Here is a 57411-nt window from a genome sequence, read left to right on the forward strand (position 1 = left end):
TCAGCACAGCAGCCAGTCCTCCGACGATGCAGCGCTTCATGGTTTCCTCCCGCCGGGGTGGCGAATGTATTTACCCTAAAGCCGCCGCGGCTTCGCCCGCAGGGGCAACAAGGCGGCGGGCCCAGTCCGCAAGCCCGTCGGCGTTGAATTGGGGCTGGATTCCGGCGGTTCCGGCCAGGCCGGGCGAGCTGCTCAACGCGGCCAACCCGGGTGCGCTGGCGTAGGTGTAGGACACGGTGCCCGCGGCGTTGGTGAGGGTCGCGCCGGCGAGGCCGGCGACACCGGTGGCGGTGTCGTTCAGCGTGATGATGCCGGATTGGGGTCCGAGCGTGACGGAGCCGCCGAAGAGGGTTCCGATGCCGCCGATTAGCGGGTGCGCGGGGGTGAGAGTGACGGGCTGGAGGTCAACGGTGATGAGGCCACTGACCGGGACACCCCCCTCTAACCACCCCGTCGGGCCGCCGGCGCCGGCAAAAAAGGTGCTGCCGGGGTTGAGGATGATGGGGGTAGTGGCAACGACTTCGAAGGCGCTGCCGACGCCGGGGGTGGGTGACATGGTGACCGAGCCGGCGTCGACGACCATCTGTGTGTTGGTCCCGACGGAGATGATGCTGCCGGGCGGCACGTTGGCCGATGTTCCGGGCGGGATGGGCGGGTCGGTGTCGCCGACGGGCGTGTAGTCGATGGAATGGGCGGTGGTGTTGGTCGCCGCCTGTTGCACGACGGATTGGGTGCGCGCGCTGGTGAGGTTGCCCGCGTTCTGGGCCATCGAGCGGACCTGATCTTCCTGCCCGGCTTGGTTGGTGGTCTGCGGCGGCTCGTTGAACGACGTCAGGGTGCTGGCGGTCTCGGAGGCCCCGGCGTAGCCGTACATAGCGGCGGCGTCTTGTGTCCACATCTCCCCGTACTGGGCTTCGGTGGCCGCGATCGCCGGGGTGTTCTGCCCGAAAAAGTTGGTCGCGATCAGCGCCATCAGCTGTGCGCGGTTGGCCGCGATCACCGGTGGGGGCACTGTCATCGCGAACGCCGCCTCATAGGCCGCTGCCGCCGCATACGCCTGAGCCGAGGTTTGAGCGGCCTGCGCGGCGCCGGCGTGCAGCCACGCCACATACGGTGTGGCGGCGGCAGTCATCCGCATCGACGACGGCCCGAACCACGTCTGCCCGGCCAAACCCGAGATTTCCGAAAAGTAGCCGCTGGCAGCCGATTCCAGCTGAGCGGCGGTGGCATCCCAGGCCGCCGCGGCGGCCAGCATGGGACCCGACCCGGGACCGGCATACATGCGGGCGGAGTTGATCTCCGGCGGTAGCAACCCAAAGTCCATGGCGTCGTTGCCTTTCGTGGGCAGGCTAAGGCGCCGAAGCGCCGTTGAACCCCCGCCCGAAGAGGGTGACCTCGTAGGGAGTTTTAGCACGGCGGGACTCGGGTTTGGACGGTTTTGGCGCGCGCGGGCGACCGTGTCGGCCCGGGCCCCGACAGGTCAGAGCAGCGACGTGTCGACGGCGAGGCCGATGGCGCGCACGGTGCTGGCGAGGTGGGTCTGCACGGCCTGCAGCGCCCGCGGAAGATCGCCGTCGCGCAACGCCTCGGCGATGGCCAGGTGCTCGTGCTGAATCGTGGTCACCCGATCCGGTTCCCGCAGCGCCGATTCGCCGATCATCCGCATCTGCCGGTCGCGCAGCGACGAGTAGAAGCCGGACAAAATCGCGTTCCCCGACTCTTCCAGGGTGATGGCGTGGAAGAGTCGGTCGGCGTCCAGGAATCCCCGCCAGTCGTTCGCGGCCGCGGTGTCGCGCTGCCGTTGTAGCTCAACCGACAGCCGCTCGAACACCGTGGCACATGCGGCGGGACCGTGTCCGGCCACCTTGCGGGCTGCGTACTGCTCGAGCACCAGCCGGGCCTCGATGACCGCGCGGACCTCGTCCGGCGAAACCGGGACGACGAGAGCCCCGCGTTGCGGATACAGCCGAAGCAATCCCTCGGCCTCCATGCGCAGGAAGGCCTCGCGCACCGGCGTCCGCGACATGCCCAGCGCGGTGGCGATGTCGCCCTCGCTGATCAGTTCGCCGCCGGGAAACGCACCGGTGAGCACCTGCGTCTTCACATACTCAAGTGCCCGATCTTTGGCGGTGGCTGCCACGGCGCCCCTTCTTGTAGCTCAGTCGTATCTCAAGGGTGTCCATGACGCTACACCCCGGTCGCCCGCTTCTTGACGCTGAGATACAAGATAGATACGATTCAAACACAAGAGGCACTCAGCATGAAGGAGACTCGCAATGTCCACTGCGAACCCGGCCCAGTCAGTGGCCGTCAACCTGGACCCGACGATTCCCGCGCCGATGACCAACGTGGCCGAGTACGGATTCGAGGGCCGTTTCGCCGACTGGGCCGACGACGCCTGCTACTTCGAGTACTCCAAGGCCGCCAATCCGATCGGCTCTGGATATGCGCCGCAAGTTCCGATCACTCAGTTCGGACCCGACGTCTACCTCGATCAGCCGACCGGTGTGGTGCCGCTGGACCTGTCCACGGAGCTGGGCATCAAGACCGGCGCGGCGACCAGTCCCGCTCTGCTGGCCAACTTCGTGCGCATCCGCGCCGGTGAGCAGATCGACACCAGCCCGAACGCCACCTCGCAGCTGTACTACGTGCTCTTCGGGCACGGCTTCGCCGCGGTCAACGGCCAGCTGGTCAAGTGGGAGAAGGGTGACTTCCTGACCCTGCCCGCCGGTGCCCGCTCGGTGTTCTACGCCGACTCCGAGGCGGCCATGTACTGGGTGCATGACGAGCCGCTGCTGCGCTACCTGGGTGCCGAGGCGCGCGAGCCGCGATTCGCCGCGACCAAGTTCTGCCGCACGGACGCGGTGGCCAAGCTGGACGAGATCGCCTCCCGTCCCGGTGCCAACGACAAGAGCCGGGTGAGCGTGCTGCTGGCCAACCAGAACCAGGAGCAGACGCTGACCATCACCCACGTCCTGTGGGCCATGTTCGGCGTGCTGCCCCCCAACCAGGAGCAGCGCCCACACCGGCACCAGTCGGTCGCCTTGGATCTCATCCTCGACGCTCCGCCCAGCGGCTGCTACAGCTTGCTGGGTACTCGCCTCGACGAGCGCGGCGACATCGTCGACCCGATCAGGGTGGACTGGCAGGCCGGTGGCGCGTTCACCACGCCGCCGGGCATGTGGCACGCCCACTTCAACGAAACCGACCAGCCCGCCCACCTGATACCGGTTCAGGATGCGGGCCTGCAGACCCACCTACGCAGTCTCGACATCAAATTCACCCAGCGTCGCGACCTTGTTGCCGGCTGAAGTCGCTGGTTGAACCGGGCGCCGTGCGCCGTCAACAGTTGACGAATACTGTGGCTTGGCATGAAGTTGCCCGTGCTGGGCCCGGTGTCGCTCGCGGGCTTTCAGAATGGCTGGTTCTTCCTATTCCTGCTCGCCGTGCTGTTGGTGATAGGGGTCTACGTCGTCCAGCAATTCGCGCGACGCCGGCGCGTGCTGCGGTTCGCCAACATGGAAGTGCTGGAGCGTGTTGCCCCGGCTCGTCTGTCGAGGTGGCGGCATGTGCCGACGATCCTGCTTGCGGTGTCGTTGGTGCTGCTGACGACGGCCATGGCCGGGCCGACGACCAACGTCCGGATTCCGCTCAACCGCGCGGTGGTGATGCTGGTCATCGACGTCTCGGAGTCGATGGCCTCCACCGATGTGGCTCCGAACCGGCTGGCCGCCGCGCAGGAGGCCGGTAAGCAGTTCGCCGACGAGCTGACCCCGGCCATCAACCTCGGGCTGGTGGCATTCGCGGCCAACGCCACCCTGCTGGTTTCGCCGACGACCAACCGCGGGGCCGTCAAAGCCGCGATCGACGGCCTGCAGCCGGCGCCGAAAACCGCCACCGGGGAAGGGCTTTTCACCGCGCTGCAGGCAATCGCCACGGTCGGTGCGGTGATGGGCGGCGGGGACGGTCCGCCGCCGGCCCGCATCGTGCTGGAGTCCGACGGCGCCGAGAACGTGCCGTTGGACCCCAACGCTCCACAGGGAGCGTTCACCGCGGCGCGGGCGGCCAAAGACCAGGGCGTGCAGATCTCGACGATCTCCTTCGGCACGCCCGACGGCACCGTCGTCTATCAGGGCGCCACGATTCCGGTTCCGGTCGACGACCAGACCCTGCAGGAAATCTGCAAGATCACCGACGGCCAGTCGTTCCATGCCAACAGCCTGGATTCGCTCAAGGAGGTCTACTCGACGCTGCAGCGCCAGATCGGTTACGAGACCGTCAAGGGCGATGCGAGCCTGGCCTGGCTGCTGCTCGGTTCGGTCTTGATGGCCGGCGCCGTGCTGGCCGGCCTGTTCCTGAACCGCAGGCTGCCGGCCTGAGCGATCAGGTGGGCCGCTAAGTAGGCAGCCTGCGGTTGATCAGCAGCGCCAACACCGTGGCGATCAGGGCGGTGACCACACCGAGGCGCAGCCACCCGGCACCGCCGGGTCCCGCCACGGTGCGATACCCGATCTCGTTCTGGATGGCGTTGTAGTCCTTGTTGAGCTCGTCGAGATTGGCCGCGGTGTAGGACTGCCCCCCGGCCAGCTGCGCGATCTTCTTCATCTGGTCCGTCGAGACGGGGACATTCACCCGCACCCCGTCCAGGCTGATGTTTCCCTGCGGGGTGCCGAACGAGATCGTCGAGATGGGCACGCCCTGATCCTTGGCCAGGCGCGCGGCGGTGAAGACGCCGTCGTGCGGGTCACCGGGATCGGTCGGCCGGTTCTCACCGCCGTCGGACAGCAGCACGATGCGGGCCGGCGGCGGAGTGTCCCCGCCGGCCGTGTTGGTCGCATCGATCGCGTGCAACGCGGTGAAAATGGCTTCACCGGTCGCTGTGCCATCGCCGAACTGCAGCTTCTGCAGGGCATCGATGGTGGCCTGGTGCTGCGGGGTCGGCGGCACCAGCAGATAGGGCGTTCCCGCAAATCCGACGAGTCCGAGGTTGATGCCCGGCGTCAACGCAGCGGCGAACTTGCTGGCGGCTTGCTCGGCGGCCTTGAGCCGATTCGGTTCGACGTCGGTCGCCCGCATGGACTGCGACATGTCGATCACCAGCATGATGACGGCGCGGTTGCGCGGTATCCGCATGTCGTGCGTCGGGGTGGCCAGCGCGATGGTCAGCAGCGCCAGGCTGAGCACCGACACGGCTATCGGCAGGTGCCGCCACAACGACTGCGGCACCTCGACTTCGGTATAGCGGCGCAGGCGGCGCCGGCGCCGGGCCTGGACGAGGACATAGACGGCGAGCAGAGCCAGCGGAATCAGCCCGAACAGCAACAGGGCGGGACGTTGGAATCCGTACAGCGGCAGTGGGCCGATGACGGGAAGCGACATTCAGTTCACCTCCCCGTCGGGCCGCCGCTGACCTCCGGCGGACGCTGCCGCCAGTAAAGAGGAGACTCGGTGGCCCGTCAAACGCGCGCTATTGGCGCCCTATTCACGCCTGAGCCGCGAATCGACGAACTTTTCCAGGTCTTCCCATTCCCGCACCGCCGCCGAATACGGCGACGCGGGCTTGCCGACCGAGCCGGGCTCCAGCACGTAGGCCACCAGCTTGCCCAGCGGCTTGCCCGTTTCCAGGGCCTTGTCCACGGTGCTCTCCTCGGAGTAGTCACCGATATCGCGGAGCAGCTCGACGGCCAGGTCGAGTTGCTCACGATCCACGGCGTCGGGGCCGTCGGCGAAGTCGTCGGCGAGCCCGCTGAGCACATAGATGTTCTCGTCGGTGATCTCCACCGCCAGCGATCCGTCGGTCGCGGCGGTACGGATGTCGTCGTAGGTGCTCAGGTCGGACAGGTCGTGGTCGTGCTCGTCGGCCAAGTAGCGGGCCAACGAGCGCTCGGAGGTGAACACGCTGATCCGTCCGTTGCGGCCCAGGAAGATGGGGCGATCGTCCAGGTAGCAGCGCAGCGTGTAGAACGTGCCCGAACTCGTCATGATGCGGACCGGGTCGATACCCACCTGCAGCCAGAAGTCCTCGTCGCCGCCGAGCACGGCGGTGTCGCCGGGCGCGCGTACCTCCACCTCGTCTTCCTCCTCGGCCTCCTCGGCCTCGTCCTCATCGTCGTCCGCGGCTTCGTCGGCGTCTTCGGTCGCTTCGTCGGCGGCCTCGGTGTCGTCGTCGGCTTCCTGTTCGTCTTCTTCGGGTTCTTCACGTTCTTCGGCCAGTTCGTCAGCGGCCTTCTCCGAGGCCGCCGCATCGACCTCGGGAGTGCTGATGATGTCGTCGATCGCGGACAGCACATCGTCCCAGCTGCGCCCGATGATCTCGGCGATCGAATTCCAGCGTTTGGCGCCCGCCTTGCCGGTGAAGTGGTCGATCCCGCCGGATACCGTGCCCAGGCTCGGGTTGCCGTTGAAGAATTTCGACACCGCCGCCAGCTCGCACACCGATCCGATGGACGACACGATCGCCAGTGCGCCGGCCAGCGCGGTCACCGACTCTTCGGTCGGCTTCTCGGCCACCAGCTCCTCCACGGCGACCAGGTCGAACTGCTTGTCCTGCGCGGGATCGAAACCGTGTGCGTGGGCCGTGGTCAGGTCTTTCCACGCCGGGTGGTCGACCAGGTCGTTGTCGGTGTCGGAGCGCACGAACGCGACGAGATCGGCAACGGTCTCGAACGCGAACAGGTCGTCGTCGCGGCCCAGGAACGCCTCCCACTCGTCGCCTGAGTCGCGCCAGCGCGGTGCCCACACGGTGTAGCGGTCACCGTCGGACAGGCTCAGACGGATGGGGACAAGGTCAGCAGCCATGCGGCACAGAATAGCGACGACCCACCAGCGTGCCGGGTCCGGTGCCGGGCCAGTAGGCCTATCCCGCCCAAATGCTGGCGATCGCGGGAGCGTTGGCCGCGTTGCCGGTCTTGGGTAGCCCGTACATCTGCTCGATGGTGGACAGCAGGTTGTAGTGGCTCATCTGCTCGCTGTAGGTGCCCGGCTGCACGTGCGCGCCGTAGATGATCGTCGGGATCTGGTTGCCACCGCCTTGCGAAGCGGATCCGTCGTCCTCATCCCAGGTCACGATCAGCAGGCTGTTCTTGGCCACCGCCCAGTTCGCGTATCCGGACATCTGCCGATTCAGCCAGGCGTCGCCCTGCGCGATGGAGCCGTCGTGCATGTTGTTGTCGTTGTTCGGAATGACGAACGAAACCGTCGGCAGGCTGGCGAAATTTCCCTGTGGAAACGCGGAGAACGGCACCGAACTCGTCGGCGGCACATTGGTGAAATTGGCCCACGGCGCATGCTTGCGCGCGTACTTGCCCGAGCTGCACACGGGGGAGCCGACGGCGGGCAGGTCCTCGGCGTAGCCGATGAACGTGTAGCGGGCGCCCAGTAATTCAGAAGCCATGTTGGGTGCGTTGCCGGTGTTGATCGGGCACGAGTCCCTCGTCACGCCAAATGTGTTGCCGGCGAACAGCGCCAAATAGTTCGGTTCGCTGGGATGTGTCTCGGCAAACGACTGGACCATGTTGGCGCCATGGGAGGCAAGGGCGTTGATGAACGGATTCTGCGGGCTGCCGATGATGTGGCCCTCAGAACGGTTCTCTTCCACCACAATTACGACGTGCGCGGGCCGGGGCAGCGCGGCCGCGGCGACCACGCGAGGAGCCAGCGGGGTGGCCGCCAGCCACGTCAGCGCCACCACGCCGACCAAGACGAGGGCGCGACACGCCCAGCTGATCAGCCTTCTGGGACTTTGAATCTCGCGAAACACCCGGGGAGCATATGAGCGGATGCGTGCGACGGACGGCAGGCGCGCGTGCGCGTCAGCAGTACTTTAGGCAACCGAAGTCGGATTGTTATATACCCTCGAACGCATGAAGGTGCGCGTGATCGATCACCCGTTGGCCGCGGCCCGGCTGACGGCGCTGCGCGACGAACGCACCGACGCCGCCGGCTTTCGCGCCGCGCTGCGCGAGCTGACGCTGGTGCTGGTCTACGAGGCCACCCGGGACGCGGCCAGCGAGCCGGTCAGGATCCGGACGCCACTGGCCGAGACATTCGGCAGCCGATTGGTCAATCCGCCGCTGCTGGTTCCGGTTTTGCGGGCCGGGCTGGGAATGATCGACGAGGCGCATGCCGCGATCCCGGAGGCCGAGGTGGGATTCGTCGGTCTTGCTCGCGACGAGGCGACCCATCTGCCGTTCCCGTATATGGAGGCACTGCCCAAGAAGCTCAAGGGCCGGCCGGTCATGGTGCTCGACCCGATGCTGGCCACCGGCGGGTCGATGACGTACACGATCGAACTGCTGCAGCGCCGCGGCGCAACGGATATCAGCGTGCTGTGCGTGGTGGCCGCGCCGGAAGGCCTTGCGGCGGTGGAGAAAGTAGCGCCGAAGGCGCGAGTGTTCACCGCGGCGGTGGACGAGGGACTCAACGAGTCGGCGTTCATCGTGCCGGGTCTCGGCGACGCGGGGGACCGCCAGTTCGGGCCCCGCATTTTCACCAGCGTTCCACCGCAGCGACCAACTCCGCGCGCAGCGCGGCGGCATAAGTCCGAGAAGAAGTCAGGTCGTCGGAAGCCGCGCAGCGAATCTCCAAGTAGCACTTGAGCTTCGGCTCGGTCCCGGAAGTCCGCGCCACCACCCTGATCGAGGTGTCGTCGTCGCCGCCGGTGAAGATCAATGCGTCGGTGACATCTGTCATGGTCGCCGTGAACCCGGCCAGTTGGCCCGGTGGGGAGGTTCGCAACCGCTGCATGAGTTCGGTGGCCTCGGCGGTGTCGGCGACCCGGCGCGAGACCGCCGCAACGTCGTGTACGCCGTATCGGCGGGCCAGTTCGTCGAGCACGTCAGGCACCGAACGGCCCTGCTGTTGCAGTGCGGCGACCATGTCGCACACCAGCACCGCGGCGCTGATGCCGTCCTTGTCGCGCACCGCGGCCGCGTCGACGCAGTGGCCGATCGCTTCCTCGTAGGCGTAGACCAATGTGGCGCCGGGCACCTTCGAATCGGCGCGTGCCAGCCACTTGAAGCCGGTGCGGGTCTCGACGTGGATCGCGCCATAGTGGGCAGCGATTTCTGCCAGCATGGCCGAGGACACCAAGGTACTGGCGACCACTGCGGTGTCCGGCCGCTCGTGAGACAGAATGTAATCGCCTAGCAGCCAACCGGTTTCGTCGCCTGACAGCATCCGCCATCCCGCAGCGGTGGGTATGCCCACCGCGCAGCGGTCGGCGTCGGGGTCCAGGGCGATCGCGACGTCGGCGTCGATCTCGGCGGCCAGGGCCAGTAGCGCGTCGGCGGCGCCGGGCTCCTCGGGGTTCGGGAACGCGACGGTGGGGAAATCGGGGTCCGGCGCGAACTGGGCGCCGACGGTGTGCACCTGTTCGAAGCCGGCGCGGTGCAGCGTCTCGACGGCCACCGCGCCGCCGACGCCGTGCAGCGGTGTCAGCGCGACTCGCACCGGACCGGTGGCGCGCCGCACCCCGGCCGCCCGCCGGATGTAGCGCTCGACCAGGTCTGTGTTTGCGGGTGTTACCGGTTTGCGGGCAATCTGATCGGCGGGAGGCGCTGTCGCCATTGCGGTTTCGATCTGTGTGTCGGTGGGGGAGATGATTTGGATGCCGCCGTCGAAGTACACCTTGTAGCCGTTGTCGGTCGGTGGATTGTGCGAGGCCGTGATCTGGATCCCGGCGCTGGCGCCGGTGTGACGCACCGCGTAAGCGACCACCGGCGTGGGCACCGGGCCGGGCAGCAGCAGCACCGAAAAGCCCTCGGCAGCAAGCACTTCCGCGGTCACCGTGGCGAAGATCGCCGAGCCGTGCCGGGCGTCACGCCCGACGATCACCTGCGAGGAGGCCAGGCCGCGATCCGTAAGCACCTGCGCCACTGCCCAAGTGACACGCGATACCACCGCGACGTTCATGCCGTCCGGACCGTCGCGCACCGGGCCGCGCAATCCAGCGGTGCCGAACCGCAGTGGTTGTGTCACGAGGCCATTCTGCTAGATCCGGGCGATGACGTCGGCCAGAAGTGCGCCGATCCGGGATGCCGACGCGGCCCCGGCCGCCACCACCTCGGCATGGCTCAGCGGGGCGCCGCTGATACCGGCCGCCAGGTTGGTCACCAGGGAAATGCCCAGCACCTCGGCGCCGGCCGCGCGCGCCGCGATCGTTTCATGCACCGTCGACATGCCGACCAGGTCGGCGCCCAGCGTCTGCAGCATCCGGATTTCGGCCGGCGTTTCGTAGTGCGGCCCTGGCAGGCCGGCGTACACGCCCTCGGTCAGTTCGGGGTCGGCCTCGCGGGCGAGCCGGCGCAGCCGCGGCGCGTAGGCATCGGTCAGATCTACGAACTGCGCGCCGACCAATGGCGATCGCGCGGTCAGGTTCAGGTGGTCGCTGATCAGCACGGGCGCACCGACCCGCATGTCGGCGCGCAATCCGCCGGCCGCGTTGGTCAGCACGACGATGCCGGCCCCGGCCGCGCAGGCCGCCCGGACCGGGTGGACGACGTGGCTCAGGTCAAGGCCCTCATAGGCGTGCACCCGCCCGGCCAGCACCAGCACCCGGTGCTCACCGATGCGCACCGACAACAGCTCACCCGGATGGCCGGCCGCGCGTGGCGGTGTGAAGCCGGGAATTTCGGCCTGGGGCAGCACGACGTCAGCCGAGCCCAGCTCCGCGAGCGCCGGCGACCATCCCGAGCCGAGCACGATCGCGATGTCGTGCTCGTCGACCCCGGTGCGCTCGCGGATGGAATTTGCCGCGCGCCGCGCGAGTTGAAGGTTCTCGGATGCAACGTCGGTCACACTGCGCGAGCTTAGCTTCGCTATATATGTCAGGATCTTTCGCATGAGCTTTGGTAGGTGGCCGGTTGTCGGGGTGGTCGTTGCTGTCGCGGTCTCGGTGGCCGCGCTCGTCGGTGGCCCGGCACCGAGGGCGGGGGCCGACTGTCCCAATGTCCAACTGGTGTTCGCGCGCGGTACCGCCGAGCCGCCCGGCCTGGGCGCGGTCGGCGATGCGCTGTTCGCCGCGCTGCAGCCCGCGCTGGGCTCGCGCAGGTTCGACAATTACGCGGTGAATTATCCGGCCAGCTACAACTTCCTGACCACCGGCGACGGCGCCAATGACGCACGGGATCACATCGCGGCGATGGTCGACCAGTGCCCGGGAACGCGGCTGATCCTCGGCGGCTTCTCGCAGGGCGCGGCCGCGGTCTCGATGCTGGCCGGGGTGCCACCGCTGGGCAACACGATCGGCAACTTCGGATCGGCTGCCCCGCTGGATCCCGGGCTGGCCGGCAAGATCGCGGCCGTCGCGGTGTTCGGCAATCCCGGCAACCGCTTCAACACGCCGCTGTCGACGACGGGTCTGTTCGCCGGCCGCGCGATCGACCTGTGCAGCCCCGGCGACCCGGTCTGCGTCGTCGGCGGTCGCGACCGGGAAGCCCACCACGACTACTCGGTGCCGCCCTACCCAGGTCAAGCCGCGGGATTTATCGCCGGGCTGGTGTAGCGGTCGCTGGCCAGGGCTCGGTGAGATACTGCGAAGATGGCCACAAACACCGCATTGGACAGCGTCGAGGACGCAGTGCGGCGTCGTGGCGTCGATCTGGTCGAGCTGTCGCACGCAATACACGCCGAGCCCGAGCTGGCCTTCGCCGAGCATCGTAGCTGCGCGAAAACGCAGGCACTGGTCGCCGAGCGTGGCTTCGAGGTCACCCCGGCCGCGGGCGGTCTGGACACCGCTTTCCGCGCCGACTTCGGCAGCGGACCGCTGGTGATCGGGGTCTGCGCCGAGTACGACGCCCTGCCCGGGATCGGGCATGCCTGCGGCCACAACATCATCGCGGCGTCGGCGGTCGGAACCGCGCTGGCACTCGCCGAGGTGGCCGATGAGCTGGGACTGACCGTGGCCCTGATCGGTACCCCCGCCGAGGAGTCCGGTGGCGGCAAGGCGCTGCTGCTGGAGGCCGGGACCTTCGACGACGTCGGCGCCGCCGTGATGCTGCATCCCGGACCGACCGACATCGCGGCCGCTCGCTCGCTGGCGTTGTCGGAAGTGATCGTCGACTACCGCGGCAAGGAATCGCATGCCGCCGTCGCCCCGTATCTGGGCGTCAACGCCGCCGACGCGGTCACCGTCGCGCAGGTCGCCATCGGCTTGTTCCGGCAGCAACTGGCGCCCGGGCAGCTGGTGCACGGGATCGTCACCAACGGCGGGCAGGCGGTCAACGTCATCCCCGGGCACGCGACGCTGCAGTACGCGATGCGCGCGCTTGAGGTCGATTCGCTGCGAGAGCTGGAGGGCCGGATGTTCGCGTGCTTTGCCGCGGGCGCACTGGGTACCGGCTGCGAATACGAAATCACCACGCCGTCACCGGGATACGCGGAGCTGCGGCCGGACGAATGGCTGGCCGAAGTGTGCCGGCAGGAGATGCGCCGACTCGGGCGTGAGCCGGTGGCGCCCGAGTACGAGAAGGCGCTGCCGATGGGCAGCACCGATATGGGCAACGTCACGCACGTGCTGCCGGGCATCCACCCGGTGATCGGTGTCGACGCCGGCGGCGCCACGGTGCATCAGCGCGCATTCGCCGCAGCCGCCGCCGGACCGAGCGCCGACCGCGCGGTGGTCGAGGGCGCGGTGATGCTGGCACGCACGGTGGTCCAGCTCGCCCAGGACAGCGCCGAACGGGACCGGGTACTGGCCGGGGTCCAACGTCGGGCCGGCAGATGAGCCTGATCGACACGGCCGAATCGTGGCTGGCCGCCCACTACGACGACATGATCGAGTGGCGTCGGCACATCCACCGCTATCCGGAGTTGGGCCGTCAGGAATACGCCACCACGCAGTTCGTCGCCGAGCGGCTGGCCGATGCGGGACTGAACCCCAAGGTGCTGCCCGGCGGTACCGGGCTGACCTGTGATTTCGGCCCCGAACACCAGCCCAGGATCGCGCTACGGGCCGACATGGACGCGCTGCCGATGGCCGAGCGGACGGGCGCACCCTATGCCTCGACGATGCCTAACGTGGCGCACGCCTGCGGCCACGATGCGCACACCGCGATCCTGCTGGGCACCGCACAGGTGCTGGCGTCGGTGCCCGAACTGCCGGTCGGGGTGCGGCTGATCTTTCAGGCCGCCGAGGAGCTGATGCCGGGCGGCGCGATCGACGCCATTGCCGCCGGAGCGCTGACCGGGGTGTCCCGGATCTTCGCCCTGCATTGCGATCCGCGGCTGGAGGTCGGCAAGGTCGCGGTCCGGCAGGGCCCGATCACGTCGGCGGCCGACCACATTCACATCACGCTGCATTCGCCGGGCGGGCACACCTCGCGGCCGCACCTGACCGCCGACCTGGTCTACGGCCTCGGCACGCTGATCACCGGGGTGCCCGGGGTGCTGTCCCGGCGCCTTGACCCACGCAACGGCACCGTCCTGGTGTGGGGTGCGGTCAACGCCGGCGTAGCCGCCAACGCCATCCCGCAGAGCGGCCAGCTGTCCGGCACCGTGCGCTCCGCCAGCCGGCACACCTGGCTCGAGCTCGAGGAGATCATTCGTCAGGCCGTGGATTCGCTGCTGTCGCCGCTGGGCATCGAACACACGATGCAGTACCGGCGCGGCGTGCCCCCGGTGGTCAACGAGGAGGTCTCGACCCGCATCCTCACGCACGCGATCGAGGGGGTGGGCCCCGATGCGCTGGCCGACACAAGGCAGTCCGGCGGCGGCGAGGACTTCTCCTGGTATCTGGAGGAGGTCCCCGGCGCGATGGCGCGATTGGGTGTGTGGCCCGGCGAGGGCCCGCAGCTGGACCTGCACCAGCCGAATTTCGATCTCGACGAGCGCGCGCTGGGGGTCGGACTGCGGGTGATGGTCAACATCATCGAGCAGGCGGCCGCCTTCTCCGACACTTAGGCGGTAGTCCCGGGGCCGACGTTGCTGGCCGGTCGCGTCCGCAGGTCGTGCACGTATTCTCCTGGCGCGCCGGCGATTTCGGCGGCATCGGCCATCACGCCCAGGTACCGGGCCGACGGCAGTCCGCCCTCCCAGGCGTCGAGCACGTAGAGCCACGCCAGCACCGGGTCGGTGGTGGTGTCCGAGGACAGGCGCTCCACTCGGCATCTGATCTTCTTGTGGATGCCGAACTCGGAGCCCTCCCAACTGTCCAGGCTCATCTCGTCGGCCGACGTCATGTCGTAGAGCACGACGAACACCTTGGAATCGGGATCCTCGACGACGGTGGCCAGGGCCCCCTCCCAGCTGATGTCTTCGCCGCCGAAGGTCAGCCGCCACCCGTGTAACCAGCCGGTTCCGGCCATCGGGGAGTGGGGTGCACGCTTCTGCATCTGCTCGGGATGCATGTTCGAGCCGTAGGCGGCGTAGAGCGGCACGGGTGAAAGCTTAAACGGCCGACGCGCGCTCGGTATTCATCCGGCGGTTCCGATTGTCCTTGGATAGGTTAGGGCTGTGGTGACCCGCATCGTGATCCTCGGTGGAGGTCCGGCCGGTTACGAAGCCGCGCTCGTGGCCGCCACCTCACACCCCGATACCACCGACGTCACCGTCATCGACTCCGAAGGCATCGGCGGGGCGGCGGTGCTGGACGACTGCGTGCCGTCCAAAACGTTCATCGCCTCGACCTGGCTGCGCACCGAACTGCGCCGCGCGCCGCGGCTGGGCTTCGACATCGACATCGACGACGCCAAAATCTCGCTGCCGCGGATCCACAAACGGGTCAGGGCGCTGGCCGCCGAGCAGTCGGCCGATATCACCGCACAGCTGCTCGCCGAGGGTGTGCGTGTGGTCGCCGGACGGGGCGAACTCTGCGACTCCGCCCCCGGCCTGGCCCGGCACCGCATCAAGGCGACCGCCGCGGACGGCACGGTCACCGAGCACGACGCCGACGTCGTGCTGATCGCCACCGGCGCCAGCCCGCGGGTGCTGCCGTCGGCCCAGCCCGACGGCGAGCGCATCCTGACCTGGCGCCAGCTCTACGACCTGCAGTCGCTGCCCGAGCACCTGATCGTGGTGGGGTCGGGCGTCACCGGCGCCGAGTTCGTCCACGCCTACACCGAGCTCGGTGTGCCCGTGACCGTGGTCGCCAGCCGCGACCGGGTGCTGCCCTACGAGGACGCCGACGCCGCGCTGGTCCTGGAAGAGGCCTTCGCCGAGCGCGGCGTCGAGCTGGTCAAGAACGCCCGCGCGCAATCGGTCACCCGCACGCCCGACGGCGTCCTGGTCACTCTTGCCGACGGCCGCACCGTCGAGGGCAGCCACGCCCTGATGACCATCGGATCGGTGCCCAACACCGGCGGCCTCGGCCTGGAACGCGTCGGCATCGAGGTGGGGCGCGGCGGCTACCTGACCGTCGACCGGGTGTCGCGGACCTCAGTCGCCGGCATCTACGCCGCCGGCGACTGCACCGGCCTGCTGCTGTTGGCGTCGGTCGCCGCCATGCAAGGCCGGATCGCGATGTATCACGCGCTGGGCGAGGGCGTCAGCCCGATCCGGTTGCGCACCGTCGCCGCGACCGTGTTCACCCGGCCCGAGATCGCCGCCGTCGGGGTGCCGCAAACGATGATCGACGACGGCTCGGTGCCCGCCCGGACCATCACGTTGCCGTTGCGGACCAACGCGCGCGCCAAGATGTCCGGGTTGCAGCAGGGCTTCGTCAAGGTCTTCTGCCGCAAGTCCACCGGCGTGGTGATCGGCGGCGTGGTGGTGGCGCCGATCGCCTCCGAGCTGATCCTGCCGATCGCCGTGGCCGTGCAAAACCGCATCACCGTCAACGAGCTGGCGCAGACGCTGGCCGTCTACCCGTCGTTGTCCGGTTCGATTACCGAGGCCGCCCGTCGGCTGATGGCACACGACGATCTGGATTGACAGCAGACCCGGAAGCGACCGACGAACTAGCCTTGGTGGAGCACCCCTACTGACGAGTAACCGACAGGAGTCCGTTCCCGTGAGTGACCCGTTGTCCATGTTGGGCCCGCAGCATCGCGCGCAGGCCTGGGAGCGACTCGGCGCCGAGCAGTTCGACGTCGTCGTCATCGGCGGCGGGGTGGTGGGCTCCGGGTGCGCGCTGGATGCCGCCACCCGTGGGCTCAAGGTCGCGTTGGTCGAGGCGCGTGACTTCGCCTCGGGGACGTCGAGTCGCTCGTCGAAGATGTTCCACGGCGGGCTGCGCTACCTCGAGCAGCTGGAGTTCGGTCTGGTACGCGAGGCGCTGCACGAGCGCGAGCTGTCGCTGACCAGGTTGGCGCCACATCTGGTCAAGCCGCTGCCGTTCCTGTTCCCGCTGACGCATCGCTGGTGGGAGCGTCCCTACATCGCGGCGGGCATCTTCCTCTACGACAGCCTCGGCGGCGCGAAATCGGTTCCCGCGCAAAAGCACTTGACGCGCGCCGGCGCGTTGCGGTTGAGCCCGGGGCTCAAGCGCAGCTCGCTGATCGGTGGGATCCGCTACTACGACACCGTCGTCGACGACGCCAGACACACGATGACGGTCGCGCGCACCGCCGCGCATTACGGCGCTGTCGTGCGGTGCTCCACCCAGGCGGTCGCGTTGCTGCGCGAGGGCGACCGGGTGATCGGGGTGCGCGTCCGCGATTCCGAGGACGGCTCGGTCACCGAGGTTCGCGGTCACGTCGTGGTCAACGCGACGGGGGTGTGGACCGACGAGATCCAGGCCCTGTCCAAGCAGCGCGGGCGATTTCAGGTGCGCGCGTCCAAGGGTGTGCACGTGGTGGTGCCGCGGGACCGCATCGTCAGCGACGCCGCGATCATCCTGCGCACCGAGAATTCGGTGATGTTCATCATCCCGTGGGGCAGCCACTGGATCATCGGAACCACCGACACCGACTGGAATCTCGACCTGGCCCACCCGGCCGCCACCAAGGCCGACATCGACTACATCCTCACCACCGTCAACACCGTGCTGGCCACCCCGTTGACGCATGCCGACATCGACGGGGTGTACGCGGGGCTGCGCCCGCTCCTGGCCGGGGAGAGTGAGGAAACCTCCAAGCTCTCCCGCGAGCACGCCGTCGCGGTGCCCGCGCCCGGCCTGGTCGCCATCGCCGGCGGCAAATACACCACCTATCGGGTGATGGCCGCCGACGCGATCGACACCGCGGTGCAGTTCGTCCCGGCCCGGGTCGCGCCGTCGATCACCGAAAAGGTGAGCCTGCTGGGCGCCGACGGCTATTTCGCGCTGATCAATCAGGTCGAACACGTCGGCGAACTCGTGGGCCTGCATCCGTACCGGGTGCGTCACCTGCTGGACCGCTACGGCTCGCTGATGGACGAGGTGCTGGCGCTGGCGGCCGACCGTCCCGAACTGCTGAGCCCGGTCAAGGAGGCGCCGGGCTACTTGCAGGTGGAAGCCCTCTACGCCGCGGCCGCCGAGGGTGCCCTGCATCTCGAGGACATCCTGGCCCGCCGAATGCGGATCTCCATCGAATACCCGCACCGCGGCGTGGACTGCGCCCGCGAGGTCGCCGAGCTGGTCGCTCCCGTGCTCGGGTGGAGCGCGGCGGACGTCAACCGTGAGGTCGCCAACTACAACGCGCGGGTAGAGGCCGAGATCCTGTCGCAGGCTCAGCCCGACGACGTATCGGCGGACGAGTTGCGGGCCAGCGCGCCCGAAGCGCGCGCTGAGATCCTCGAGCCGGTCCCGCTCAATTGAGTTTGCGGTGAGGCGCGCACCCCTTCCGGTGCGCGACGGATTGGGGCCCGCGCGGGTCCGGCTGCACGGCGGGGCGGTGCTGGCCGAGCTGACCGCCCGGTTCGGCGAGCAGGCCCGCGCCAAGGTGCTGGCCGGGGAGGTCGTCGACGCCGACGGTGCGGTGATCGACGAGGCGACCGAGCTGCCCACCGGCGCCAGTGTTTACCTCTATCGCGATCTGCCGCATGAAGTTCCGGTGCCGTTCGATATCCCGGTGCTGTACCGCGACGACGGCATCGTGGTCGTCGACAAGCCGCACTTTCTGGCCACCATGCCCAGGGGCAGCCACGTCGCGCAGACCGCGTTGGTGCGGCTGCGCAAGGAGCTGGGGTTGCCGGAGCTGAGCCCCGCCCACCGGCTCGACCGGCTGACCGCGGGGGTGTTGCTGTTCACCACCCGGCGCGAGCTGCGCGGTGCCTACCAGATGCTGTTCGCCCGCGGTTTGGTGCACAAGACGTACCTGGCCCACGCGGCCGTCGATCCGGCGTGCGAGCTGCCGCGCGTGGTTCGAAGTCGAATCATCAAGCGCCGGGGTCACTTACAGGCCGTCTGTGAGCCCGGCGAGGCCAATGCGGAGACGCTGGTGGAACTTATTTCCCCCGACGGCCGCTACCGGCTGACCCCGCGCACCGGGCGCACCCACCAGTTGCGGGTGCACATGGCGTCGCTGGGGCTGCCGATCACGGGCGATCCGTTGTACCCCAACGTGATCGATGTGCCCGCCGACGACTTCAGCACTCCGCTGCAATTGCTGGCCCAGCGCATCGAGTTCGACGACCCTTTCACCGGATCGCGCCGCGAGTTCGTCAGCGGTCGCAGAATTAGGGACTGAGGTCACTAGTAGGGGCGGGTATGCCCAGGCGAGCATGGTGGCATGACTGGCATCACTTCTCCCGGCTCGTTCCCGATCTCCACTATCACCGGCGACCCGGTGGCACGCGTTGCCGCCGACGCCACCGTGGCCGACGTCGCCATGGCCATGGCGGCCATCGATGTCGGTGCCGTCGTGGTGGGTGACGACAAGCGACCCGCCGCACTGGTAAGCGAGCGCGACGTCGTTCGGGTGGTGGCCTCCGGAAAGAACCCGGCCACCGTGCCGGCGGCCGAGGTGGCCAGCACCGACTTGGTGTGGTGCGACGCCGAGGCCAGCGTTGATCAGGTGGCGACCCGGATGATGGACCGCTACATCCGCCACATCCTGGTAGAGCGCGATGGGGCACTGGCCGGCATCGTCTCGGCCCGCGACCTGCTGGGTATCTACAGCGCCTACGGCTCCGAGGTCGACCTGGATCTCGATCCGGCATGAAGCGCCGATCCGTGGCGGCCTTGATCGGTGGGAGTCTGGCGGGCCTGACGGGTTGGGACCTCCTCCAGCGCCGTCACACCATCCTGCGTAACTATCCGATCGTCGGCCACCTTCGGTTCCTTCTCGAGGCGGTCGGCCCGGAGCTGCGTCAGTACATCGTCACCGACAACGATGCGGAGCGGCCTTTCAGCCGGGACCAGCGGCGTTGGGTATACACGTCCTCGAAGTTGACCGACCGATACTTCGGGTTCGGCACCGACAACGACCTGGAACGGGTGCACAACTACCCGATCATCAAGCACGCGGCGTTCCCGGTACCGGCCCCGGACGGCGAGCCCAACCATCCCGATCCGTCCGTGCCGTTGCCCGCGGCCAAGGTGCTGGGCGGCGCTCGCGGCCGGACGAAAGCCTTTCGGCCCTCATCATTGGTCAACGTTTCAGGGATGAGTTTCGGGTCCCTGTCCGCCGCGGCCGTCACCGCGCTCAACAAGGGTGCGGGCATAGCCGGCGCCCTGCACACCACCGGCGAGGGTGGAGTGTCGCCGTACCACCTCAATGGCGGCGACCTGGTCTGGCAGATCGGCACCGGTTACTTCGGCTGCCGTAACGCGGACGGCACCTTCAGCCTTCCTCGTCTGATCGACCGGGTGGCGACCACGCAAACCATCCGGGCCATCGAGATCAAGCTCAGCCAGGGTGCCAAGCCCGGCCTGGGCGGCATGCTCCCCGGCGCAAAGGTGACCCCCGAAATCGCGGCGATCCGTGGCGTTCCGGTCGGGGTGGACTGCAAGAGCCCTGCCGGACACTCGGCGTTCCGCGATGTCGACGGACTGCTCGAGCTGGTGGAGACCATCGCCGCCGAGACAGGTCTACCGGTCGGCATCAAGTCGGCGGTCGGCGAAGGGGCGTTTTGGCTGGGTCTGGCCGAACGCATGGCGCGGACCGGACGGGGCGTCGACTTCATCACCGTGGACGGCGGCGAGGGCGGCACCGGAGCGGCTCCGCTCGTCTTCAGCGATCATGTCGCCCTGCCCTTCAAGTGGGCGTTCAGCCGGGTCTACCGGGCCTTTGCCGAACAGGATCTGCATCAGGACGTGGTGTTCATCGGCTCGGGCAAGCTGGGCATCCCGGAGAACGCCCTGCTGGGCCTGGCCATGGGCTGCGACATGATCAACGTCGCCCGAACCGCCATGTTCTCCATCGGTTGCATCCAGGCCCAGCGCTGCCACACCGGCCGCTGCCCGTCCGGCGTCGCCACCCAGTCCGCATGGCTGCAACACGGCCTCGACCCGGCCCTGAAATCGGTGCGCTGCGCCAACTATCTCGCCACGCTGCGCTTCGAACTGGTGTGTTTGGCCCGCGCGTGTGGCTACGTCCACCCCGCCCTGGTGCCGCTGGCCGCGATCGAGCTCCTCGATGTCGACCTCAAGTCCGTACCGGTCGACGGGTTGTTCGAATACAAGCCGGACTGGGGCATGCCCGGCCAGGCCGACATCGAAGCGATCACCGCTTTGATGGCGGACGCCGCCCTGTGCTCCCTCTGACGACCCGGCGCGCCGTTGGCCTATGCGGTCAAAGATTCAGGGGCCGAGGGCGTGTGACGTTCTTGCTGCCGGGATTCGATCATCCGGTTGCGAACGATGTGTTCAACGAGGATCGGAACGAAGCTCTGGACCGGTGCACTAACGAATTGCTGAGCCGCCTCCTCACACCACTGCTTGATCTGGGCGGTTCGCTGCTCGTCGCCGAGCCCTTCGTGACGGGCCAACTTGTCCGCGACGTCGGCCACGGATCGCGCAACCGTTGAACTGCGGGCCGGTTCACCGTCCGGGGGTATTCGCGCCTCTTCGAGCGCTTGGCGCGCAACCTCTTCGCTGGTGTCCGGCCGGATGACGTGCAGGGAGAGGTGATGACCGTCCTCCCCGATCAGGATGACACTGGCCGGCTCATCACTGGTGAAACCCAGCAATTCGATCGTCTGGCCGCCGATCTGCGCCAGTGGCGGCGTCTGGTCCCAGCCGTTGCGACGGTAGCCCAGCATCACGACTGGCCCCAGCCGGCCGGACACCGACGCCACCAAGTCCGGTAGCTCCTCGACCAAATGCTGCGACCGCGGCCACCAGTACCCGTCAATATGCTCCGACGCAGACCGGTAAGGCTTGAGCTGCAACCGATTTTCGACTTCCACTTCGACCACCTACCCGCTAGACCGGCGGATTGTCATGCACCCCGCCGGAGGCCCCCGCAGCCAACGGTACGGACAGCGTGACCAACCCGCGACTCGAATGGGCAAGCCCGGCCGCCGTCTTAATTGGACGTGAATAACGGGTAACGGCAACAAATTTCGACTGCGCGGATCCGGCCGGTCATTCGCCGCGGGAGATGCGTGGACGGTGGCCGCGAGACGGTATCGCCGCTCCTACCCTTCGAGCCCGCTTCGGGGGCTTTCGTCACTTGTGAAAGTCCTTGAATGAGGCGAACATCGCTAGGTGCGATGTGCAGCTTTGGCTCCGCGCGGCAACCCAGAGAGGCTCCAATGTCGTCAGCGCCCCAGGTGACCCACGCGCCGGACTCACACGCTCTGACCGCGAAGCAGGTCGCCGCCGCGCCCGCTGACGACGTCCTGGGCTGGTTGGACAGTTCGGCGGTGGGACTGTCGGGCACCGAGGCGTCCGCCCGGCTGGAGCGCTACGGCCCGAACGCGGTGCGGACCCATCGTGTCAGTGCGCTGGCGGTATTGGGCCGTCAGCTGCGCAACGCGGTGCTCATCTTGTTGGCCGGCACCGCAATCGTCTCGTACTTTCTGGGCGACAGCATCCAGGCGGTCATCATCGGCGTGATCCTGGCGGCCAGCATCGGCCTGGGCTTCATCAACGAATATCGTGCCGAGCACGCCGCCGCCGAGTTGCATGCACGGATGCAGCACAAGGCCCTGGTGCGCCACGACGGGGAATTCGTCTCGGTCGACGTCACCGAGCTTGTTCCGGGTGATGTGATCCGGTTGTCGTTGGGCGAGGCAGTTCCGGCCGATGTCCGGCTGATCGAAGTCAGCGGTCTGGAATGCAACGAGAGCATCCTGACCGGGGAATCGACCGGATCAGAGAAATCGCCCCAACCGGTGCCCGCCGGAGCCGAACTGGCCGAATCAACCAACCTGGCTTTCATGGGCACCATCGTCAGCGCCGGCCAGGGTACCGGCGTGGTGTATGCCACCGGCAAAAATGCCGAATTCGGTCGCATCGCAGCAGGTTTGGACACGCGGCAACCCGAAACCGATTTCCAAGTAGGGCTGCGGCGGTTCTCCTACCTGCTGCTGCAAGTCGCGATTGCGCTGATGGTGATCATCTTGATCAGCAATCTGCTGTTGGCCAAGCCGATCATCGATTCCGTGCTGTTCTCGCTGGCGATCGCGGTCGGTATCACACCTCAACTGCTGCCCGCCGTGGTCAGTGCCAGCCTCGCGACCGGGTCACGACGACTGGCCAAGGCGAAGGTGCTCGTCAAGCGGTTGGTGTGCATCGAAGATCTCGGCGACATCGACATCCTGATCACCGACAAGACCGGCACCTTGACCGAAGGCCGGATCCGCTTGGTCGACACCGTTGATGCTGCCGGTGCACACAGCGAGTCGGTCCGGCGTCTCGGGTTACTGGCCACCGATGTGGACCCGGAATCGGGTGGCGTCAGCGCCAACGCGCTCGACGCCGCGCTGTGGGAATCGCCGCAGCCACAGCAATTGGTCGGCGGTGGTGCGCACCGGATAGCGATGCTGCCGTTCGATCATGAGCGCCGGGCGACGTCGGTTCTGTTTGACGACAACGGGAAACGCGTGTTGGTGGTCAAAGGCGCTCCCGAACAGATATTGACCCGCTGCCAGGCGACGGCGGCGGTCGCACAAGACACCCTTGCGACGTTGTTCGGCGCCGGACGCCGCGTAGTGGCCGTGGCCGCCAAGCCGGCAGCCGAGCTGACCACGATCACCCCCGACGACGAACGCGATCTGATGTTGGCCGGGTTCTTGGTTTTCGCCGACGAACCCAAACCCGCCGCACGCCAGTCCTTGGCTCGGCTGGCCGACCTCGGGATTGAGCTGAAGATCGCCACCGGCGACAATCCGCGGGTTGCCGAAAAGGTCTGCGCCGATCTCGGTTTGGCGTCCAAGGGCACCATCACCGGCACACAGCTCGAGCCCCTCGGTGACGATGAGTTCGTCGAAGCCGCGCAAAACCACACCATCTTTGCCCGCATCTCCCCCGAGCAGAAGGCGCGGTTGATCGTCTCGCTGCGGCGCCACGGGCGGTCGGTCGGCTTCCTGGGCGACGGTGTCAACGACGCGCTGGCCCTGCACGCCGCCGACGTGGGGATCTCGGTCGACAGTGCCACCGATGTCGCCAAGGATGCGGCCGACGTGGTGCTGTTGGAAAAGGACCTGGGCGTGCTGGCCACCGGTGTGGCCGAGGGCCGGCGGATTTTCGCCAACACCATCAAGTACGTGCTGATGGGCACGTCGAGCAACTTCGGCAATATGTTCAGCGCCGCCGCCGCCTCGGCATTATTGCCGTTTCTGCCGATGCTGCCCAGCCAGATCCTGCTGAACAATCTGCTCTACGACTCCTCGCAGCTCGCGATTCCGACCGACCGGGTCGACGAGGAGCAGCTGCAGGCGCCGTCGCATTGGAATGTCGCCTTCATCCGCCGGTTCATGCTGGTTTTCGGTCCGATCAGTTCGCTGTTCGACTTCATGACCTTCGGGTTGATGCTGGGCGTGCTGCACGCCGGCGCCATCGAGTTCCGCACCGGCTGGTTCGTGGAATCGCTTGCGACCCAGACACTTATCATTTTCGCGATCCGCACCCGCAAGGTTCCCTTCTTCCGCAGTCGACCGAGCGCGTTGCTGGCGATCACCACTCTCACGGTGGTCGCCGTCGGCGTCGTGCTCACGATTTCGCCGCTGGCACACACCCTCGGCTTCACACCGCTGCCGTGGCCGTTCTTTGCCGTGCTGGGCGCGTTCGTCATCGTTTACCTGGTGCTGGTGGAGTTCGCCAAGCTGATGTTCTACGCCGAGCCGATACGCCTCGCCGGACAGCCGCACCGGACTCGCGGGCGTGAGCATCGGATTCGGCGACGTGCCGCACGCTTCCATAGGGTGACCTCATGAGTGAAGAACACGCGCTAGTCATCGTGGCCGGCTATCAGGACCTCGACTCGGCCCGCCGCGACTTCCAAACGCTGACCGGGAAAGTCAAAGACAAGAGCTTCGCGTTGCGGGATGCGGTGCTGGTCGGCAAGGACGCCGGAGGCAATCGCGTCGTGCTCGACATCGGCAATCGCCTCGGCCGGCGCGGTGCCAAGTGGGGCGCCGGGGCGGGGCTTGCGGTCGGCCTGTTCTCGCCGGTGTCGTTGGTCGCGGCGGCGATCGGCGCCGCCGCCGGAGCCGCGGCGGGCACCTTCATCGACGGGCGGTTCAAGAGCGGCCTCGGCGACAAGATCGGCGAAGCGATGGCCGCCGACAGCGCCGTGATCATCGCCGTAACCCCGGGCAACTGCCGGCTGGCCGTGCAGCAGGCACTGGCCGGCTCGCCGATGAAATCGGTTGCGGAGATGAGCCATTGGACGTTGCGCGGGTTCAGTGCGGCGCTGGAAACCGCCATGGCGAAATTCAATCCGGACCGTACCCGGCTGCCGATACCCCAGCGCAGCTTCGGCGGCACCGTAGGCCGCACCGTGGCGGAGTCGGTCGGCGACTGGACGATCGTCCCCGGCGCCACCGCGCCCGACGGCGCACCGAACGTATTGATCGTGCTGATCGACGACGCCGGGTTCGGCGGACCGGATACCTTCGGCGGCGCCATCCGCACCCCGACGCTATCCCGGCTGGCGCGCAGCGGGTTGGCCTACAACCGCTTTCACGTCACCGCCGTGTGCTCACCGACCCGGGCGGCGCTGTTGACCGGCCGCAACCACCACCGGGTCGGCTTCGGATCGGTGTGCGAGTTCCCGGGACCTTACCCGGGCTACTCGACGGCCAAGCCGCGCAGCTGTGCTGCGCTGCCGCGAATTCTGCGCGACAACGGTTATGTGACAGGCGCTTTCGGCAAGTGGCACCTGACCCCGGACATCGTGCAAGGCGCGGCAGGGCCGTTTGACAACTGGCCGCTCGGCTGGGGATTCGATCATTTCTGGGGATTCCCGTCCGGCGCGGCGGGCCAGTACGACCCGATCATCAGCCAGGACAACTCCGTTATCGGCATACCGGAGGGTCAGGACGGCACGCCCTATTACTTCCCCGACGATCTCACCGACAAGGCCGTTCAGTGGTTGCACACCGTGCGGGCGGCCAACGCGACCAAGCCGTGGATGATGTACTACTCGACGGGCGCCACTCATGCGCCACATCACGTGTTCGCCGAGTGGGCCGACAAGTACCGGGGCAAGTTCGACGAGGGCTGGGATATCTACCGGCAGAAGACCTTTGAACGGCAGAAGCAGCTGGGCATCATTCCGCCCGACGCCGAACTCACCGAGCGGCCCGATCTGTTCCCGGCGTGGGAGAGTCTGTCGGAGACCCAGCGCAAGCTCTACGCCCGGCAGATGGAGGTGTTCGCGGGGTTCTCGGAAAACGCGGATTGGAATGTCGGCCGCCTGCTTGACGCGATCGACGATCTCGGCGAGTCCGACAACACGCTGGTCTTCTACATCTGGGGCGACAACGGCGCCAGCATGGAGGGCACCAACACCGGTTCGTTCAACGAGATGACCTTCATCAACGGCCTGGACCTCACCGCCGAGCAGCAACTGCAGCTCATCGAGCAATACGGCGGGATCGAGGCGCTCGGCGACGAGCACACCGCACCGCATTTCGCGAGCGCCTGGGCGCATGCCAACAACACCCCGTTCCAATGGGGCAAGCAGATGGGCAGCCACCTCGGCGGCACTCGTGATCCGATGGTGGTCGCTTGGCCCACCCGGATCCGGCCCGACGCGAGCGTTCGTGACCAGTTCACGCACTGCATCGACATTGCGCCAACTGTGTTGGAGGCCATCGGTTTACCGGAGCCGGTTAGTGTCGACGGCTTCGACCAGGAGCCGATGGACGGAACCAGCTTCATCCACACCTTCGAGGATGCGGCGGCGCAAGAGCGGCACACCGTGCAGTACTTCGAAAACTTCGGCAGCCGCGCCCTGTACAAGGACGGCTGGTGGGCGTGCGCCCGGCTGGACAAGGCGCCGTGGGACTTGTCGCCGCAGACGATGCAACGGTTCGCGCCCGGCAATTACAACCCGGACGACGACATCTGGGAGCTGTACTACCTGCCCGACGACTTCTCCCAGGCCCGCAACCTGGCGGCCGAGCGCCCCGACAAGCTCGCCGAGCTGACCGAATTGTGGTGGCAGGAAGCCGAAAACAACCGCGTACTGCCACTGCTCGGCGGGCTCGCGGTGATGTTCGGCGATTTGCCGCCGCTGCCCACCACCGCGCGCTTCAGCTTCGGCGGCGGCGTGCAAAACATTCAGCGCGGCATGGTCCCACGCATCTTCGGCCGTTCCTACGCGATCGAGGCACGGCTGCACATTCCCGACGGCGGCGCGCAGGGAGTGATCGTCGCCAACGCCGACTTCATGGGCGGGTTCGCGTTGTGGGTCGACGAGCAGCGCAGGCTGCACCACACGTATTCGTTCCTCGGCGTGCAGACCTATCGGCAGGTGTCGACCGAGCCGATCCCCGTCGGCGACGTCACGGTGCGGATGCTGTTCGAATCCGCGGAGCCCGTCGTCGGTTCCGGTGGCCGGGTGACGCTGTGGGCCGGCGACCGGTTGATCGGCGAGGGGGAGCTGCCCCAAACGGTGAGCCTGGCCTTCACGTCATACGCCGGGTTGGACGTCGGCCGCGACAACGGGTTGGTCGTCGACCGCGACTACGAGGGCAAGGCGCCCTACGCGTTTACCGGGACCGTCAAAGAGGTCGTCTTCGATCTCATGCCGGTCCACCAGGACGCCGAGAAGGCGCTACACGAGCACGCATCCGTGCAAGCTGTCGGGCAGGGTGCCGCGGGCTGAGGCTCAATCGCCTGGCAGCTGACGGGTGAGGGCGTCCATGATGCCCTGATTGATGCGATCCGCGGCCAGGGGGCTGGCAAACGGGGGCGGTGCCCCGCAGGTACAGGAAAATTGGTTGAAAACCACGTCCGCGCTCGCCGGTGCTGCAAGCCCGACAAGGGCACCACCAAGGACTGCGCAGCCGATTATTATCTTTGCGATCACTTTCAAGCCTCCGTTTGTTTACCTGTCGTTAAACATTACACTCAGGCGGAGGTTAAAGATTGACGGCTCGCCGTCCGATGGTTAGGGCTGCCCGATCGTCAGGCCGGCGGCGGTGGTGCCGGCGGCGCGGGTGGCTCAGGTGGCGGCTTGAATTGCGGGCAGTAGGCGCGGATGGCCGCGCCGACGAAGTAGCCGGCGTCGTAGTCGGGCAGGCTACTGCTGTTCATCACGTCGACAACCACCTCGGCGGGCGTCATGCCTTGTGCGAGGTACTCGCAGACCTTGCGGGCTGCGGCGATCGCTGCTGGGACGGAATCGTGGGTGATGCCGTCGGATACCAGGAGTTGGATGAATTTGTCGTCGTTCGCGTCGGCGTGGGCGGCAGGGGCTAAGCCTGCGCCGAGCACACCAAGCGAGACGGCCATCGCAACTACGAGTCGGGTGCCCGACGGCATTTGCACGGGGCCGGGCTTGCCAATTTTCACGTCCCTCATCATCGCTCAAATCGCGATCGTTGCCAACGTGACCAAATCTGACCAACAGTTGAACATGCCCGTTTTCATCGCGGGTGCAGGTATGACCCGCCCGACCTGATCGACCCGTACCCGAGGTCGGTAATTTGGCGGAATGCCGTACGGACGATGGTTATCGCTGGCGCTGCTGGCGGCCTGTCTCGTCGGCTGCGGCGCACAGCATGTTTCGGCCGCCACCGCGCGCGATCTGTCCGGGACGTTCCGTTCCGGCGGCATCAACCGGACCTACCTATTGCACCTACCGCCCGGCGATCCCGTCGGTCTGGTGGTCAGCCTGCACGGAGGCGGGGGCACCGGAAGAGGGCAGCGGGGTCTGACCGACTTCGATGCCGTCGCAGATGCCAATAACCTGCTGGTGGTCTATCCCGACGGCTATGACAAGAGCTGGGCCGACGGAAGGGGGGCGTCGCCCGCCGATCGCCGTCACGTCAACGACGTCGAGTTCCTGGTCGGGCTGGCTGACAAGCTGCGCAACGACTACAACATCGCCCCGGGACACGTCTTCGCCACCGGAATGTCCAACGGCGGCTTCATGGCCAACCGGCTGGCCTGCGATCGTGCTGATGTTTTCTCCGCGATCGCGCCCGTAGCGGGCACATTGGGCGTGGGTGTGGCATGTAACCCGTCGCAGCCGGTTTCGGTGTGGGAGGCGCACGGGACCTCCGATCCCCTGGTGCATTTCAATGGCGGGGACGTGCGCGGTCGCGGCGGGCTGAGCCACTCCATCTCGGTCAAGGCCATGGTGGACAAGTGGCGCGCTGCCGATGGCTGCCAGGGTGATCCGGTCGCTCAGATATTGCCCAACGTCGGCGACGGCACCGTCGTGCACCGCTACGAATCAACGACGTGCGCGGCCTCCACCGAGGTGGTCTTCTATCAGATCGACAACGGCGGGCACACCTGGCCGGGCGGTAAGCAGTACCTGCCCAAGGCGGTTATCGGGCCGACCACGCGTGCGCTGGACGGGTCGGAAGCGATTGCCCAATTTTTCCTGGCGCACGCTCGCGATTAGTCGCGTCGATTCGCATTGTTCCGCAGGAGTTCCCGGCCCGGTCGAACGAAATGTTCCCAAAGTTCTCCGATGGTATTCCCGAAGTTTTCCTGCGGGTAGCGGCCGCATTCAGCGCTGACAGGACGGGCACCAATAGGCCACCCGCGCGCCGGTGTCGTCGACATTGATGCGCGTGCCGCAGCGACGGCAACTTTGTCCGGCACGACCGTAGACCCAGAGCTGCCGGCCTGCCCGGGTATCGCCGGTGGTACAGCGGTTCCAGCGGAAGCGGTTGGCCCACAACATGTCCCGGGCACGGGCGACCATGCGGCGCGGATCGGCGATGACACTGACCGGCGCGGTGGGCAGATGTCCGCTGACGAAACACAGCTCGTTGCAGTAGACATTGCCCACCCCGGCCAGCACCCGCTGGTCCAGCAACGCCTCGGCGATCGGCCGGTCCGGGCATTCCGCGAGGTTGGCGGCGGCGACCCGGGGATCCCAATCCGGGCCCAGCAGATCGGGCCCCAGATGCGCGACCGCCTCGCCGTCGTGGTCGCGGTCCAGGATCTCGAGTGTGCCGAGATCGACCCCGACGGCGCGAATGTCGCTGGCTTCCAACACGATGCGGGCCCGGTGATCCACCCGGACCGGGCGGTTGCCGACTCGCCAGCTGCCGTCCATCTTCAGATGCGAGTGAATGCTGGCCCGCCCCACCCGGATGAACAGGTGCTTGCCCCGGCTCAGCACCTCGTCCACCACGTTGCCGGTCAGGTCGACGGTGGCGAATTGCGGCACCCGGACGTCGCAGCGGGTCAGCGTCTGCCCGGCCAGGTGCTCGGCCAGCACGGCCGCGGTATGCCAGACGGTGTCACCCTCGGGCATGGTTGGGGTCCATGTTCACCGCAGCCTCATTCCGCGTGGGGTACGGGCGAAGCCGGCGTCTGAGAGTGCCTCGGCGACGGGACTCGGCCCGCCGGCCAGCGGCTGCAGCGCCGGCACCCCGTTGATGCGTTCGACCAGGATCGACTCGACGCGCCGGGCGGAGACCAGGTCGGCCAAGCCCTGAGCCGCGGCGTGGTTGGCGCCGGGATCGTCGGTGAATGTCAGCAACGATCGTCCGCCGCGTTCGAGGAACCAGGCCAGCTCGCCGTCGACCAGCACGACGAGGGCGCCGGCCTTGCGGCCGGGGCGGGCGCCCTCAGACGTGGGCCAGGGCAACGCGGCGCCGTAGGGGTTCGCCGGGTCGGCAGCGGCCAGCACAACCGCCCGGTATTCGGGCCGCTCCGGGTCGACGCCGTCGAGATAACTGCGCAGCCGGTCGACGGTCGAGGCGACGGCGAATTGCGCGCCGCCCAGCGACTCGACGAAGTACCCACGCTGACACCTGCCGGCCTCTTCGAATGTGCTCAGAACCTTGTACAGGGTGGCGAATCCGCCCGGCACATTTTCCGACACCACCGCGCCTCTGGTCAGCACGCCATGCCGGTTCAGCAGCAACTCGGCCTGGTAATGGGCGCGCAGTGTGGAATCGGGCTCGCAGGCCGGCAGCGCCGACCACCGGCCGGCCACGGTGGGGTCGGTGGTCCGAGCGGGCGGATGCGCGACGCTGTACCGGCTCAGCCGCGGCGGCCGGCGGGTGCGGTGCGCGGGCGCGGAGCGCTTACGGGTCCCGGTGCCCGTCAGCAGTGCGCGCACCGGGGCGAACGTGTCGCCGGTGATCCAGCCGGCCCAGATCAGCTCCCACAGCGCAGCTTTGAGCGCCGTTTCGCCGGTCCCGTCCTGGGCGAGCTGCCGGAAGAAGTACGCGCCGCCCCCGGCCAGCGTTTCCAGGATCGCGCGATGGGTGTCGGTGAAGTCGATCTCGTCCGGCGTGGTCAGGGTCAACGGAGCGGAATCGCCGGCGTGCAGCACGATCCACCCGTCGCTGCCCGAGATCGACCCGGCGCCCGACCAGGTGACCTCCCCGGCCGCCAGCAGCTCATCGAGCATCGCCGGTGAATAGTCGGCCACCCGCGGCGCCAACACCAGCGGTTCGAGCGCCGACGCCGGTATCCGGACACCGGCCAGCTGATCGATCACGGACATCAGCCCGTCGGTGCCGCTGGCGGTGCCCAGGTGATGCCAGGCGGGCAGGAACCGCCCGTAGGCGCCGGTGCTGACCGGCTCGACCTGGGCGCGCAGCGCGGCCAGCGAACGGCGCCGCAGAATCCGCAGCACGTCGGCGTCACACCACTGCTCGCCACCGATGCCGCCGGAGCCGGCCGAGGCGGCTTCGGGAGTGACGAAATCACCGCGCACCAGCCGGTGATCGCCGGCCAGCCGGTTCAGCACGTCGGCGGTCACCCGCAGCCCCAGGCCGAACCGGGCTGCGGCATCGGCCGTGGTGAACGGCGTGCGGGTGCGCGCATAGCGGCCCAGCAACTCGCCCAGCGGGTCGGCCACCTGCTCGGTGAACGTGGCCGGGACGCCGAGCGGGACCGCCGTGCCGAGCCCGTCGCGCAGCCGGCCGATGTCCTCGATGGCCACCCACCAGCTGCGTCCCGCGTACGACACGGTCAGCGCGCGCCTGGCGGCGCGCAGGCCTTCCAGCCAGCCGCCCACGTCGGGGGCCTGCGCCCGAGCGGCGACCTCGTCTTCGGTCAGCGGACCCAGCAGCCGCAGCAGGTCCGCGACCGCCTCGGCATCGCGGGCGGCTCGGTCGGCGGACAGATGCTGCAATTGGCGACCGGTGGCGGCGACCACCTCGGGATCGAGTAGCTCGCGCAGTTCGACCCGGCCGAGCAGCTCGGCCAGCAGCGTGCTGTCCAGCGAGAGAGCCGCGGCGCGGCGCTCGGCCAGCGGGGAATCACCCTCGTACATGAACGCGCCGACGTAGCCGAACAACAGCGACGCCGCGAATGGCGAGGGCTTGGCGGTCTCGGCCTCGAGCACCCGCACCCGGCGCGCGGCGATGCCGGTCATCAAATCGACCAGCGCCGGGACGTCGTAGACGTCTTGCAGGCATTCCCGGACGGTCTCCAGCACGATCGGGAAGTCGGGGTATTTGCGTGCCACTTCCAGTAATTGGGCCGCGCGCTGGCGCTGGTGCCATAGCGGCGAGCGGCGGCCTGGGTGCCGGCGGGGCAGCAGCAGCGCGCGCGCCGCGCATTCGCGGAACCGGGACGCGAACAGCGCCGAGCCGCCCACTTCGGCGGTGACGATCGGGTCGATCTCGTCGGCGTCGAAGACGAAAAGCTCTGCGCCGGCTGGGGTTTCCTCCAACGTGTCAGGCAAATGCACGACGATGCCGTCGTCGGAGGCGGTCGGCTTCTCGTCGATGCCGTAGCGTTCGGCCAGCCGTCGGCCCACCGCGAGCGCGAGCGGTCCATGCACCCGTAGCCCGTACGGCGAATGCAGGATCACCCGCCAGTCGCCCAGCTCGTCGCGGAATCGTTCGACCAGCAGGGTGGTATCGGTGGGCACCGTCCCGGTGGCGCTGCGTTGATCATCGAGCAACACCCACAGGTTGTCGGTCGCATAGTCGTTGAAACCCAATGCAGCACAACGTGTTCCGAACTCTTCGCGGCCCAGGCCGGCCAGTTCGCCGGTGAATGCGCCGAGCGCGGCGCCGAGCTCGGCCGGGCGGCCCACGCCGTCGCCGTGCCAGAACGGCAGCCGGGCCGGTAGGCCCGGGGCGGGAATCACCAGCACCCGGTCATGGGTGATCTCGGTGATCCGCCAGCTGGTGGCCCCCAGCGAGATAACGTCACCGGGGCGCGACTCGTAGACCATCTCCTCGTCGAGTTCACCTACCCGCGAAGGCTTTTCGGCCTCGCTGGCCAGGTAGACGGTGAACATCCCGCGGTCGGGGATCGCGCCGCCGGAGGTGACGGCCAGCCGTTGCGCGCCGGGCCGGGCGGTCAGCGTGCCGGTGTCGCGGTCGTAGACCAGCCGCGGTCGCAGCTCGGCGAATTCGGTGGACGGATACTTGCCGCTCAACAGGTCCAGGGTTGCCTCGAACACGCTGCGCGGCAGGGTCGCGAACGGCGCGGCCCGGCGCACCGTGTCGAACCAGCGGTCGGCGTTCAGCGGCTCGAGCGCGGCCGCCGCGACGGTCTGTTGGGCCAGGATGTCGAGCGGGTTGGCGGGCACCCGCATCGTCTCGATCTGTCCGGCCAGCATCCGTTGCACGCTGACCGCGCAGCTGATCAGGTCGGTGCGGTGCTTGGGGAACAGCACGCCCCGCGAGACCTCGCCGACCTGATGGCCGGCCCGGCCGATGCGCTGCAGGCCGCTGGCGACCGACGGCGGTGCCTCCACCTGGATCACCAGGTCGACGGCGCCCATGTCGATCCCCAGCTCCAGGCTCGAGGTGGCCACCACCGCCCTGAGCAGTCCGCGCTTGAGGTCCTCTTCGACCAGGGCGCGCTGCTCCTTGCTGACCGAACCGTGGTGCGCACGGGCCAGCAGTGCGTCTGCTCCGTAGGTCTGCCCGCTGCCCATGATGTGCGCCGGCGAACCACCGGGCACCTTCCGATTGGCCCTGTGATTATCCGGGGTCGACAGCTCAACACCGCTACGCTCGGCGTGAATCTCGTTGAGCCGTGCGGTAAGTCGCTCGGCCAGCCGTCGCGAATTGGCGAACACGATGGTCGAGCCGTGGGCTTCGATCAGGTCGACCAGGCGGGCCTCGACATCGGGCCAGATGGTGTTGTCCGTCAGGTTGGCCATGTCGGGCACCGGCACTTGCACGGTGAGCTGGAAGGACTTGGCCGACGGGGGAGCCACGATCGTGGTCGGGGCGTCTCCGGACAGGAACCGCGCCAGCTCCTCGGGCGGACGCACCGTCGCCGACAATCCGATGCGCTGGGCGGGCCGGCCTTCGCGGAGTGCGTCGAGCCGCTCCAGCGACACCGCCAGGTGCGCGCCTCGCTTGCCGGCGGCGATGGCGTGCACCTCGTCGACGATCACCGTCTGGACGCCGGCCAGGGTCTCGCGTGCGGCCGAGGTCAGCATCAAGAACAGCGACTCCGGGGTGGTGATCAGCACGTCGGGCGGGGAGGTGATGAGCTGGCGGCGGCGCGCCGGCGGGGTGTCACCCGAGCGGACTCCGACGCTGATGTCGGGGGACCGCAGACCGTCGCGCTCGGCGATTCTGGTCAGTCCGGCCAGCGGGGTGCGCAGGTTGCGCTCCACGTCGACCGCCAGCGCCTTGAGCGGTGACACGTACAGCACGCGGGTGCCGGACGGCCGGTCGGCAGGCAGACTAGCGAGAGAGTCCAGGGCCCACAGGAACGCGGCCAGCGTCTTGCCGGAGCCGGTCGGCGCGATGACCAGGGTGTTGTTGCCGTCGGCGATGGCATCCCAGGCCGCCGCCTGTGCGGTGGTCGGGGCGGGGAAGGTGCTGCTGAACCACTCGCGGGTGATCGCGCTGAACCGCTCGAGTGCTTCGGTGCTCACCTACCCATCGTGCCAACAGGCACCGACAAAAGCTCCCGCTATTGCGGTTGATGACGGGCGGTGGCCATGGCGTGGGCCAGTTCCTCGGGAATCTCGGGAACCCGGGTGATCGCGTCCAGCAGCGTGTGCGCGCACGAGTCGGCAAGGCGCTCGGCACTGGTGGTGGGGTCCATGATGCGCTGGCGGCACAGCTCGAAGGTGAACGCGATCCAGCCGTTGAGGATGACCCGCAGGTCCCGCTCGACATCCGCGTGCAGCGCCTTTTGCCCGGGAACCTTGGCGACGACCTCGCTGATTCGCGTCATGATGTGTTCGAGTTGGCGGTTCTTGGCGTCGTCCTCGACGCCAAGCAGAACCGGGTCGGACCGGCCCAGGCCGACATAGGCCGCCCACGCCGCCTCCGGGTTCTGCTCGTGGTAGGCCATGTAGGCCAGCACACCCATCCGTGCCTCTTCGAACATCGTCAGGCCGGTGGCGGGCTCTTTGTTCGTGGCTTCGTAGAGCCGATCGGCCTCGTCCTTGACGACCGCGGCGAAGAACGCACGCTTGTCGGGGAAGTAGTGATACATCAGGGCGCGGGAGACACCGGCCCGCTCGGCGATCTCGTCGATGCGCACTTCGTCGTAGGGGCGCTTCCCGAAGACTTCCGCACCTAACGCGAGCAGTTCGGCGCGCCGATCCTCGGGGGACAGCCGCCTCCTAGCCGTTGGCATGTGTCAGATAGTACTCACGAAGGGCAGCAGAAATTTCAGACTGCGTTTATCCGAACTCCACGCCTTGGGCCAGCGGCAGCTCGCTGGAGTAGTTGACGGTGTTGGTGGCGCGGCGCATGTAGGCCCGCCATGCGTCCGAACCGGATTCCCGTCCGCCGCCGGTCTGCTTTTCGCCGCCGAACGCGCCACCGATTTCCGCGCCCGACGTGCCGATATTGACGTTGGCGATACCGCAGTCGGAGCCGTTCAGGAAACGCTCGGCCTCCCGCAGGTCGGTGGTGAAGATGGCCGACGAGAGCCCTTGCGGGACGCCGTTGTTGAGGGCGATCGCTTCGTCCAGGTCGTCGTAGGTCAGCACGTAGAGGATCGGCGCGAACGTCTCGGCCGCGACGATGTCGCTCTGCGCGGGCATTCGAACCACGGCCGGCGCGACGTAGTAGGCGCCGGGATGGTCGTCGGCGCCGATGTCGCGGCGATCGCCGCCGATCACCTCGCCGCCCTCGGCGCGGGCCTGCTCCAGCGCCCCGACCATGTCGCGGTAGGCGGTTTCGTGAATGAGCGGGCCGATCAGCGTGCCGGGCACCGACGGATCGCCGATCGGCAGCTGCCGATACGCCGAGACGACCCGCGCCACCACGTCGTCGGCCACCGAGCGATGCACGATCAGCCGGCGCAGGGTGGTGCAGCGCTGGCCGGCGGTGCCGGCGGCGGCGAAGACAATGGCGCGCACCGCCAGATCCAGGTCGGCCGACGGCGTCACGATCGCGGCGTTGTTGCCGCCCAGCTCCAGCAGCACCCGCCCGAAGCGCGCGGCCACGCGCGGCCCGACCTGCCGGCCCATCCGCACCGAACCGGTCGCGGACAACAGCGCGACCCGCGGGTCGTCGACCAGCCGCTCGCCCAGGTCGCGATCGCCCAGCACCAGCCCGCAGACCGCGGGCGGCGCGCCCACGTCGGCGGCGGCCCGGCCGATCAGCGCCTGACAGGCCAGCGCCGTCAACGGCGTCAGCTCCGAGGGTTTCCATACCACGGTGTCCCCGCAGACCAGTGCCACCGCGGTGTTCCATGCCCAGACCGCGATCGGGAAGTTGAACGCGGTGATCACACCGACCACGCCCAGCGGATGCCAGGTCTCGGCCAGCCGGTGGCCGGGGCGCTCCGACGCGATGGTCCGGCCGTAGAGCTGGCGCGACAGGCCGACGGCGAATTGGCAGATGTCGATCATTTCCTGCACCTCGCCCAGGGCTTCGGCGGGGATCTTGCCGACCTCGAGGGTCACCAGCGTGGCCAGGTCGTTGCGGTGTTCGGCGAGCAGCTCGCCGAGGCGGGCCACCAGCGCGCCGCGCGCCGGGGCGGGGGTGCCGCGCCACGCCGTGAACGCGTCGGCGGCCGCCGCGACGATGTGGTCGGCCTGCTCAACCGGGGTGGGCGCGACGGTGAAAAGCACCTCCCCGGTGATCGGCGTACTGGCGGGCAGGCCGTGCTCGCCGGGCGCGCCCAGGCTGACCTGGGCGCCGGTGGCCTGCAGGGCCTGACGTGCCCGATCGCGCAGCTCGTCGATCATGCCGCTGCCTCCTCGTAGAGAACATAGGGGTCGTGAATATCGTGGCCGATCGCCCCGGCCAGCCACTCGGCGTCGTATCCGGAATCGTCCGTGCCGTGCCCGGCCCGGGTGTCGTGGTCCAGGTTGGACCGGAAGATACCCGCCGCCGAGGCCGGCAAGAAGTCTTCGTAGACGACCGGTGCCGCCGGATCGCCGCCGCGGTAGTAGGCCAGGCGCTGCGCGGCCATCTGCGTGTCGGTTGACGGGAAGTAGTCGCCCCACACCCGGGCCGGGTCATCGGCGGCCATCGCCGCGTCGTAGCGCTCGCGCCCACGCGGGGTCAGTGCCACACCGCGCGCCTCGACTTCGCCGAACCGGACCCGCAGCTGCCCCGAACTCAGGCTGCCGTCGCGGCCGCGAAACAGGCATGATTCGGCGAGTGCGCGAAACGACGTCTGGCGCAACAACACTGCCGGCCCGTCCGTGCGGGGCGGGCCCTGGATGGCGTCGATCATGGTGATGCCGCGACCGGTCATCCGCTGGTACAGATCGTCGATGTCCAGGACGCGCGGCGTCAGGTGGTTGATGTGGGTGGAACACACCCCCGCGATATCGGCGGCCACCGCGGACACCCGCGACAGCTCGTCATACCAGGACTTGTTGATCGGTTCGCGTGACAGCGCGAATGCGCCGACGGCGGCGGCGACGAACGCCTGCGCCTCCTCGGCGTCGCAGGCACCCTCGGCGGCGATGATCCGGGCCCGATCGAGCAGCGCGGGGTCGAACAGCCGGCGGCGCGCGACGAACGTCTCGACGCGGCTACGCAGGTCGGTATCGAAATATCGGGGGTCGCGGGCGGCCAGCATCGACGTGAACACGCGAAAAGGATTGCGCGCCAACTCATTTGCCTCGATGGGCCGAAAGGCAGTCGATACCACCGGAATCGGCGAGGCCGCCGAACGCAGGTCGTAGTAGCCGACCGGCAGCATGCCGAACGCCGCGAACAGCTCGGCGACGGCAGCCAGTTCGGCCGGGCTGCCCACCCGAATGGCGCCGTGTCGCTCGGCGGTCACCCGCGCCAACGTGCCAAGTCGCTCGGCACCGGGATGGCGTGCCACGTAGTCACGGTTGACCTGCTCGGTTACCTCGACCAGGGTGCCGTAGGCGGGCACTTCGCCGGCGTACATCGCCGAGAGCCCGGCCGCGAATCGTTCGCGGAGCTGCCAGGTCACCAGCCTCTTGGCGCGACTCACGGCTAATCTCTGGCCATGAGTGAGTCGCTCGACGACATCGACCGGATCCTGGTGCGCCAGCTGGTCGCCGACGGACGCGCGACGCTGGCGGAGCTGGCCGCGAGCGCCGGGCTATCGGTCTCGGCGGTCCAGTCCCGGGTGCGCCGGTTGGAGGCCCGCGGCGTGGTCGCGGGGTATTCCGCGCGGATCGACCCGGAGGCTGTCGGGCAGCTGTTATCGGCGTTCGTGGCCATCACCCCTCTTGATCCTTCCCAACCCGATGATGCGCCCGCCCGCCTGGCACACATCGAGGAGATCGAGGCGTGTCACTCGGTGGCCGGCGAGGAGAGCTACGTCCTGCTGGTGCGCGTCCAGTCGCCGCGGGCGCTCGAGGATCTGCTGCAGCGAATCCGGACAGCGGCGAATGTCCAGACCCGAAGCACCATCATCCTCAATACTTTTTACAGTAATCGCCAACATGTACCATAAGATTTACGATCAGAGCGTCATGATTCCGTAAAACCTCAGCTAGCATGGCGGTATGACTGCCGTCCTGACGGAAGCCCACGGGGTCCACGAGGTGCTGTCGCGCAGCATGCTGGTCGATGGTTTTGATTTCGTGCTCGATCTGACCCGGTCGTCCGGCTCGTATCTGGTCGACGCCCGCGACGGCCGGCGCTACCTCGACATGTTCACCTTCTTCGCCTCGTCGGCGCTCGGGATGAACCACCCGGCACTGGCCGAGGACGAGGAATTCCGCGCCGAACTCGTCGAGGCCGCGCTGAACAAGCCGAGCAATGCCGACGTGTACACGGCGGCGATGGCCGGCTTCGTCGAGACCTTCGCACGGGTGCTGGGTGACCCGGCGCTGCCGCATTTGTTCTTCGTCGACGGCGGCGCACTGGCGGTGGAGAACGCACTCAAGGTCGCGTTCGACTGGAAGAGCCGGCACAACGAGCGCCGCGGCATCGATCCCGAGCTCGGCACCCGGGTGCTGCACCTGCGCGGCGCCTTCCACGGCCGTAGCGGGTACACGCTGTCGCTGACCAACACCAAGCCGGTCACCGTGGCCCGCTTTCCGAAGTTCGACTGGCCGCGCATCGACGCGCCGTATATCCGGCCGGGCGCCGACATGGACGCGGCCGAAGCCGAGTCGCTGCGCCAGGCCCGCGCGGCTTTCGAGGCGTACCCGCACGACATCGCCTGCTTCATCGCCGAACCGATCCAGGGTGAGGGCGGCGACCGGCACTTCCGGCCCGAGTTCTTCGCCGCGATGCGCGAGGTGTGCGACGAATACGACGCGCTGCTGATCTTCGACGAGGTGCAGACCGGCTGCGGGTTGACCGGAACCCCCTGGGCCTACCAGCAATTGGGTGTGCAACCGGATGTGGTGGCGTTCGGCAAGAAGACGCAGGTGTGCGGGGTGATGGCCGGGCGCCGGGTGGACGAGATCGCCGACAACGTCTTCGCCGTCAGCTCCCGGATCAACTCGACGTGGGGTGGCAATCTGACCGACATGGCGCGGGCGCGCCGCATCCTGGAGGTCATCGAGGCCGACGGGCTGTTCGATCGCGCCGCCGAGCTGGGCGGCTACCTGCGCGACCGGCTTGGTGAACTCGCCGGCGAGTTCCCGGCCATGGTGTTCGATCCGCGCGGCCGCGGACTGATGTGCGCGTTCAGCCTGCCGACCGCCGCCGATCGTGACGAGCTGATCCGCCGGCTGTGGCACCGCGGCGTGATCGTGTTGCCGGCCGGGAATGACGGCGTTCGATTCCGTCCCGCGCTGACGGTGTCGCGGTCGGAAATCGACCTGGCAATCGCTGCAGTTCGTGACGTGTTGAAAAAGGGGTAACTAATCCTTCGTCGCGAGCGAATAACTAAACGCAGTGAGCACGCGGGATATGGGGTTCTCAAATGCCGAGAGCAGATGAGCGATCACGTGGTGATCGCCTGGGCCAAGAAGACGGCGAGGTGCGCGCCGCCATCCGTTTCGCCGTCCTGGCGACGGCCGCGGCCGTCGGATTCATCATCATGGCCGCCCTGTGGGTCAGCACCTGCCCGGCAACGGGTGTGGACACGGTGGCGTGCGGTGCGCCGCAGCGGACCCTGCTGGCATTCGGGGGACCGCTGATTCTGTTGGCCGCCGGCCTGTGGGCATTTGTGCGCACCTACCTTGTCTGGCGCGGCGAGGGCACCTGGTGGGGATGGCACGGTGCGGGCTGGTTTTTGTTCACGCTGATGATCGTCGCGGTCTCGATGGGTGTTCCGGCAATCGCCGGTCCGGTGCTGGCGCTGTAAAAAGCCTGGCAAACACATTCGGCGAGATCTACCGTTAATGGTGCGACCCTAGGAGCAGCCATGGGAGACACCTATCACGACCCGGTCGACCACTTGCGCACGACGCGGCCACTCGCCGGCGAATCACTGATCGATGTATTGCACTGGCCCGGATACCTGATGGTGGTAGCCGGCGTGATCGCGGTGTGCGGAAGCCTTGCGGCCTTCGGCACCGGACATCAGCACGAGGGCATGACCGCCGGGGTGACGGCGATTGTCGTCACGGTGGTGGGCCTGGTGTGGCTGGCCGTCGAGCACCGGCGGGTCCGCCGGATCTTCGATCGGTGGTACCTCGAACACCCCGACGTGAGCAGGCAGCGACCCGCCAGCTAATCAGCGGACCGGCTCGAGCGAAATTCGTAGGTTACAGGCCTCGTCGAGCGGGTATCAGGTGTGAACCATGATGAGTGCCGGCGATTATTAGCGCGAGGCGCTCACCCCATCATGGGGGACACAATCATGAAAGCACCGACGTAAATGCCTACCGCGATGACGATCAGAAGGGCCAGAGTGATTCCGGCGACCAAAGCGATGCGCCCGAGCGTGCGTGTCCGGGGTTTGCCGGTTGTGTCAAGCGCGTCCAAATCCAGTGAGATACCCTGCTGCGATCGTGGCTAACCGGATGGGCTGTAGCGTCCAATGGCGCGCTCCAATGCGAGGGGTAGTGTGAGTCAAACGTTGCCGGGAGACCCTATGACCGATGTTGGTTTACGCGCTGACAAGCGACAACGCGGCCACCGAGCCGTCGAATTGCACGTTGCTGCGCGCCTGGAAAACCTGGCGATGCTGCGCACGCTGGTGGGTGCGATCGGCACCTACGAGGACCTGGATTTCGACGCTGTGGCGGATCTGCGGCTCGCGGTCGATGAGGTGTGCACCCGGTTAATCCGCTCGGCGACTCCGGACGCCACGCTGATCGTGGTGGTCGACCCGCGTGAAGACGAATTGGTCGTGGAGGCATCCGCGGCATGCGAAACCCACGACGTGGTGTCGCCCGGCAGCTTCAGCTGGCATGTTCTGACGTCGCTGGCCGACGACGTCCAGACTTTCCATGATGGTCGCGAACCCAATGAAACCGGCAGCGTTTTCGGTATCACGCTGACGGCGCGACGGGCGGCCGCTAGCCGGTGACAGCGAAAGCTGGCGGCGGTTCGGGTTCGTCACGCCCAAACGAATACGCCGATGTTCCGGACATGTTCCGCGAGCTTGCCACCGTCTCCGACGGCTCGGCGGAGTTCCAGCGACAGCGGGACAAGATCGTGGAGCGGTGCCTGCCGCTGGCCGATCACATCGCCCGTCGGTTCGAGGGCCGCGGCGAGCCACGCGACGACCTGGTCCAGGTCGCGCGGGTCGGATTGGTCAACGCGGTCGTGCGCTTCGACGTCGAGGCGGGATCGGACTTCGTCTCGTTCGCGGTGCCCACGATCATGGGCGAGGTCCGCCGCCACTTCCGCGACAACAGCTGGTCGGTCAAGGTTCCGCGGCGCCTCAAGGAGCTGCATCTGCGGCTCGGCAGCGCCACCGCCGACCTGTCGCAACGGCTCGGGCGGGCGCCTACCGCAACCGAACTCGCGGCGGAGCTGGAGATGGACCGCGCCGAGGTCGTCGAGGGTCTGGTCGCGGGCAGTTCGTACAACACCCTGTCCATCGACAGCGGTGGCGGCGGCGGCGATGACGACGACGCCCGCGCCATCGCGGACACGCTGGGCGATGTGGATGCCAGCCTCGACCGCATCGAGGACCGTGAGTCGCTACGCCCGTTGCTGGAGGGCCTGCCCGAGCGTGAGCGAACGGTGTTGGTGCTCAGATTCTTCGACTCGATGACGCAGACACAGATCGCCGACCGTGTCGGCATCTCGCAGATGCACGTGTCGCGCCTGTTGGCTAAATCGCTAACGCGCCTGCGTGACCAGTTGGAGTAGCGGCCGCGCGTGGGGGCCCGCGGACCACGCGGCCGGTTCCAGCAGCGGCTCCTGCATCGGCGTCGTCACCGGGAGGGTGCCGTCGGGGTCGCAGACGCGCAACAACCGCTCCACCGCCGGGCTCGGCACCATCGCCCAGTTCAACTGGGCGCCCGAGCACACCACGTTGATCCGGTGCAGCGCTGAAAAGCCTGCTGTACCAATGAAATCCAGCTCGCGCAGGTCCAGGATCACCCGCCTGGCGCGCCGCGCATTGCGCTGAACGTAGACCGCAAGCTGATCTGAGTTCGCGGCGTCGAGCTCGCCACCGACCGTGATGACCGTGCCAAACGAACTCCACGTGGCACTGAATTGCGCCGTTCGGCATTGTTGCCAAGATTGGGCCACAGACATTGCTTCACTCCCTCAACCGAGGACTCTTGCTGTGGATTACGTCAACCGTTGAGAAAAGGTTCGAACAGGGAGTTCTCACTCTTGCGCGGCGCGGACGTTATCCGGGTGGCTGTGAACTCAACCTGACCGCAACCCTACCCCCGGTGTGGCAGACCCGACAACGTTTACCTAGCTGATTTCCAGGAAGCCTGCTCGGCAGCTATTTGATCTCGGCGAGCACCGTGCCCTGAGTGATGGCAGCGCCCGGCTCGACCGCGAGTCCGGTGATGGTGCCCTCCTTGTGCGCGGTGACCGGGTTCTCCATCTTCATCGCCTCGAGGACCACGACCAGGTCGCCGACGGCGACCTCCTGCCCTTCGGAGACCGCGACCTTGACGACGGTGCCCTGCATCGGCGCGGTGACCGCGTCACCGGAGGCCGCGGCGCCGCCGTGCCCGCCGCGCTTGCGGGGCTTCGGCTTCTTGCGCACCACACCGGCGGGATCCGCGGCGCCGTTGGACAGCGCCAGATCGCCGGGCAGCGATACCTCCAGCCGACGGCCGTCGACCTCGACGACCACCTTCTGCCGCGGCTGGGTGTCCTCCTCGTCGAGGGGCTCGCCGCCGGTGAACGGCTCGATCGTGTTGTCCCACTCCGTCTCGATCCAGCGGGTGTGCACCGTGAAGCCGTCGTCGTCACCGATGAACGCGGGGTCGGAGACCACGGCGCGGTGGAACGGGATGACCGTGGCCAGGCCCTCGACGTGGAATTCGTCCAGCGCCCGGCGCGAGCGCGCCAGCGCTTCCTCGCGGGTGGCGCCGTACACGATCAGCTTGGACAGCATCGAGTCGAACTGGCCGCCGATCACCGAGCCCGCCTCCACGCCGGAGTCCAGGCGGACACCGGGGCCGGTGGGGATGTCGTAGCGGGTGACCGGGCCGGGTGCGGGCAAAAAGCCTCGTCCGGCGTCTTCGCCGTTGATCCGGAACTCGATGGCGTGCCCGCGCGGCGCCGGGTCCTCGGTGAGGTCCAGCTTGTCGCCGTTGGCGATCTTGAACTGCTGGCGCACCAGGTCGATGCCCGCGGTCTCCTCGGTGACCGGGTGCTCGACCTGCAGACGGGTGTTGACCTCCAGGAAGGAGATCAGGCCGTCCTGGCCGACCAGGTATTCGACGGTGCCGGCCCCGTAGTAGTGCGCCTCTTTGCAGATGCGCTTGGCCGATTCGTGGATCTCCTTGCGCTGCGCGTCGGTCAGGAACGGCGCCGGCGCCTCCTCGACCAGCTTCTGGAAGCGGCGCTGCAGCGAGCAGTCCCGGGTGCCGGCGACGATGACGTTGCCGTGCTGATCGGCGATCACCTGCGCCTCGACGTGGCGCGGCTTGTCCAGGTAGCGCTCGACGAAGCACTCACCGCGGCCGAACGCCGCGACCGCCTCGCGGGTGGCCGACTCGAACAGCTCGGGGATCTCCTCGATGCTGCGGGCCACCTTCATGCCCCGGCCGCCGCCGCCGAAGGCGGCCTTGATGGCGACCGGCACGCCGTACTCCTTGGCGAAGGCCACCACCTCGTCGGCGTTCTTGACCGGGTCGGGGGTGCCGGGTACCAGCGGGGCCTGCGCGCGGGCGGCGATGTGGCGGGCGGTGACCTTGTCGCCGAGGTCGCGGATCGACTGTGGGCTGGGCCCGATCCAGATCAGGTTCGCGTCGAGGACCGCCTGGGCGAAGTCGGCGTTCTCCGACAGGAAGCCGTAGCCGGGGTGGATCGCGTTGGCGCCGGACTTGGCTGCCGCGTCGAGAATTTTGCCGAAGTCCAAGTAGGACTCCGCGGAAGTCTGGCCCCCCAAAGCGAACGCCTCATCGGCCAGACGCACGTGGGGTGCGTCGGCGTCGGGCTCGGCGTACACCGCCACGCTGGACAGGCCCGCGTCGCGGGCCGCACGGATCACCCGGACAGCGATTTCGCCGCGGTTCGCAACGAGCACCTTGGAGATCCTCGAGCTGGCGTGACTAGCCACTGCGCCTCCTGTTTGGCATCTGTTCGCAGACATTGTTCTGCGTGCTTCTCTAAGAGAATTTCTTACAACGATTTCGGGGGAAGTCTAAGCGCCGCGCCGCCGGGGCGGTGAGGCGGTGTCGGAATTCGGAGGTTACTCGGCGGTATCCCGCAATCGTCGTTTGATGCGGGCCAGCATCGCCGACATGCCGCGTAACCGCAGCGGGCTGATCAGAGCGGCCAGGCCCAGCTCGCTGTAGAAATCCTCGGGCACTGCCAGGATTTCGGCGGCGGGTTGCTCGTCGAGGCCGGCGGCCAGGATCGAGGCAAATCCGCGCGTGGTCGGCGCTTCGGCCGGAGCGCTGAAATACAACCGCACCCGGTTCGGGTCGTGCGCGTCCACATGCAGGAACAGCGGCGACTGGCACTCGGGAACCGGCTCCATCGCCGCCTCTTCGAGGTCGGACGGGAGCGCCGGAAGGTCGTTCGCGAATTCCAGCAGCAGCGTCAGCTTGTCCTGGCCCTGAACTTCGGCGAAGTCGGACACCACCTCGGCCAGCGGTGCGGGCAGTGTCATCAGGCCGGTACTGCTCCAGGGCTCTCGCCCGCGACGATCGGCACCCGCACGGTGTTGCCCCACTCGGTCCACGACCCGTCGTAATTGCGGACTCCCGCCTTGCCCAGCAGGTGGGTGAGCACGAACCAGGTGTGGCTGGATCGCTCACCGATGCGGCAATAGACGACGGTCTTGTCGTCCGGCTGCAGGAAGCCGTACAGCTCTTCGAGCTCCTCGCGACTGCGGAACCGGCCGCTCTCGTCGACCGCCTTGCCCCACGGAATCGACCGGGCGGTGGGGATGTGGCCCGCACGCAGCGCACCCTCCTCGGGGTAGTCGGGCATGTGCGTGCGCTTGCCGGTGTACTCCTCGGGCGAGCGCACGTCGATCAGCGGCTGGCTGCCGAGGATGTCCAGCACGTCGTCCTTGTAGGCGCGGATCGGTGCGTCGTTGCGCGAGACGACGGGGTAGCCGGTCGAGGTGGTGGTCGGCACCTCCAGGCTGGTGTCCCGTCGCTCGGACAGCCAGAGATCACGCCCGCCGTTGAGCAGCCGCACATCGGGGTGGCCGAACAACGTGAACACCCACAGCGCGTAGGCCGCCCACCAGTTGCTCTTGTCGCCGTAGATCACCACGGTGTCGTCGCGGGCGATGCCCTTGCGGTCCATCAGCTCCGCGAACTGCTCACCGGAGATGTAGTCGCGCACTCGCGGGTCGTTGAGGTCGGTGTGCCAGTCAATCTTGACCGCGCCGGGAATGTGCCCGACGTCGTAGAGCAACACGTCCTCGTCGGATTCGACGATCGCCAGACCGGGTGAGCCCATGTGGCCGGACAACCAGTCGGCGGTGACTAACCGTTCGGGGTGGGCGTAAGCCGACAGGGTAGGACTTGAATCGGGGGGAAGCGGCACATGCCAAAGCCTACTCAGCGCCGACGGTCGGGGGCGCCTCAGTCTTTCTTTGCCATGCGTTCTGGCTGACCCGGCTTCCACACGGTGATGTCGAGGCGCTCGTCGTGCAGCTCGATCGCTGATGCGCCGGTGATCTTCGTGCCGAAGAAGGCGAATTCCTCGCCGCGCAGATCCAATCCGGTGTCCGCCACCAAGTCCTCGACGAACCGCTCGCGCCGCGCGGAGTCGGTGCAGTCCTGCGCGAGGCCCCACAGCTTGGCGTCACCATCGGCCAGCCGGGTGTCGACCGTTGCGGTGTGCAGGCAAAACCGTGGATCACGCAGCAGATCGGCGAATTTCGTGGTGCCCGGCATCCCCGGCAGCCACAACTGGCCTTCGAAAATCCGGGGCTCCATCGGAGAGATGCGCGGGAACCCGTCGGATCGAATGGTCGCGAGCATGCACAGACTGCCAGTGGCCAGATGGCGCCGAGCGAAGATTTCGGCGATGGCGGGCGCTTCGGCGACGAACTCCGTCCAGGTGGCGGTCACAGCCCGACACTAGGAGTTTGCGACGGGCGCGGCGTTGTCCGCCCACAGCGCCGCGATGGACAGCCCCGCGCGGCGCAGCAGCGAGCGCGTCAGCGGCAGTCCGATACCCACCACGGCCGACGGATCGCCGTCCACACCGTCGATGAACCATCCGCCCAGGCCGTCGAGGGTGAAGCCGCCGGCGACCCGCAATGATTCCCCGTCGGCCAGGTATGCCTCCAGGTCATCGGCCGCAGGCGTTCCGAAATGCACTGTGGTGATTGATGTTTGCGCCTCACAGTGGGTAATTGCGTTGTCCCGCAACCGGATAACGCAATGGCCGGTATGGAGCTGGCCCGAGCGTCCCGCCATCGCCTGCCAGAGTTGGCGCGCGGCGGCAAGGGACTGTGGCTTGCCGCACAGCTGGTCGTCGAGGTACAGCATCGAATCACAGCCGATAACAACGCAATCCGTCCCAACGGAGCTATCCAACTCACTTGCCACCTGCTCGGCCTTGGCGCGGGCCAGCGCGCAAACCACGTCGCCCGGTGCGGCTTTCGGTCCCAGATCGGCAATCAGGCGATCCTCGTCGACGCCGGAGACGACGACCATTGGATCGATGCCAGCCTGGCGCAGCACCTTGAGGCGGCCGGCCGACGCCGACCCGAGCACGACTCGGGTCAACGCTTCATATGGGCTATTTGCTGCATCGTGAGTCGCTGGTAGTTGGACATCGAGAAGCGCAACTTGTCGACCGGAAGGCCCCAGCGGGTGCTCTCGGTCGTTGGCTGCGCGGGCGCGCCCCCGGAGCTGCCCAGCACCACGATCAGCGCGGCGAGCTCCGCGTCGGTGGGGCGACCGCGCAGGATGCGGATGTGCGGCTCGTGCGACTTCGGCGTCTCGGCAACCTCGTCGGTCACCGGAGCCGAACCGTTCCCGTCACTCACTTCGTTCGCTCCGCTCACTCGACTCACAGGGGAATGTTCCCGTGCTTCTTCGGCGGCAGGTGGGAGATCTTGCGTTCCATCAGGCGCAGCGCCGTGGCGATGTAACCGCGGGTGTGCGACGGCGGGATGACCGAGTCGACGTATCCGCGCTCGGCGGCGACGTAGGGGTTGACCAACGTGTCCTCGTACTCCTGCTGCAACTGCAGGCGCAGCTCGTCGACGTCCTTGCCTTCGGAAGCCGCCTGCTTGAGCTGCTGGCGGTAAACGAAGCCGACGGCACCGGATGCCCCCATCACCGCGATCTGCGCGGTCGGCCAGGCCAGGTTGACGTCGCAGCCCATGTCCTTGGAACCCATGACGCAGTAGGCGCCGCCGTAGGCCTTGCGGGTGATGACGGTGATCTTGGGGACGGTGGCCTCGCCGTAGGCGTACAGCAGCTTGGCGCCGCGCCGGATGATGCCGTTGTATTCCTGGCCGGTGCCCGGCAGGAAGCCCGGGACGTCCACCAGCATGATGATCGGGATGTTGAAGCAGTCGCAGGTTCGCACGAACCGGGCTGCCTTCTCCGAGGCGTTGATGTCCAGGCAGCCCGCGAACTGGGTGGGCTGGTTGGCGACAATCCCGACCGGCCGGCCGTCGATGCGGCCGAACCCGACGACGATGTTCTGCGCATAGCCGCCCTGGACCTCCAGGAACTCGTCGTCGTCGAGGATCCGGGTGATGACCTCGTGCATGTCGTAGGGCTGGTTGGGCGAGTCCGGGATCAGCGTGTCCAGCTCGAGGTCCTCGTCGGTGAGGTTTTCTTCGATCGGACCTGCCGGCGCCGGGACCGCGTAGCGGGGCGGGTCGGTGAAGTTGTTGGGCGGCAGGTAGCCGAGCAGGTCGCGGACCCAGTCGAAGGCGTCCTGCTCACCGGAGGCGACGTAGTGCAACGTGCCCGATTTGGCCATGTGGGTGTGGGCGCCACCGAGCTCTTCCATCGTGACGTCCTCGCCGGTGACCGTCTTGATCACGTCGGGTCCGGTGATGAACATCTGGCTGGTCTGGTCGACCATCACCACGAAGTCGGTCAGGGCAGGGGAGTACACGTGCCCGCCGGCGGCGGCACCCATGATCAGCGAAATCTGCGGGATGACGCCGGAGGCCAGGATGTTGTTGCGAAAGATGCGGCTGTAGAGGCCGAGCGAGACGACGCCTTCCTGGATCCGCGCGCCGGCTCCGTCGTTGATGCCGATCAGTGGGCGGCCGGTCTTGATTGCCAGTTCCTGGACCTTGACGATCTTCTCGCCGTACACCTCGCCGAGGCTGCCGCCGAACACCGTGGCGTCCTGGCTGAAGATGCACACGTCGCGGCCGTCGATGGTGCCATAGCCGGTGATCACGCCGTCGCCGAGCGGGCGATTGCTTTCCAGGCCGAAGTTCGTGCTGCGGTGCTTGGCCAGGGCGTCGAGCTCGACGAACGAGTCCTCGTCGAGCAGGGCGAGGATGCGCTCGCGGGCGGTCAGCTTGCCCTTGGCGTGCACCTTCTCGACGGCCTCTTCACCGACCGGGTGCAGCGACTCTTCGCGGCGCTTGTGCAGTTCGGCCAGCTTGCCCGCGGTGGTGTGGATGTCGATGGTGTGCTCGGCAGCGGGTTCCGCGGTGTGGTCGGTAACGCTCGTCATGGGAGTCGAGTTTAGCGGCGCGGATAGTCTCAGCTGACTATGGGCACGGTGGAGTGGAGTCACGAGTGCGACGTACTGGTCGCGGGGTCGGGCGGCGGCGGGGTCACCGGCGCGTACACCGCGGCGCGTGAAGGCCTGGAGGTGCTGCTGGTCGAGGCGACTGCGAAATTCGGTGGCACGACTGCTTACTCCGGTGGTGGCGGCGTCTGGTTCCCCGGCAATCCGGTGCTTGTCCGGGCCGGCACCGACGACACCATCGAGGACGCGCTCACCTACTACCAGGCGGTGGTCGGCGACCGGACTCCCCGCGAACTGCAAGAGACCTTCGTCCGCGGTGGCGCGCCGCTGATCGAGTATCTGGAACAAGATCCGAACCTGAAGTTCGTGCCGTTGCCGTGGCCCGACTACTACGGCAAGGCACCGAAAGCGCGCCTGGACGGTCAGCGCCACATCGCCGCGAAGCCGTGGAAGGTGGCCGCCGCTCCCGAACTGCGCGATGCGATCCGCGGGCCGCTGGACACCGACCGGCTCGGCGCCGAAACGCCGTCCGACTACTACCTCGGTGGCCGCGCCCTGATCGCGCGATTCCTCAAGGCGATCGAGCAGTATCCGACCGCGTCGCTGCAGCGCGACACCGCGCTGGTCGAGCTGGTGGTGTCCGACGGGGCCGTGACGGGAGCGATCGTCGAGACCGCCGGCGAGCGCCGGGCGATCCGCACCCGGCGCGGCGTGCTGCTCGCCGCCGGCGGCTTCGAAGGCAACGAGGAGTTGCGCGGCGAATACGGCGTGCCGGGCGTGGCGCGAGACACCATGGGCGGCCCCGGAAGTCGCGGTCTGGCGCTGCAAGCCGGCATCGCCGCGGGCGCGGACACCGACCTGCTGGATCAGGCGTGGTGGTCGCCGGGCATGACCCATCCCGACGGTCGCTCCGCGTTCGCGCTGTGGTTCACCGGCGGCATCTTCGTCAACCAGTCCGGCAATCGGTTCGTCAACGAGTCCCAGGCCTACGACCGGGCCGGCCGCGAGATCATCGCGCAGCTGCAAGACGGGTCGATCACGTTGCCGTACTGGATGATCTACGACGACAAGGAGGGCGAGGTGCCGCCGGTGAAGGCGGCCAACGTCAGCATCGTGGAGACCGAGAAGTACGTCGCCGCCGGCTTGTGGCACTCGGCGGACACGCTGGAGGAACTGGCCGCCAAGATCGGGGTGCCGGGCGCTGCGCTGGCGGCAACGGTGGTCCGGTTCAACGGTTTTGCCGCCTGCGGCGCCGACGAGGACTTCGGCCGGGGCGACGAGGCATTCGATCGCGCGTTCTCCGGGGGTGCGTCGCCGCTGGTGCCCATCGACCGCCCGCCGTATCACGCCGCGGCGTTCGGCCTGTCCGATCTGGGCACCAAGGGCGGCCTGCGCACCGACACCGCGGCGCGGGTGCTCGACACCTCCGGCAATCCCATCCCCGGCCTGTACGCGGCGGGCAACACGATGGCCGCGCCCAGCGGGCTGGCGTATCCCGGTGGGGGCAACCCGATCGGGACGAGCATGCTGTTCAGCCACTTGGCCGTGCTGGACATGCGAGACCGGCGCCTTTGACCAGTCCGGCGCTCTAGGCTGGACGGCGATGGACCGAGAATCCTTGAGGCCGGCACTGGATGCGGCCGCACTGCGCAGCGAGCTTGTCGGGACCGGATTGGGTTGGCGGCGCCTCGATGTCGTCGAGCAGACCGGTTCCACGAACGCCGACCTGTTGGCCCGTGCGGCGGCGGGCAATGACATCGCCGGAGCGGTGCTGATCGCCGAGCATCAGACCGCGGGCCGCGGTCGCCACGGCCGCGCCTGGTCGGCGTCCCCACGGGCGCAGATCACGATGTCGCTCGCGGTCAGCGTCGTCGACGTCCCGGTCACCGGGTGGGGCTGGCTGCCGCTGGCCACCGGTGTGGCGGTGGTCGACGCCGTGGCCCCACTACTTCAAGGGACCGGTGTGGAACTGGGCCTCAAGTGGCCCAACGATGTGCTGGCCGGCCCGCCCGGGTCCAAAGGCAAGCTGGCCGGAATCCTCGCCGAGGTCTCGCGGCCGGTGGTGGTAATTGGCTTGGGGCTCAACGTAACTCAGGCGCCTGAGGAGGTCGACGGGCCGGGGGCGACCTCGCTGCTCGACTTGGGCGTGGCCGCGCCCGACCGCGGCCGGCTGGTCAGCGCGGTGTTGCGCGAGCTCGGCCCGCGGCTCGTCGGGTGGCAGGCCGCGCGTGGGGCCGACTGGCAATTGGCGGCCGACTACCGCGCGCGCAGCCTGACCATCGGCGCCAGGGTGCGAGCTGCGCTGCCCGGCGGCAAGGAGATCGTCGGGACCGCCAGCGCTGTCGACGATCACGGCCGGCTCTGTTTGGAGACCGGTAACGAGACCGTCGTCGTTTCCGCCGGTGACGTCGTGCATTTGCGGAGCTAATGTCACCACATGAGTTATCCCGATAACGCCCTGGCCGCCGGCGAACAGGTCGTCATACATCGCCATCCGCATTGGAAGCGATTGATTTGGCCCGTGGTGACTTTCATCCTGGTGACCGGGCTGGCGGCGTTCGGGTCGGGCTACGTCAACTCCACGCATTGGGAGCAGGTCGCCAAGAACATCATCTACGGCGTCATCTGGGGGATCTGGTTGGTGATCGTCGGCTGGCTGACGCTGTGGCCGTTCTTGACTTGGCTCACCACACATTTCGTCGTCACCAATCGCCGGGTGATGTATCGGCACGGATTGCTGACCCGCGGCGGCATCGATATCCCGCTGGCGCGGATTAACAGCGTCGAATTCCGGGACAAGATTTGGGAGCGCCCGTTTCGCACCGGGACGCTGATTATCGAGTCGGCGTCACAAGATCCGTTGGAGTTCTACAACATTCCGCGGCTACGCGAGGTGCACGCGCTGCTGTATCACGAAGTCTTCGACACCCTGGGTTCCGAGGAGTCGCCGAGCTGAGTAGTCCGACTCGCCCGGTTGCGCCACGCGCGCAGCAGGGTGACGTTGCCGGACTCGACCTCGTCCTCGAAGACCTCGGCGATACCGCCCGCGGTAAGCGCGGACTCCAGCACCTTGTCGGGGTCGCGGGCGAATTGGTCGGGGAACACCCAGCGCCGGAACGCCCAGAAGCGAAATGCCATCTGCAGCAGGTTGCCGATGACGTAAGCAGAGACGAAGTCGGCGATGTTTTCCACGGTCAGCGACACTGCCGGCTCCCGCAGCTGCAGGACGTAGCTGGAGACCCACAGCGGCGCCATGCTCAGCAGCACGCCCACGCCGCTGAATGCGAAGAACAGCAGCGCCTCGTGGTGGCGTTCGCGGCCGCCCCGATTGCGGAAGCTCCACTCTCGGTTCAGCACGTAGGACGCGATGACCGCGACGATGCCGGCGATAACCTTGGCCGTGACCGGCTTGGTCTCCAGAATCGTCAGCTTGAGGGTGTAGAAAATTGCCGAGTCGATGATGAACGTGGTGCCCCCGACGATGGCAAATTTGATGAACTCATGATGGCGCTGTGCATAGGGCTGAATGGCCGCAGGCAAGCGCGCGATTGTGGCATCGGCGAAGGACACAACACGAGAGTGTACGGACGGACGCGAAAACGGCGCAAAATGGTACCTAACGATTCCGCGTCGTGGCCGGTCAACACGCTTTGGTCTGCGCACTTGTCTGCCGTGACACCATGATGGCCGTGCCGAGTACACGCATCCCGTTGGTCGCCATGGTCGGCGGGGGTCAACTAGCCCGGATGACGCACCAGGCCGCCATCGCGCTGGGCCAGAGCCTGCGGGTGCTGGCCACATCCGCCGACGAGCCCGCCGCCCTGGTCAGCCCCGATGTGGTGATCGGGTCGCACACCGAGCTGGAAGACCTGCGTCGGGTCGCCGCCGGCGCCGATGCGCTGACTTTCGACCACGAGCACGCCCCGACCGAGCTGCTGGAGAAGCTGGTCGCCGAGGGCGTCAATGTGGCGCCGCCGCCGCAGGCGCTGGTGCACGCTCAAGACAAGCTCGTCATGCGCCGACGGATGGAGGCCCTCGGCGTCCCGGTGCCCCACTATGCCGAGATCCGAAGTGTCGACGACCTCGATGCCTTCGCGCAGCGTATGGGCGGCCCGGTGGTCGTCAAGGCGATCCGCGGAGGTTACGACGGCCGCGGGGTGCGGATGGCCCGCGACCCTTCGCATGCCCGCGACATCGCGGCCAGTTTCCTGGCCGACGGGGTGCCGGTAATGGCTGAGCAGCAGGTGAACCTGCGCCGCGAATTGTCGGCGCTGGTGGCCCGCTCACCGTTCGGCCAGGGGGCCGCGTGGCCGGTGGTGGAGACGGTGCAAGACGACGGCATCTGCGTGCTGGTGATCGCGCCCGCCCCGGAGCTACCCCAGGGCGTGGCCGCCGCGGCACAGCAGCTGGCACTGCGGCTGGCCGCCGAACTCGGCGTGGTCGGGGTGCTTGCCGTCGAGTTGTTTGAGACCAGCGACGGCGCACTGCTGGTCAACGAGCTCGCGATGCGGCCGCACAACTCCGGGCACTGGACGATGGACGGGGCGCGCACCAGCCAGTTCGAACAGCATCTGCGGGCGGTGCTGGACTACCCGCTCGGCGACACCGATGCCATCGCGCCGGTGACGGTCATGGCCAACGTGCTGGGCGCCGCACAGCCGCCGGAGATGACCGTCGACGAACGATTGCACCACCTCTACGCGCGGATGCCCGACGCCCGGGTGCACCTGTACGGCAAGGCCGAGCGCCCGGGCCGCAAGGTCGGGCACATCAATTTCCTGGGCGGCGACATCGCGGACTTGCCGAAGCTGCGTGAACGCGCCGAGCTGGCGGCACACTGGATGTCAGTTGGGCAGTGGGCGGACGGATGGGATCCACATGAGTGAAGACCCCCGCGTCGGGGTGATCATGGGCAGCGACAGCGACTGGTCGGTGATGCAGGATGCGGCCGAGGCGTTGGCCGAGTTCGATATCCCGGCCGAGGTCCGGGTGGTCTCGGCACATCGCACCCCGGGCGTGATGTTCGATTACGCCCGCGGCGCGGCCGACCGCGGCATCGAGGTGATCATCGCGGGCGCCGGGGGCGCCGCGCACCTGCCCGGCATGGTCGCGTCCGCGACGCCGCTGCCGGTGATCGGGGTGCCGGTGCCGCTGGCCCGGCTGGACGGCATGGACTCGCTGCTGTCGATCGTGCAGATGCCTGCCGGTGTTCCGGTGGCCACCGTCTCCATCGGCGGCGCCCGCAACGCCGGCTTGCTGGCGGTTCGGATTCTCGCATCCTCCGACCCGGCGCTGCGGGCCCGGATCGTCGCGTTCTCCGAGCAGCTGGCCGAGAGCGTGCGGGCCAAGGATGCGGCCCTGCAGGAGCTCCAGGGTAAAGTTACCGGCGAGTAGTAAGAGGGCTAGGAGATCTCAAGATGGCTGGATGGGCGGGACACCCCGACTTCGATCTGTTCCAACTGCCCGAAGAGCACCAGGAATTACGGGCCGCTATCCGGGCGCTGGCGGAGAAGGAAATCGCTCCGCACGCCGCCGATGTCGACGAGAACGCCCGCTTCCCCCAGGAGGCGCTGGACGCACTGAACGCCTCGGGTTTCAACGCCGTGCATGTACCCGAGGAGTACGGCGGCCAGGGCGCCGACTCGGTCGCGGCCTGCATCGTCATCGAGGAGGTCGCCCGCGTCGACACCTCGGCGTCGCTGATCCCGGCGGTCAACAAGCTCGGCACCATGGGCCTGATCCTGCGCGGCTCCGACGAGCTGAAGAAGCAGGTGTTGCCGTCGATCGCCGATGGCAGCGCAATGGCCTCCTACGCCCTGAGCGAGCGCGAGGCCGGCAGTGACGCGGCAGCGATGCGGACCCGCGCCAAGGCCGACGGGGACGACTGGATCCTCAACGGCGCCAAGTGCTGGATCACCAACGGCGGCAAGTCGACGTGGTACACCGTGATGGCGGTGACCGATCCCGACAAGGGCGCCAACGGCATCTCGTCGTTCATGGTGCACAAGGACGACGAGGGCTTCACCGTCGGTCCGAAGGAAAAAAAGCTGGGCATCAAGGGCTCACCGACCACCGAGTTGTACTTCGAGGAATGCCGCATCCCCGGTGACCGCATCATCGGCGAGCCCGGCACCGGTTTCAAGACGGCGCTGGCCACGTTGGACCACACCCGTCCCACCATCGGTGCTCAGGCCGTGGGCATCGCGCAGGGCGCGGTGGACGCCGCGATCGCGTACACCAAGGACCGCAAACAGTTCGGCTCGTCGATCAGCACCTTCCAGGGCGTGCAGTTCATGCTGGCCGACATGGCGATGAAGGTGGAGGCCGCCCGGCTGATGGTCTACAGCGCCGCCGCCCGGGCCGAACGCGGCGAGTCGAATCTGGGATTCATCTCGGCGGCGTCGAAATGCTTTGCCTCCGATGTCGCGATGGAGGTCACCACCGACGCCGTGCAGCTGTTCGGCGGCGCCGGCTACACCATCGACTTCCCCGTCGAGCGGATGATGCGCGACGCCAAGATCACCCAGATTTACGAGGGCACCAATCAGATTCAGCGCGTGGTGATGTCGCGCGCGCTACTGCGCTGACGTTTCCCTGGGACCCGTTAGCTTGAAAATCAGCCCGCCGAATAAGATCGAGCGCTACAACTAAGCTCACGTAGCGTCAGCCGTTCGGGGATGTAGCGGCCACGCGTAGCGCCAAGTGGGCGAGGGCACGACTGCGGCAAGGGGTGCGAGATGCTGAGCCCAGTCACGCCCGCGGCGAACTGGCAGACACTGTCTTTGCTTTTGGTCGAGGACGACCGGGCCGACGCGGTGCTGGTCGAAGACCTGATTGCGCACGCGGTCGATGACATCCGCGTGACCTGGGCACAGTCGATGGCACATGCCGAGCGTGAGCTGGCTTCGGCCCGGCCCGACTGCGTGCTGCTGGATCTGCACCTGCCCGACGCCAGCGGCATCGAGGCGTTGGACCGCATCACCCAACGCGACGCGACGGTACCGATCGTGGTGCTGACCGGTTTGAACGACGAGTTCTTCGGGGCCTCTGCGGTCGCGGCCGGGGCACAGGATTATCTGGTCAAGGGCCGAGTCGAACCCGACATGCTGCGCCGTGCGCTGCTTTACGCGATCGAGCGCAAGCGCGTTGAGATCATCGCCGCGGATCTGCATGCGAGTCAGCTTCGAGCCCGCGAGAACGCCCTGCTGGAACGCGGCCTGCTGCCCTCTCCGTTGCTGCTGGACAACCCGGGTGTCGAGATCGTGGCCCGGTACCGGCCGAGTCGGGTGGACGCGCTGCTGTGTGGTGACTTCTACGACGTCGTGCAGACACCGGACCGGGTCGTGCATGTGTTGATCGGAGACGTCGCCGGACACGGGCCCGACGAGGCCGCGCTGGGCGCGGCGTTGCGGATCGCTTGGCGCGCACTCACATTCGCCGGCGTGCGCGCCACCGAACTGATGCACCAGCTCGACCGGGTGCTGCACGCCGAACGAACCGACACCGGTATCTTCGCGACGGTCCTGTCCCTCGAGATTGTGCCCGACACCGGGCGCATCACCTCGATCCGGGCCGGCCATCCGGGCATGTTGCGCCAAGGCGCCGGAACGGTGGAATGGATCGAGCCACCGGCCGGGCCGGCGCTGGGCCTGCGTGCCGACGGCTGGCCGCAGCACGAGCTGGAACTGCCGGTGGGCCACGGGCTGATGCTGCTCACCGACGGACTCTTCGAGGGATATTCCGGAACCGGCAACGAGCGACTTGGGGAGGATGGCTTGCTTGCACTTGCGCGTGCCCACAACGGCTTACCCGGTGCGGCCTTCGTCGACGCGCTGATCGACGGCGCCGGGGAACTCGCCCTGCCACGGGGCGGCCTTACCGATGACATCGCCGTGGTGCGCATAGAGCGGACGGCGACATGATCACCGACTCGCATCTGCGGGCGCAGCTCACCGTCCGGGGTTGGCTGTTCCTGGTGTTGCTGAGCATGGGCGTGCTGGTGCTCGCCGGCGCGATCGCCGGCGCGGCGTTGCTGAGTCGCGCCGACGACGTATCACGCGGCCTGAGTGAGCAGATAGCGCCGGCGCGGTTGGCCGCCTTCCAATTGCAGGCGGCGCTGCGCGACCAGGAGACCGGTGTGCGTGGTTATGTGATCGCCGCCGACCGGCAGTTCCTGACGCCGTACTACGACGGGCAGCACGCCGAACACGCGGCGGCCGAGGACATCCGGCGGTTGCTCGGGCAGCGCATGGACCTGATCAACGACCTGGATGCGATCGAGAGGGCCGCCGCAAACTGGCGGGCCAGCTCGGCTGAGCCGCTGATCGCGAACGTGACGCCAAACTCTCCTGGCGTCGCGAGCAGTAGAATTGCCGATCGCGGCAAAGTCGAATTCGACCATTTGCGTGAGCTTTTCGATACGCAGAACGCGGACTTCACCGCGGCGTC

At 67.7% G+C, this 57411-nt stretch carries 49 protein-coding genes and 3 pseudogenes (1 of these 52 only partly in view); 28 read left to right on the forward strand and 24 right to left on the reverse strand.

Annotated elements, in window-relative coordinates; genetic code table 11:
• Positions 1-70: 70 nt before the first annotated feature.
• Both ACZY0B_RS19830 and ACZY0B_RS19835 read right to left on the reverse strand, forming a co-directional pair.
• Positions 71-1324, reverse strand: coding sequence for a PPE family protein (locus ACZY0B_RS19830; protein ID WP_463765917.1), 1254 nt, complete (start codon positions 1322-1324; stop codon positions 71-73).
• A gap of 156 nt (positions 1325-1480) precedes the next feature.
• Entirely contained in the window at positions 1481-2140 is a 660-nt protein-coding gene (locus ACZY0B_RS19835; RefSeq protein ID WP_463765918.1) for a GntR family transcriptional regulator, read from the reverse strand.
• Between the two features lie 136 nt (positions 2141-2276).
• Between ACZY0B_RS19835 and ACZY0B_RS19840 the strand changes: the two genes are divergently transcribed.
• On the forward strand, positions 2277-3311 hold the full coding sequence (locus tag ACZY0B_RS19840) for a cupin (RefSeq protein WP_463765919.1): 1035 nt from the start codon (positions 2277-2279) through the stop codon (positions 3309-3311).
• Positions 3312-3371: 60 nt separating this feature from the next.
• A complete protein-coding gene (locus tag ACZY0B_RS19845; protein ID WP_463765920.1) occupies positions 3372-4379 on the forward strand; it encodes a VWA domain-containing protein in 1008 nt (335 codons plus the stop codon).
• A gap of 16 nt (positions 4380-4395) precedes the next feature.
• Here ACZY0B_RS19845 and ACZY0B_RS19850 read toward each other — a convergent pair whose 3' ends face one another.
• The 3 genes from ACZY0B_RS19850 to ACZY0B_RS19860 all read right to left on the reverse strand — a co-directional run bounded on the left by ACZY0B_RS19850 (position 4396) and on the right by ACZY0B_RS19860 (position 7759).
• Complete coding sequence (locus ACZY0B_RS19850; RefSeq protein WP_463765921.1) at positions 4396-5379, reverse strand: VWA domain-containing protein; 984 nt, start codon at positions 5377-5379, stop codon at positions 4396-4398.
• Positions 5380-5478: 99 nt separating this feature from the next.
• A complete protein-coding gene (satS, locus tag ACZY0B_RS19855) occupies positions 5479-6798 on the reverse strand; it encodes a protein export chaperone SatS (protein ID WP_463765922.1) in 1320 nt (439 codons plus the stop codon).
• A 58-nt stretch (positions 6799-6856) separates the two neighbouring features.
• Positions 6857-7759: an alkaline phosphatase family protein gene (locus ACZY0B_RS19860; RefSeq protein WP_463765923.1), complete on the reverse strand. Its 903-nt coding sequence runs from the start codon at positions 7757-7759 to the stop codon at positions 6857-6859.
• Between the two features lie 103 nt (positions 7760-7862).
• On the opposite strand from ACZY0B_RS19860, the gene upp reads away from it, so the two are divergent.
• Positions 7863-8597, forward strand: coding sequence for a uracil phosphoribosyltransferase (gene upp, locus ACZY0B_RS19865; protein WP_463765924.1), 735 nt, complete (start codon positions 7863-7865; stop codon positions 8595-8597).
• Here upp and ACZY0B_RS19870 read toward each other — a convergent pair.
• Both ACZY0B_RS19870 and ACZY0B_RS19875 read right to left on the reverse strand, forming a co-directional pair.
• Positions 8488-9972 (reverse strand): annotated as a pseudogene (locus tag ACZY0B_RS19870) (phospho-sugar mutase); the annotation flags it as partial. The gene upp and the pseudogene ACZY0B_RS19870 overlap by 110 nt on opposite strands.
• Positions 9973-9990: 18 nt before the next feature.
• Positions 9991-10797, reverse strand: a complete 807-nt coding sequence (locus ACZY0B_RS19875; RefSeq protein ID WP_463765925.1) for a purine-nucleoside phosphorylase — start codon at positions 10795-10797, stop codon at positions 9991-9993.
• A 43-nt stretch (positions 10798-10840) separates the two neighbouring features.
• On the opposite strand from ACZY0B_RS19875, the gene ACZY0B_RS19880 reads away from it, so the two are divergent.
• From ACZY0B_RS19880 to ACZY0B_RS19890, 3 genes are read left to right on the forward strand one after another with little or no spacing between them, the layout of a single operon-like run.
• Positions 10841-11503 (forward strand): cutinase family protein, encoded by a 663-nt coding sequence (locus ACZY0B_RS19880; RefSeq protein WP_463765926.1) that lies wholly within the window; start codon positions 10841-10843, stop codon positions 11501-11503.
• A 36-nt stretch (positions 11504-11539) separates the two neighbouring features.
• Positions 11540-12724: a M20 family metallopeptidase gene (locus ACZY0B_RS19885; RefSeq protein ID WP_463765927.1), complete on the forward strand. Its 1185-nt coding sequence runs from the start codon at positions 11540-11542 to the stop codon at positions 12722-12724.
• Positions 12721-13899, forward strand: a complete 1179-nt coding sequence (locus tag ACZY0B_RS19890; RefSeq protein WP_463765928.1) for an amidohydrolase — start codon at positions 12721-12723, stop codon at positions 13897-13899. The genes ACZY0B_RS19885 and ACZY0B_RS19890 overlap by 4 nt, the downstream gene beginning before the upstream one ends.
• Here ACZY0B_RS19890 and ACZY0B_RS19895 read toward each other — a convergent pair.
• Positions 13896-14375 carry a gamma-glutamylcyclotransferase gene (locus ACZY0B_RS19895; protein WP_463765929.1) on the reverse strand — a complete coding sequence of 160 codons (480 nt, stop codon included), beginning with the start codon at positions 14373-14375 and terminating at the stop codon, positions 13896-13898. The two genes, ACZY0B_RS19890 and ACZY0B_RS19895, sit on opposite strands and share 4 nt — an antisense overlap.
• A gap of 76 nt (positions 14376-14451) precedes the next feature.
• On the opposite strand from ACZY0B_RS19895, the pseudogene ACZY0B_RS19900 reads away from it, so the two are divergent.
• The 5 genes and pseudogenes from ACZY0B_RS19900 to ACZY0B_RS19920 all read left to right on the forward strand — a co-directional run bounded on the left by ACZY0B_RS19900 (position 14452) and on the right by ACZY0B_RS19920 (position 20560).
• Positions 14452-15920 (forward strand): annotated as a pseudogene (locus ACZY0B_RS19900) (NAD(P)H-quinone dehydrogenase).
• A 44-nt stretch (positions 15921-15964) separates the two neighbouring features.
• Positions 15965-17671 (forward strand): glycerol-3-phosphate dehydrogenase/oxidase, encoded by a 1707-nt coding sequence (locus tag ACZY0B_RS19905; RefSeq protein ID WP_463765973.1) that lies wholly within the window; start codon positions 15965-15967, stop codon positions 17669-17671.
• Positions 17672-17678: 7 nt separating this feature from the next.
• Positions 17679-18542, forward strand: a complete 864-nt coding sequence (locus ACZY0B_RS19910) for a pseudouridine synthase (protein ID WP_463765930.1) — start codon at positions 17679-17681, stop codon at positions 18540-18542.
• A 42-nt stretch (positions 18543-18584) separates the two neighbouring features.
• Positions 18585-19016 (forward strand): CBS domain-containing protein, encoded by a 432-nt coding sequence (locus ACZY0B_RS19915; protein ID WP_463765932.1) that lies wholly within the window; start codon positions 18585-18587, stop codon positions 19014-19016.
• A complete protein-coding gene (locus ACZY0B_RS19920) occupies positions 19013-20560 on the forward strand; it encodes an FMN-binding glutamate synthase family protein (RefSeq protein WP_463765933.1) in 1548 nt (515 codons plus the stop codon). The genes ACZY0B_RS19915 and ACZY0B_RS19920 overlap by 4 nt, the downstream gene beginning before the upstream one ends.
• Positions 20561-20580: 20 nt before the next feature.
• On the opposite strand, the gene ACZY0B_RS19925 is transcribed toward ACZY0B_RS19920, so the two are convergent.
• Positions 20581-21204, reverse strand: a complete 624-nt coding sequence (locus ACZY0B_RS19925) for a DUF5994 family protein (protein WP_463765934.1) — start codon at positions 21202-21204, stop codon at positions 20581-20583.
• A gap of 348 nt (positions 21205-21552) precedes the next feature.
• Here ACZY0B_RS19925 and mgtA point away from each other — a divergent pair, with 348 nt between their 5' ends.
• Both mgtA and ACZY0B_RS19935 read left to right on the forward strand, forming a co-directional pair.
• Positions 21553-24177 (forward strand): magnesium-translocating P-type ATPase, encoded by a 2625-nt coding sequence (gene mgtA, locus ACZY0B_RS19930; protein ID WP_463765935.1) that lies wholly within the window; start codon positions 21553-21555, stop codon positions 24175-24177.
• Positions 24174-27077 (forward strand): sulfatase-like hydrolase/transferase, encoded by a 2904-nt coding sequence (locus ACZY0B_RS19935; RefSeq protein WP_463765936.1) that lies wholly within the window; start codon positions 24174-24176, stop codon positions 27075-27077. Before mgtA ends, ACZY0B_RS19935 begins: the two co-directional genes overlap by 4 nt.
• Before the next feature lie 302 nt (positions 27078-27379).
• Here ACZY0B_RS19935 and ACZY0B_RS19940 read toward each other — a convergent pair whose 3' ends face one another.
• A complete protein-coding gene (locus ACZY0B_RS19940) occupies positions 27380-27766 on the reverse strand; it encodes a DUF732 domain-containing protein (RefSeq protein WP_463765937.1) in 387 nt (128 codons plus the stop codon).
• Between the two features lie 142 nt (positions 27767-27908).
• Here ACZY0B_RS19940 and ACZY0B_RS19945 point away from each other — a divergent pair, with 142 nt between their 5' ends.
• Positions 27909-28826, forward strand: a complete 918-nt coding sequence (locus ACZY0B_RS19945) for an extracellular catalytic domain type 1 short-chain-length polyhydroxyalkanoate depolymerase (protein ID WP_463765938.1) — start codon at positions 27909-27911, stop codon at positions 28824-28826.
• A 108-nt stretch (positions 28827-28934) separates the two neighbouring features.
• On the opposite strand, the gene nei2 is transcribed toward ACZY0B_RS19945, so the two are convergent.
• Genes nei2 through hglS form a run of 5 tightly spaced genes read right to left on the reverse strand, consistent with a single transcriptional unit; the run spans position 28935 to position 37756 of the window.
• Positions 28935-29690, reverse strand: a complete 756-nt coding sequence (nei2, locus tag ACZY0B_RS19950; protein ID WP_463765939.1) for an endonuclease VIII Nei2 — start codon at positions 29688-29690, stop codon at positions 28935-28937.
• Between the two features lie 15 nt (positions 29691-29705).
• Positions 29706-34247: an ATP-dependent helicase gene (locus ACZY0B_RS19955; RefSeq protein ID WP_463765940.1), complete on the reverse strand. Its 4542-nt coding sequence runs from the start codon at positions 34245-34247 to the stop codon at positions 29706-29708.
• Positions 34248-34285: 38 nt separating this feature from the next.
• Positions 34286-34960: a TetR/AcrR family transcriptional regulator gene (locus ACZY0B_RS19960; protein ID WP_463765941.1), complete on the reverse strand. Its 675-nt coding sequence runs from the start codon at positions 34958-34960 to the stop codon at positions 34286-34288.
• Between the two features lie 46 nt (positions 34961-35006).
• Positions 35007-36524: an L-piperidine-6-carboxylate dehydrogenase gene (gene amaB / locus ACZY0B_RS19965; RefSeq protein ID WP_463765942.1), complete on the reverse strand. Its 1518-nt coding sequence runs from the start codon at positions 36522-36524 to the stop codon at positions 35007-35009.
• Positions 36521-37756, reverse strand: a complete 1236-nt coding sequence (gene hglS, locus ACZY0B_RS19970) for a 2-oxoadipate dioxygenase/decarboxylase (protein ID WP_463765943.1) — start codon at positions 37754-37756, stop codon at positions 36521-36523. The genes amaB and hglS overlap by 4 nt, the downstream gene beginning before the upstream one ends.
• A 15-nt stretch (positions 37757-37771) precedes the next feature.
• Here hglS and ACZY0B_RS19975 point away from each other — a divergent pair, with 15 nt between their 5' ends.
• The 6 genes from ACZY0B_RS19975 to ACZY0B_RS20000 all read left to right on the forward strand — a co-directional run bounded on the left by ACZY0B_RS19975 (position 37772) and on the right by ACZY0B_RS20000 (position 41994).
• Positions 37772-38224, forward strand: coding sequence for an Lrp/AsnC family transcriptional regulator (locus ACZY0B_RS19975; RefSeq protein ID WP_463765944.1), 453 nt, complete (start codon positions 37772-37774; stop codon positions 38222-38224).
• 52 nt (positions 38225-38276) lie between these two features.
• Positions 38277-39587, forward strand: coding sequence for an L-lysine 6-transaminase (lat, locus tag ACZY0B_RS19980; protein ID WP_463765945.1), 1311 nt, complete (start codon positions 38277-38279; stop codon positions 39585-39587).
• 62 nt (positions 39588-39649) lie between these two features.
• Positions 39650-40033 (forward strand): hypothetical protein, encoded by a 384-nt coding sequence (locus tag ACZY0B_RS19985; protein ID WP_463765946.1) that lies wholly within the window; start codon positions 39650-39652, stop codon positions 40031-40033.
• A 60-nt stretch (positions 40034-40093) separates the two neighbouring features.
• Positions 40094-40405, forward strand: a complete 312-nt coding sequence (usfY, locus tag ACZY0B_RS19990) for a protein UsfY (protein ID WP_463765947.1) — start codon at positions 40094-40096, stop codon at positions 40403-40405.
• A gap of 360 nt (positions 40406-40765) precedes the next feature.
• The gene (locus ACZY0B_RS19995) at positions 40766-41203 is read left to right on the forward strand and encodes an anti-sigma factor (RefSeq protein ID WP_463765948.1); all 438 of its coding nucleotides are present in this window, start codon (positions 40766-40768) and stop codon (positions 41201-41203) included.
• Entirely contained in the window at positions 41200-41994 is a 795-nt protein-coding gene (locus ACZY0B_RS20000) for an RNA polymerase sigma factor SigF (protein ID WP_463765949.1), read from the forward strand. Before ACZY0B_RS19995 ends, ACZY0B_RS20000 begins: the two co-directional genes overlap by 4 nt.
• On the opposite strand, the gene ACZY0B_RS20005 is transcribed toward ACZY0B_RS20000, so the two are convergent.
• The 8 genes and pseudogenes from ACZY0B_RS20005 to ACZY0B_RS20040 all read right to left on the reverse strand — a co-directional run bounded on the left by ACZY0B_RS20005 (position 41965) and on the right by ACZY0B_RS20040 (position 48945).
• Positions 41965-42387: an STAS domain-containing protein gene (locus ACZY0B_RS20005; RefSeq protein WP_463765950.1), complete on the reverse strand. Its 423-nt coding sequence runs from the start codon at positions 42385-42387 to the stop codon at positions 41965-41967. The two genes, ACZY0B_RS20000 and ACZY0B_RS20005, sit on opposite strands and share 30 nt — an antisense overlap.
• A gap of 199 nt (positions 42388-42586) precedes the next feature.
• Complete coding sequence (locus ACZY0B_RS20010; RefSeq protein WP_463765951.1) at positions 42587-44380, reverse strand: acetyl/propionyl/methylcrotonyl-CoA carboxylase subunit alpha; 1794 nt, start codon at positions 44378-44380, stop codon at positions 42587-42589.
• A 132-nt stretch (positions 44381-44512) separates the two neighbouring features.
• Entirely contained in the window at positions 44513-44935 is a 423-nt protein-coding gene (locus ACZY0B_RS20015; protein ID WP_463765952.1) for a SufE family protein, read from the reverse strand.
• On the reverse strand, positions 44935-45825 hold the full coding sequence (locus ACZY0B_RS20020) for a sulfurtransferase (RefSeq protein WP_463765953.1): 891 nt from the start codon (positions 45823-45825) through the stop codon (positions 44935-44937). Before ACZY0B_RS20020 ends, ACZY0B_RS20015 begins: the two co-directional genes overlap by 1 nt.
• A 38-nt stretch (positions 45826-45863) precedes the next feature.
• Positions 45864-46355: a pyridoxamine 5'-phosphate oxidase family protein gene (locus ACZY0B_RS20025; protein WP_463765954.1), complete on the reverse strand. Its 492-nt coding sequence runs from the start codon at positions 46353-46355 to the stop codon at positions 45864-45866.
• A 9-nt stretch (positions 46356-46364) separates the two neighbouring features.
• Positions 46365-47018, reverse strand: a complete 654-nt coding sequence (locus tag ACZY0B_RS20030; RefSeq protein ID WP_463765955.1) for a Maf family protein — start codon at positions 47016-47018, stop codon at positions 46365-46367.
• Positions 47015-47362, reverse strand: a pseudogene (locus ACZY0B_RS20035) (acyl-CoA carboxylase subunit epsilon); the annotation flags it as partial. The pseudogene ACZY0B_RS20035 and the gene ACZY0B_RS20030, both read right to left, overlap by 4 nt.
• Entirely contained in the window at positions 47305-48945 is a 1641-nt protein-coding gene (locus ACZY0B_RS20040) for an acyl-CoA carboxylase subunit beta (RefSeq protein ID WP_463765956.1), read from the reverse strand. The gene ACZY0B_RS20040 and the pseudogene ACZY0B_RS20035, both read right to left, overlap by 58 nt.
• A gap of 39 nt (positions 48946-48984) precedes the next feature.
• Here ACZY0B_RS20040 and ACZY0B_RS20045 point away from each other — a divergent pair, with 39 nt between their 5' ends.
• Genes ACZY0B_RS20045 through ACZY0B_RS20055 form a run of 3 tightly spaced genes read left to right on the forward strand, consistent with a single transcriptional unit; the run spans position 48985 to position 51919 of the window.
• Positions 48985-50538 (forward strand): FAD-binding protein, encoded by a 1554-nt coding sequence (locus ACZY0B_RS20045; protein ID WP_463765957.1) that lies wholly within the window; start codon positions 48985-48987, stop codon positions 50536-50538.
• Positions 50539-50566: 28 nt separating this feature from the next.
• On the forward strand, positions 50567-51391 hold the full coding sequence (locus ACZY0B_RS20050) for a biotin--[acetyl-CoA-carboxylase] ligase (protein ID WP_463765958.1): 825 nt from the start codon (positions 50567-50569) through the stop codon (positions 51389-51391).
• 9 nt (positions 51392-51400) lie between these two features.
• Positions 51401-51919: a PH domain-containing protein gene (locus ACZY0B_RS20055; protein WP_463765959.1), complete on the forward strand. Its 519-nt coding sequence runs from the start codon at positions 51401-51403 to the stop codon at positions 51917-51919.
• Here ACZY0B_RS20055 and ACZY0B_RS20060 read toward each other — a convergent pair.
• Positions 51874-52533 carry a GtrA family protein gene (locus tag ACZY0B_RS20060; RefSeq protein WP_463765960.1) on the reverse strand — a complete coding sequence of 220 codons (660 nt, stop codon included), beginning with the start codon at positions 52531-52533 and terminating at the stop codon, positions 51874-51876. The genes ACZY0B_RS20055 and ACZY0B_RS20060 overlap by 46 nt on opposite strands.
• A gap of 110 nt (positions 52534-52643) precedes the next feature.
• On the opposite strand from ACZY0B_RS20060, the gene ACZY0B_RS20065 reads away from it, so the two are divergent.
• The 5 genes from ACZY0B_RS20065 to ACZY0B_RS20085 form a co-directional block, all read left to right on the forward strand.
• Complete coding sequence (locus ACZY0B_RS20065; RefSeq protein WP_463765974.1) at positions 52644-53849, forward strand: 5-(carboxyamino)imidazole ribonucleotide synthase; 1206 nt, start codon at positions 52644-52646, stop codon at positions 53847-53849.
• Positions 53842-54357, forward strand: a complete 516-nt coding sequence (gene purE, locus ACZY0B_RS20070) for a 5-(carboxyamino)imidazole ribonucleotide mutase (RefSeq protein ID WP_463765961.1) — start codon at positions 53842-53844, stop codon at positions 54355-54357. Before ACZY0B_RS20065 ends, purE begins: the two co-directional genes overlap by 8 nt.
• Positions 54358-54380: 23 nt before the next feature.
• Positions 54381-55550, forward strand: coding sequence for an acyl-CoA dehydrogenase (locus ACZY0B_RS20075; protein ID WP_463765962.1), 1170 nt, complete (start codon positions 54381-54383; stop codon positions 55548-55550).
• A 150-nt stretch (positions 55551-55700) separates the two neighbouring features.
• Positions 55701-56885 carry a PP2C family protein-serine/threonine phosphatase gene (locus ACZY0B_RS20080; RefSeq protein ID WP_463765963.1) on the forward strand — a complete coding sequence of 395 codons (1185 nt, stop codon included), beginning with the start codon at positions 55701-55703 and terminating at the stop codon, positions 56883-56885.
• Positions 56882-57411: the start of a sensor histidine kinase gene (locus ACZY0B_RS20085; RefSeq protein WP_463765964.1), read on the forward strand. Its footprint extends 1057 nt past the window's final position; only the first 530 of its 1587 coding nucleotides appear in the window; its start codon is at positions 56882-56884; its stop codon lies off the right edge, out of view. Before ACZY0B_RS20080 ends, ACZY0B_RS20085 begins: the two co-directional genes overlap by 4 nt.

The organism is Mycobacterium sp. IDUB_19 (assembly GCF_055419445.1).

What these genes read in the sequence shown, in the direction of transcription:
- ACZY0B_RS19830 (WP_463765917.1), bottom strand. Translation starts at nt 1,324, where the DNA reads ATGGACTTTGGGTTGCTACCGCCGGAGATCAACTCCGCCCGCATGTAT.
- ACZY0B_RS19840 (WP_463765919.1), top strand. Translation starts at nt 2,277, where the DNA reads ATGTCCACTGCGAACCCGGCCCAGTCAGTGGCCGTCAACCTGGACCCG.
- ACZY0B_RS19845 (WP_463765920.1), top strand. Translation starts at nt 3,372, where the DNA reads ATGAAGTTGCCCGTGCTGGGCCCGGTGTCGCTCGCGGGCTTTCAGAAT.
- ACZY0B_RS19850 (WP_463765921.1), bottom strand. Translation starts at nt 5,379, where the DNA reads ATGTCGCTTCCCGTCATCGGCCCACTGCCGCTGTACGGATTCCAACGT.
- satS (WP_463765922.1), bottom strand. Translation starts at nt 6,798, where the DNA reads ATGGCTGCTGACCTTGTCCCCATCCGTCTGAGCCTGTCCGACGGTGAC.
- upp (WP_463765924.1), top strand. Translation starts at nt 7,863, where the DNA reads ATGAAGGTGCGCGTGATCGATCACCCGTTGGCCGCGGCCCGGCTGACG.
- ACZY0B_RS19880 (WP_463765926.1), top strand. Translation starts at nt 10,841, where the DNA reads ATGAGCTTTGGTAGGTGGCCGGTTGTCGGGGTGGTCGTTGCTGTCGCG.
- ACZY0B_RS19885 (WP_463765927.1), top strand. Translation starts at nt 11,540, where the DNA reads ATGGCCACAAACACCGCATTGGACAGCGTCGAGGACGCAGTGCGGCGT.
- ACZY0B_RS19890 (WP_463765928.1), top strand. Translation starts at nt 12,721, where the DNA reads ATGAGCCTGATCGACACGGCCGAATCGTGGCTGGCCGCCCACTACGAC.
- ACZY0B_RS19905 (WP_463765973.1), top strand. Translation starts at nt 15,965, where the DNA reads ATGTTGGGCCCGCAGCATCGCGCGCAGGCCTGGGAGCGACTCGGCGCC.
- ACZY0B_RS19915 (WP_463765932.1), top strand. Translation starts at nt 18,585, where the DNA reads ATGACTGGCATCACTTCTCCCGGCTCGTTCCCGATCTCCACTATCACC.
- ACZY0B_RS19920 (WP_463765933.1), top strand. Translation starts at nt 19,013, where the DNA reads ATGAAGCGCCGATCCGTGGCGGCCTTGATCGGTGGGAGTCTGGCGGGC.
- mgtA (WP_463765935.1), top strand. Translation starts at nt 21,553, where the DNA reads ATGTCGTCAGCGCCCCAGGTGACCCACGCGCCGGACTCACACGCTCTG.
- ACZY0B_RS19935 (WP_463765936.1), top strand. Translation starts at nt 24,174, where the DNA reads ATGAGTGAAGAACACGCGCTAGTCATCGTGGCCGGCTATCAGGACCTC.
- ACZY0B_RS19945 (WP_463765938.1), top strand. Translation starts at nt 27,909, where the DNA reads ATGCCGTACGGACGATGGTTATCGCTGGCGCTGCTGGCGGCCTGTCTC.
- nei2 (WP_463765939.1), bottom strand. Translation starts at nt 29,690, where the DNA reads ATGCCCGAGGGTGACACCGTCTGGCATACCGCGGCCGTGCTGGCCGAG.
- ACZY0B_RS19960 (WP_463765941.1), bottom strand. Translation starts at nt 34,960, where the DNA reads ATGCCAACGGCTAGGAGGCGGCTGTCCCCCGAGGATCGGCGCGCCGAA.
- amaB (WP_463765942.1), bottom strand. Translation starts at nt 36,524, where the DNA reads ATGATCGACGAGCTGCGCGATCGGGCACGTCAGGCCCTGCAGGCCACC.
- ACZY0B_RS19975 (WP_463765944.1), top strand. Translation starts at nt 37,772, where the DNA reads ATGAGTGAGTCGCTCGACGACATCGACCGGATCCTGGTGCGCCAGCTG.
- lat (WP_463765945.1), top strand. Translation starts at nt 38,277, where the DNA reads ATGACTGCCGTCCTGACGGAAGCCCACGGGGTCCACGAGGTGCTGTCG.
- ACZY0B_RS19985 (WP_463765946.1), top strand. Translation starts at nt 39,650, where the DNA reads ATGCCGAGAGCAGATGAGCGATCACGTGGTGATCGCCTGGGCCAAGAA.
- usfY (WP_463765947.1), top strand. Translation starts at nt 40,094, where the DNA reads ATGGGAGACACCTATCACGACCCGGTCGACCACTTGCGCACGACGCGG.
- ACZY0B_RS19995 (WP_463765948.1), top strand. Translation starts at nt 40,766, where the DNA reads ATGACCGATGTTGGTTTACGCGCTGACAAGCGACAACGCGGCCACCGA.
- ACZY0B_RS20005 (WP_463765950.1), bottom strand. Translation starts at nt 42,387, where the DNA reads ATGTCTGTGGCCCAATCTTGGCAACAATGCCGAACGGCGCAATTCAGT.
- ACZY0B_RS20015 (WP_463765952.1), bottom strand. Translation starts at nt 44,935, where the DNA reads ATGACACTGCCCGCACCGCTGGCCGAGGTGGTGTCCGACTTCGCCGAA.
- ACZY0B_RS20040 (WP_463765956.1), bottom strand. Translation starts at nt 48,945, where the DNA reads ATGACGAGCGTTACCGACCACACCGCGGAACCCGCTGCCGAGCACACC.
- ACZY0B_RS20045 (WP_463765957.1), top strand. Translation starts at nt 48,985, where the DNA reads ATGGGCACGGTGGAGTGGAGTCACGAGTGCGACGTACTGGTCGCGGGG.
- ACZY0B_RS20050 (WP_463765958.1), top strand. Translation starts at nt 50,567, where the DNA reads ATGGACCGAGAATCCTTGAGGCCGGCACTGGATGCGGCCGCACTGCGC.
- ACZY0B_RS20055 (WP_463765959.1), top strand. Translation starts at nt 51,401, where the DNA reads ATGAGTTATCCCGATAACGCCCTGGCCGCCGGCGAACAGGTCGTCATA.
- ACZY0B_RS20065 (WP_463765974.1), top strand. Translation starts at nt 52,644, where the DNA reads ATGATGGCCGTGCCGAGTACACGCATCCCGTTGGTCGCCATGGTCGGC.
- purE (WP_463765961.1), top strand. Translation starts at nt 53,842, where the DNA reads ATGAGTGAAGACCCCCGCGTCGGGGTGATCATGGGCAGCGACAGCGAC.
- ACZY0B_RS20075 (WP_463765962.1), top strand. Translation starts at nt 54,381, where the DNA reads ATGGCTGGATGGGCGGGACACCCCGACTTCGATCTGTTCCAACTGCCC.
- ACZY0B_RS20080 (WP_463765963.1), top strand. Translation starts at nt 55,701, where the DNA reads ATGCTGAGCCCAGTCACGCCCGCGGCGAACTGGCAGACACTGTCTTTG.